We start from the raw sequence: 45,011 nt of genomic DNA on the forward strand, positions 1-45,011 counted from the left end.
AATCACGACGCAGGCGATATAGAAGACGAGGAAGACTTTCATGGCGCCAGCCGGAGAGCCGGTCAGGTCAAGCGAGATGCCGAACGCTTTCGGAATAAAGAAGCCGCCAATTGCGCCAATAGCCGAGATAAAGCCCAGGGCCGCGGCCGTATCCGTCGCCGCTTCACGCATGGCCTGCTCTTCGCTTCCGCCCTGCGCTTTCACGCGATCCATCGTCAGCTTGCGGAAGATAACGGAGATCATCTGGAAGGTAGAAGCACTCCCCAACCCGGCCGTCAGGAACAGCACCATAAACACGCCGAAGAAGGCAAAGAAGTTACCGCCCTGCCCGTCAGAAGGCAGCGTCAGGAACAGCAGCGCGCAGAAGACTGCCATCACAATAAAGTTCACCAGCGTAACGCGAGTCCCGCCCAGACGGTCGGAGATCATGCCGCCCAGCGAACGCGCCAGTGCGCCAATGAACGGACCGAAGAAGGCGAATTGCAGGATCTGCACGTCCGGGAACTGGGTTTTCGACAGCATGGCAAAGCCCGCTGAGAAGCCGATAAACGAACCGAAGGTAGCCAGATACAGCAGCGCCATCACCCAGAGGTGTCCACGCTTCAGCACCGGAAGCTGCTCGCTCAGGGATGCCTTCGACGCGCTCAGATCGTTCATAAAGAACCACGCAGCGAGGGTGAAGACCACCAGGAACGGGACCCAAATCCAGGCCGCGTTCTGCAGGTAGAGGGAAGAACCATCCGCCTGCTCAACGCCGCCGCCACCGAAGGCGGCAAAAATAGAAATAGAGATCGCCAGCGGCGCAATCAACTGCATCACGCTTACGCCCATGTTGCCCAGACCGCCGTTAATACCCAGCGCGCCGCCCTGTTTCGCTTTCGGGAAGAAGAAGCTGATGTTCGCCATGCTGGAGGCGAAGTTAGCGCCGGCGAAACCGCACAGCAGGGAGATAATCACGAACACGCTGAACGGCGTGGAGGTATCCTGCACCGCGAAGCCTAGCCACACGCAAGGGACGATCATGATGCCCGTACTGAACGCCGTCCAGCGACGGCCACCGAATACCGGGACCATAAACGCGTAAGGGACACGCAGCAGCGCGCCAGACAGCGACGGCAATGCGGTAAGCATAAACAGCTGATCGGTCGTGAACGTAAACCCTACTTTCGGCAGGTTTACCGCGACCGCGCTAAACAACATCCATACGCAAAACGCTAAAAGCAGACATGGAACGGAAATCCACAGATTCCGGCTTGCTACACGATGGCCGCGCTGTTGCCAGAACGCCGGATCCTCTGGACGCCAGTCTGTAATAACGGCACCATTTTCCCTTTCGGGAGCGGATGAGTGACTCATAGACACCTCTGATTCTCGAATGATGCTGCAAACATTAGGGTTTTAGGGCTGCGGTAAGTTGATATAAATCAAAGGAAAAGTGCGGGGATTTGCGGCGCAAAAAAAGGGGTTATCCTTAGTGAGTAGGATAATTCGGTAAAAAAGACGTGGTTTTTCACTGCACTGAAGGTTCCTTGCTACCACCGCTTCTTCACCTATACTCCGTTGGCAATTTAGGGGTAATCCTTTATTGGTATGGGTATACTCCAGGGTATGCACCAGAATAGCGCCATTCCTGCAAGCAGGCCACGTCAGGAGCCCGGCAACTCTATGTTAAAAAGATGTTTATCACCGCTGACTCTCGTCAATCAGCTAGCCCTGATTGTTTTGCTGTCTACCGCCCTTGGCGTGGCCGGCATGGCGATTTCCGGCTGGCTGGTACAAGGGGTACAGGGTAATGCACATGCCATCAACGAGGCAGGTTCTCTACGCATGCAGAGTTATCGTCTGCTGGCGTCGGTCCCCCTGACGCAGGACGATCGGCCCTTAATTGATGAAATGGAGCGCACGGCCTTCAGCCCCGAACTGGAAAACGCCGCCATCCGCGCCGGCCAGCAGTCCCAGCTTAAAGCCCTGCAGGGCTACTGGCACACCCAGCTGGAACCCGGTCTGAAACAGGCGCGCAGCACCGAAACCGTTGCGCAGGACGTAGCGGGTTTCGTCTCCCGCATTGACGCGCTGGTCTCCTCTTTCGACCAAACCACCGAATTACGCATCGACCGGGTGGTAATGGTACACCGTGCCATGGCGCTGTTTATGGGCCTGCTGCTGATCTTCACCATTATCTGGCTCCGGGCGCGGCTGCTGAATCCCTGGAAACAGCTGCTGGCGATGGCGCGCGCCGTAACGAACAGAGATTTTACCCAGCGCACGCACATCAGCGGCCGCAACGAGATGGCCATGCTCGGCCAGGCGCTGAACACCATGTCGGCGGAGCTCTCCGAAAGCTACGCGGTGCTGGAGCAGCGCGTACAGGAAAAAACCGCCGGGCTGGAGCAGAAAAATGAGATCCTCTCCTTCCTGTGGCAAGCCAACCGTCGGCTGCACATGCAAGTGCCGCTATGTGAACGCCTTTCGCCGGTGCTGAACGGCCTGCAAAATCTGACCCTGCTGCATGACCTGGAGCTGCGGGTTTACGATGTGGAAGATGAAGATAATCATCAGGAGTTTACCTGTCAGTCCGACATGTCCTGCGATGATAAAGGCTGCCACCTGTGCCCACGCGGCCTGCCGCTGCAGGCTTCTGGCGGCACTACCCTTAAGTGGCGGCTGACGGACAGCCACACCCAGTACGGTATTCTGCTGGCCACCCTGCCAGCCGGACGCCATCTGAGCCACGACCAGCAGCAGCTGGTGGACACCCTGGTTGAACAGCTAACGGCCACGCTGGCGCTCGACAGGCACCAGGAAAAACAGCAGCAGCTGATCGTCATGGAAGAGCGCGCGACCATCGCGCGCGAGCTCCACGACTCTATCGCCCAGTCGCTCTCCTGTATGAAAATGCAGGTGAGCTGCCTGCAGATGCAGGACGCGGAAATGCCGGAAAGCAACAAACAGCTGCTGAGCCAGATCCGCAACGAGCTGAACACCTCCTGGGTACAGCTGCGCGAGCTGCTGACCACCTTCCGCCTGCAGCTGACCGAGCCGGGGCTGCGCCCGGCGCTGGAATCCAGCTGCCAGGAATTTAGCGCCCGGCTTGGCTTCCCGGTGAAGCTGGATTACCAGCTGCCGCCGCGGTTTGTCCCTTCCCATCAGGCGATTCATCTGCTGCAGATCGCCCGCGAAGCGCTGAGCAACGTGCTCAAACACGCTGAAGCGACAGCGGTTACGGTTACCGTCAGCCAGCACGCTAATCAGGTCAGGCTGACGGTTCATGACAACGGTCGCGGCGTGCCGGAAAATGCCGAACGCACTAACCACTATGGTTTAATTATTATGCGAGACCGCGCCCAAAGCCTGCGCGGTGATTGCCAGGTTCGACGGAGAGAGACGGGTGGCACGGAAGTTGTGGTCACCTTTATTCCCGAAAAACCGCTTACAACTGCTCAAGGAGAAACCCATGACTAATCAGGAACCGGCATCCATCCTGTTGATCGACGACCATCCGATGCTGCGTACTGGCGTAAAACAGCTGGTCAGCATGGCACCCGACATTACCGTGGTGGGCGAAGCCAGCAACGGTGAACAGGGGATTGAGCTGGCCGAATCCCTCGATCCGGATCTGATCCTGCTCGATCTCAACATGCCCGGCATGAACGGTCTGGAAACCCTCGACAAGTTGCGCGAGAAATCCCTTTCCGGTCGCGTGGTGGTCTTTAGCGTCTCCAACCACGAAGAGGATGTGGTCACGGCGCTGAAGCGCGGCGCGGATGGCTATCTGCTGAAGGATATGGAGCCGGAAGACCTGCTCAAGGCGCTGCAGCAGGCCGCCGCAGGCGAGATGGTGCTGAGCGAGGCCCTGACGCCGGTGCTGGCCGCCAGCCTGCGGGCGAACCGCGCCACCTCTGACCGCGACGTCAGCCAGTTAACGCCGCGCGAACGCGATATTCTGAAGCTGATTGCCCAGGGCCTGCCGAACAAAATGATTGCCCGCCGCCTGGATATCACCGAAAGCACGGTTAAAGTGCACGTGAAGCATATGCTCAAGAAAATGAAGCTAAAATCCCGCGTTGAAGCCGCGGTGTGGGTCCATCAGGAACGTATTTTTTAAGCATTACTCATCCGGCAGCAGCTTCCAGCGCGGGTCGTCGTCAGGTAATGCGACCAGCGGCTGCACCACAGCGAGCGTGATCTCATTGGATGAGACGCGCTGGCCCTTCGCATCTTCCACCACCGCCGAGAGATGCCAGCGGTTTGTCGCCCCTTCAGCGTCATTCCAGGCAGGCATGATCACGCTCCAGCCGTCGGTGCTGTCACTTTTCCCCGGGGACGTCAGGCTCAATGCCTGGGTATCACCCTGCCAGTGGATCTGACGAATTCCGTGAGTGCTGCGAACCTGCAGCTTCAGCATGACGGTTTCGCCCCCTTTGAGATCCCACGGCGGGGTTGCCAGCCAGACGGAGAGCGTTTTACGCTGGCGGAACTCCATCACCGGCAGGCTGTTACGCTCCGGCGAGTCATACCGGCTTCCGCGCAGGGATCGCGTGGCCGCGACCTCTCCGGCGGAGAGCTGCTTAACCAGCGGCACGCCGAAGCGATAGTTGAGCTTCAGCCCGAGGTTATTCTGGCTCTCTCCGCTTTCGCCCTGCTTATGCCCGGCGGTCAGCGTCACCAGCGGCACGGGGGTATAGTTAAGCCCGAGATTGACCGCCACCGGGTTGTGATACCCGGTTCCGCTGTTGAAGAGGTCAACGTTGTCGCCAAAATATTGCTCAAAGCTGACGCTGGTGTTCAGGTGATGAAACCACGGCAGCCAGGCTTTGGCGGTCACGTCATATCCCCGCGCCATGCGCTGCTCCTGGACGTCAGAGCTGTCGCGCCAGCCGGCAAAAGGCTGATAATAGTTAGCCGACAGGCGCAGATTTTCTCCCCATACCTCCGCGCCGAGCCCGGCACGCTGCAGGTTCTCATCCAGCAGGTTATCGTAAAAGGTGTTGTAGCCCAGCAGCCATTTTCCGGCCACCCAGCGCTGGCCGATTCCGGCGTTACTGACCAGGCCATCCGTCTGCTGCGTCAGGCCGAGCTGGCTCCAGCTCAGGTAACGGTTGTTATCGTTCCAGGGGATAAACCAGCTCCCGCTGCTGCCGTTGAATTTCCCGTCGTTATCCACCAGCAAATTGACGCTGGCATTCCCCCAGGGCGACAGCAAGGATTCAATCTGCTGGTTCACCTCGCCGCTCACCGCGTCGCGCACCTGACCAAAGGCAAACTGCCGCGCCTGCTGGCCCGTAGTCAGGCCGTTGTCGGTCATACTGGCTTCACCAAAGGCTTTCGCCATTTCGGCGAGATGCTTTTCCCCCTCCCCGGTGGGGGCTGCCATACCGAGATCGGGGAGATTATCCCCGTTATTATCAAAGGGATTTTGTGCCTGCTGGATAAAGGAATTCGGCGCACCGTGAACGGCTCCGGCTGTAACGAGGGAGAGTAAAACCAGCGTTCGGAAAGGGGGAGAAACAGTCATCAATGTCGTAAGAATTACCCGGTGCTTACGTAAGAACACCAGATACCTTAACGTGATTTCTCCCTCTTTGCAGCTTTACGGGGAATTTTCCGGAATTTCCTGAAACATTGTTTTGAGCTCAGGCACGCACGAACCGCAGTTCGTGCCGCACCGTAGCATCGCCCCCAGCGCGGTAACGGAACCGCAGCCTCCGGCAATCGCCTCCCGTATCGCGTTTTCTCCAACGCTGAAACAGCTGCAGATGATGCGCCCCGGATCTGTAACCTTCCCCACGCCCTGCCCGTTCAGCAGCGCATGGCGCTCAGCGGGCGTCGAGGGTGGTGACTGAAAAGCGGCTTCTATCACCGGGTGCGCCAGATCGGGCAAGGCGGTGCCTTCCCAAAAACCCAGCATCAGATGGCCGTTATGCCAGGCCAGTACGCTGCTGCGTTCCCCGGTTTGCGCAACCTGCAGCTGCCAGCCCCGGCCGCTGGCATAGTCCATGACCCACGACAGCAGCGGCTTATCACCCGCTATCGTCATTCGCGAGGCTTTACGCCACCAGTGAACCGAAGAGGGGATTTCCGGCCATTCCCGGGCATAGAGCTCCCCCTGCCAGGCGGGCTGCCAGGGCATGATTCTGACGGCGGTTTGCTTACTCTCCGGCTGCCCGGAAGCCGGATCGACGCGCACTTCCACCAGCGCGTTAACCTTTCCCTGGCGGGCAAACTCAGCGTTCCAGTGCATAGGAGCAAACGCTTCGCCTTCCCGTATTCCGTCGCTGATTCGTACTCTGGCCACCATCACGCCGCGCGGCGAGCCGATCCGCGCCAGCTGGCCGTCGCACAGTGAAAACCGAATGGCGTCTGCGGCGCAGACCTCAACAAACGGCTCCGCGATATGCTGCATCAGCCGGGGCACGTATCCCGTACGGGTCATGGTGTGCCACTGGTCGCGGATACGGCCAGTGTTGAGGATCACCGGGTATAGCGCGGTAGCCGTCGCGCCGTGCGGCAGCGGATCGACAGGCACTACGTTTCGGCGCGGTAAATTCCCCGTCGGCCACTGGTACGGCTCAAGCGTCTCCCACGCTTCACGGGTTAACCCCGCCAGTTCCTGAAGGTTCAACGCCCGCGCGCCGTCATTTTCAAACGCCGTCAGCGCCGCATGTTCGCAAAAAATCTCCTGCGAATGTTGCCAGGCAAAGGCCTCGCCGTAGCCCAGCCGTTTTGCAATCTGAGCCACGATCCACCAGTCCGGCTTCGCCTCACCCGGCGCGGGCAGAAACGCGCGCTGGCGCGAAATGCGCCGCTCGGAATTGGTCACCGTGCCGTCCTTCTCCCCCCAGCCCAGCGCCGGAAAACGGATATGGGCGAACCGGCTGGTGTCGGTATCTTTCATCACCTCAGAGACAATCACCAGCGGACAGGCCGCCAGCGCCTGACACACCGCGTGGCTGTCCGGCAGCGACACGGCAGGATTGGTGCCCATGATCCACACCGCCTTCACCTCGCCGCGGGCGATGGCGTCAAACAGCTCCACCGCCATCAGCCCCGGCGTCTGCGCCAGCCGTTCCGTTCCCCAGAAACGCGCCACCCGCGAAAGATCGTCCGGCTCGAAGCTCATATGCGCCGCCAGCTGGTTCGCCAGCCCGCCCACTTCCCGTCCGCCCATGGCGTTTGGCTGTCCGGTCAGCGAAAACGGGCCGCAGCCCGGACGGTTGAACTTCCCGCTGGCAAGATGCACGTTAATGATGGCGCTGCACTTGTCGCTGCCGCTGGAGGACTGGTTGATCCCCATGGTGTAGAGCGTAATGGCGCGAGGCACGGTAACAAACCAGTCGTAAAAGGTACCAATATCCTCTGCCGGAAGGTCGCAAAACGCCGCCACGCGGTCAATCGGCCACTCATCGGTGCCCTGGATCAGATTGAGCAACCCCACAAACAGCCCGGCATCGCTGCCGGGTTTAAGCGCCAGATGCAGGTCGGCAATATCGCAGGTAGCGGTTTTACGCGGGTCAATCACCACCACCTTCATCTGCGGGTTGTTGTGCTTTGCCTGCACCAGACGCTGATAGAGCACCGGATGCGTCCAGGCCGCGTTTGAGCCCACCAGCACCACCAGATCGCTGTTTTCCACATCCTCGTAGCTGCACGGCACCACGTCTTCGCCAAAGGCGCGCCTGTAGCCCACCACCGCCGAGGACATGCAGAGCCGGGAGTTGGTATCGATGTTCGCCGCGCCGATAAACCCTTTCATCAGCTTGTTGGCGGCATAGTAGTCCTCGGTTAATAGCTGGCCGGAGGCGTAAAACGCCACCGCCCGTGGCCCCCATGTGTCGATGATCTCCCGCAGTCGCTCGCCCGCCGCGTTCAGCGCCTGGGACCAGTCCACCTCAAGTCCATCGACAACGGGGTACAGCAATCGCCCCTGCAAACCCGTCGTCTCCCCCAGGGCCGATCCTTTCACGCACAGGCGGCCAAAGTTTGCAGGGTGGGTGTCGTCCCCCCGAACGCTGACCGCTCCATCCTCCACACTGGCGATCACGCCGCAGCCGACCCCGCAGTAGGGGCACGTTGTCCTGGTTTCCGTCATGAGGCCTCCGCGCGCATCACCAGCTCTTCGTTGCCGACCCACACCTTGCCATTTTCAATTTTGACCGGCCAGGCGCGCACCGCGGGTTCGCCACTCTCCACCTGACAGCCGTCGCGCAGGCGAATGCGCTGCTTGTAGAGCGGAGAAATAACGACCGGTTCGCCCGCCGCATCGCCGAGGATGCCGCGTGACAGCACATTCGCACTGCTGCCCGGCTCCAGGTCGTCCAGGGCATAAACAGTTTGACCAAAGCGGAACAGCGCGATCGGTTTACGGCCAAGACGCGCGCCAATGCCCGCCTGCTCCGGGATATCGTCAATGCCGCAGATTTCCTGCCAGCGCTTGCTTTCGTCCGACGGCGCGACGTTCACCGCGGTGCGGAACAGCGCCAGTCGGTCAGGATCGTTGAGCGTGGTTTGCCATTCGCAATGGTACGTCTCGACTACCCGGGCCATCTCCTGCTCCAGCTCGTGGGCGATGCCCAGGCTGTCGTTGAGGATCACCTCACGCAGATAGTCGAGGCCGCCCTCCAGGTTGTCCATCCAGGTGCTGGTGCGCTGCAGGCGATCCGCCGTGCGGATGTAGAACATCAGGAAACGGTCGACGGTGCGGATCAGCGTTTCGTCATCCAGATCGCTGGCGAAGAGATCCGCATGGCGAGGCTTCATCCCGCCGTTGCCGCACAGATAGAGGTTCCAGCCTTTGTCCGTGGCAATCACCCCCACGTCCTTGCTCTGCGCCTCCGCGCACTCGCGGGTGCAGCCGGAAACGGCCATTTTGATTTTGTGCGGGGCACGCAGGCCCTTGTAGCGGTGCTCCAGCCTGACCGCGAGACCAGTGGAATCCTGCACGCCGTAGCGGCACCAGGTCGACCCGACGCAGGATTTCACCGTGCGCAGGGATTTCCCGTAAGCGTGCCCGGTTTCAAACCCGGCCTCCACCAGCGCCTGCCAGATCTCAGGCAGCTGTTCCAGGGTGGCGCCAAACAGGTCGATACGCTGCCCGCCGGTGATTTTGCTGTACAGACCGTAGCGTTTCGCAATCTGGCCGATGGCGATCAGCCCGTCGGCGGTCACTTCTCCTGCGGGCATGCGCGGCACGATGGAATACGTCCCGTCCTTCTGAATATTGGCGAAGTAGCGGTCGTTGGTGTCCTGCAATGGCAGATGCGCCGGCTTCAGCAGGTATTCGTTCCAGCAGGAGGCCAGCACTGACCCCACCAGCGGCTTACATATTTCGCACCCGTGCCCCTGACCGTAGCGGCTGATGAGCTGGTCAAAGGTGCGGATATGGTTGACGCGCACCAGATGGTAAATCTCCTGGCGCGAGTACGGGAAGTGTTCGCAGATGTCCTTTTTCACCTCCACGCCCTGCTCGGCAAGCTGGAACTCCATCACCTGCTTCACCAGCGCGCTGCAGCCCCCGCAGCCGGTCGCCGCTTTGGTGCACTGCTTAACGGCGCCGATATCCGCTGCGCCCGCGCTCACCGCCCGGCAGATATCGCCTTTGCTGACGTTATGACACGAACAGATCTGCGCGCTTTCCGGCAGCGCCGCCACGCCCAGCGCTTTTGGCGCGCTGCCTGACAATGCGGGTAGTATCAGCGTTTCCGGCTCTTTCGGCAGGCTTATGCCGTTAAGCATCATCTGCACCAGCGTGGCGTATTCGCTGGCATCGCCCACCAGCACGCCGCCGAGCAGCGTTTTTCCGTCGTGGCTGACCACGATTTTCTTGTAGATTTGCTGCGGGCCGTGCGTCCACTGGTAGCTTAGCGCCCCCGGCGTGCGCCCGTGAGCATCGCCAAACGACGCCACGTCCACGCCGAGCAGCTTGAGCTTAGTGCTCATATCTGCCCCGGTGAAGGTTTTATCTTCGCCCGCGAGCGCGGCGGCGGCCACGCGCGCCATCTGGTAGCCCGGCGCCACCAGGCCAAAGATTTTCCCCTCCCACAGGGCGCATTCACCGATGGCAAACACGTTCGAATCGGAGGTCCGGCAGGCGTCATCAATGCAGATCCCGCCGCGCTCGCCGACAGCCAGCCCGCTGCTGCGCGCCAGCGCGTCCTGAGGACGAATACCGGCAGAGAAGACTACCATGTCCGTTTCCAGCTGTTCACCGTCGGCGAAGCGCAGCACCAGCCCGTCGTCCGTCGCAGCAATTTCCGTGGTGGCTTTACTGGTGTGAACGCCAACGCCCAGCGCCTCGATTTTCCTGCGCAGCATCGCCGCACCGTCATTATCAAGCTGCACCGCCATCAGATTGGGCGCAAACTCCACCACGTGCGTTTCCAGCCCGAGTTGCTTGAGGGCATTCGCCGCCTCCAGCCCGAGCAGGCCGCCGCCAATCACCACGCCACGACGCGAGCCCGCCGCGCGGGCCGCTATGTTGTCCAGGTCGTCAAGGGTGCGGTAGACAAAGCAGCCCGGCAGATCGTTGCCCGGTACCGGCGGTACGAACGGGTATGAGCCGGTCGCCAGCACCAGCTTGTCCCAGTGGGTCTCATGCCCGCTGGCGGTACGCACCACGCGCGCGTCGCGATCGATAGCGACGATCTGCTGCGAGAGGCGCAGCTCAATGCCGTTATCGGCAAAGAACTCCCCCTCCACCAGCGAGAGCGACGCCGCGCTTCGGCCGCCAAAGTATTCCGACAGATGCACGCGGTCATAGGCGGCATAGCGCTCCTCACCAAAGACAACGATCTGATACTGCTGATGCAGATTGCGGTTAACGCAGTCTTCGAGAAAATGATGGCCGACCATACCGTGCCCAACCACCACCAGAGTAGGTTTTGTCATAGCGTTCTGTCCTGCAACCTGCGGTTGCGTAGTGAAACGATCGAACAGCCAGTCCGCGCGTGCGGGCGCAGCCGTTGCCAGTAAATCGGTAAATGTTGCCGCGCTGCGGCAGTCGCCCATCAGCAGCACGCCAGCCAGCGCACCCTGATGGATCAGTAACCGACGATAGTGACGGGTTAGCGGATCCCAGGAACTCCAGACCACATCATCCTCTTGCACCGCCGTGCGCCCGAGACTGAACAGCTCCACGCCGGTCACCTTGAGGCGCACGCCGTTGTCGGTGAGGGCAAACGGCGCGGCTGTGTCACCCGCCAGCCGCGCGGCGAGAATATCCGCCTGCGTCATACAGGGGGCGACCAGGCCAAAGGTCTGGCCGTCAATTTCGCAGCACTCGCCAATGGCGTAGATACTTGGTACGGAGGTCCGCATCTGGCTATCCACCACGATGCCGCGCGCGCAGCGAACACCGCTGGCCTGCGCCAGTGCGACGTTGGGCTGCACGCCTGTCGCCAGCACCACGCGCGCGGCGGCGACGCGGCGTCCGTTGAGCAGCGTCACGCTATTCCCTTTAATCCCCGCGATGCCGGAGGCGAGTTCAGAGCGCACGCCCCGCGCCGCCAGCGCCTCTTCAAGCAGTACGCCCGCCTGCTGGTCCAGCTGCTGCTCCATCAGCCACGGGCCGCGATGAACGAGCGTGACGTTGTCACCTGAACGAGCCAGCGCTGCCGCCGTCTCTACGCCGAGCACGCCGCCCCCCAGCACCACCGCCGGACCGGCGATCGCCTGAATGGCGCGGGTATTCTCCAGGGTACGGAACGTGAAAACGTGCGGCGCATCGCCCCCAGGAATCGGCGGCACAAACGGCGTTGACCCGGTGGCAAATACCAGCGCATCCCAGCCCAGCGTGCGGGCGGTGGTTTGCACTTCCCGCGCGTCCACGTTCACGGCGAGTGCCTTTTCGCCCCGCAGCACCGTCACGCCGCGCTCCTGGTACCAGTGGTCATCCTGAAGGCAGATGCCCGCAGCCGTTTTTTCACCCCCCAGCACCGGCGAAAGCTGGATGCGGTTATAGGCATGCTCCGGCTCGTCACCGATGACGGTGATAGCGAACCGACCGGAAGCTCGCCCGGTGAGCGAAGCAATCAGCCGGGTTGCCGCCATGCCATTCCCGATAATGACCAGTCGCATCAACGCCCCCTCGTTACGCCGCTTTCGGCTGTTTTTCGTAGAGGAAATGGAGGATCTGCTGGCGCATGTGGTGATAGCGGCGGTCGTCCGCCAGCTGCACCCGGTTGCGCGGGCGCGGCAGGTCAACGCGCAGGATCTCCCCGACGGTGGCCGCCGGGCCGTTGGTCATCATCAGCACGCGATCGGAGAGAAGCACCGCCTCGTCCACGTCGTGGGTAATGAGCACGATGGTGGTGTTCAGCGCCTGCTGGATCTGCATCACCGAGTCCTGCAGATGGGCGCGCGTCAGCGCATCCAGCGCGCCGAACGGCTCATCCATCAGCAATACTTTCGGCTTCATCGCCAGCGCGCGGGCAATCCCGACGCGCTGCTTCATGCCGCCGGAGATCTCCCCCGGACGCTTGTGCAGCGCGTGTCCCATCTGCACGCGGTCGAGGTTGTGCTCGATCCACTCTTTGCGCTCGGCCTTGCTCATGGTGTGACGGAACACCTGATCCACCGCCAGCGCCACGTTGTCGAAGCAGGTCAGCCACGGCAGCAGCGAATGGTTCTGGAACACCACCGCGCGCTCGGGCCCCGGCCCGGCGATTTCGCGGTTGTCGCAAATCAGCCCGCCTTCCGTCGGCAGCGCGATCCCGGCGATAAGGTTAAGCAGCGTCGACTTGCCGCAGCCGGAGTGGCCGATAAGGCTCACGGTTTCGCCCTCGTGGATATCAAAAGAGACGTTCTGCAGCGCCAGAAACTCGCCGCTGGCGGTGGAAAAACGCTGGCTCACGGCCTGGACCTGAATTAATGGTTTCATGTTCGCTCCTTATTTTTCCTGCCAGCTAAAGCGACGGGCGATCAGCATCAGCCCCTGCTCCAGCAGCAACCCGACCACGCCGATGATGACGATGGCGATCAGAATGTTTTCGACGTTGAGGTTGTTCCACTCGTTCCAGATCCAGAAGCCGATACCCAGCCCCCCGGTGAGCATCTCGGCGGCGACAATCACCAGCCAGGCGATGCCGATGGAGAGGCGCACCCCGGTCAGCACAGCGGGTAGCACAGCCGGGAAGAGTATGCGGCGCATGATCGTCCACTCGGAAAGCTGCAATACGCGGGCGACGTTGAGGTAGTCCTGCGGAATGCGGCGCACGCCTTCGGCGGTGTTGATCACCATCGGCCAGATAGAGCAGATGAAAATGGTCCAGCTCGACGCGGGCTCCGCTTTCTGGAACAGCAGCAGGCCGATGGGCAGCCAGGCCAGCGGGCTGACCGGGCGCAGAAGCGCAATCAGCGGATTGAACATGCGCGAGAAAAAGGTGAAGCGGCCAATCAAAAAGCCCAGCGGAATACCCGCCAGCGCTGCCAGGCCAAAGCCGATGGCGACGCGCTGCAGTGAAGCAAGCACGTTCCAGCCAATGCCCATATCGTTAGGCCCGTCGCGATAAAACGGGTCGGCAAACAGGGTAATGGCGGAATCAAGCGTGCTGAGCGGCGTCGGGAAGCCTTTGCTGTTTATCGCCGCAAGTTGCCAGAGCACCACCAGCAGCCCGAGGCCGAGCAGCGCCGGGATAACGCGCTGGAAAAAGTCGTTCATCCGGCGCGCTAACGCGGGTGTGCGGCGGCGAACCTGTACCGGAGGCAGGACAATCACTTCCCCGCTCTCTGGCGTTTCTTGTGGTTTCGTGTTTTGCAGATGCGGCATAATCAGGCCCCTTTACGGTGAATAGCGAAATGGCTGGCGTACCCTTCCGGATCGGTGCCGTTCCAGACGGTGCCGTCCATCAGCGTGCTGCTGCGGTACGGTGATGACGGCGTGGACATACCGCCGACGGCGGTGGCGGCATCCTGCCAGACCGCGGTCTGGTTGATGCGCTGCGCGATGCCCGCGTAGTCCGGCGCGGCTTTGAGCAAGCCCCAGCGGCGGAACTGGGTTAAGAACCACATGCCGTCGGAGAGATACGGGTAGCTCACAGCCCCCTCGTTGAAGAAGCGGATCGGGTGCGCGTCCTGCCAGCGCTGGCCCAGGCCGTTGTCGTACTCGCCGAGCATGCGCCCGGTGAGATACTGTTCTTTGCAGTTGAGCCACGCCCGGCGGGAGAGGATCTGCGCGGTTTCGCGTTTGTTTTCCGGGGACGCCTCGATCCAGCGCGCGGCCTCCAGCACCGCGCTCACCAGCGCCCGGGCGGTGTGCGGGTTTTTCTCCACCCAGTCGCGGCGCGTGCCGAGGATCTTTTCCGGATGATCGGCCCAGATGGACTGCGACGTGGCGGCTGTAAAGCCGATCCGGTCGTTAATCGCCCGCGCGTTCCACGGCTCGCCGACGCAGAAGCCCACCATGTTGCCGATGCGCATGTTCATCACCATCTGCGGGGGCGGCACCACCACCGTGCGCACGTCGTCAAAGGGGTTAATGCCCGCGCTGGCCAGCCAGTAGTAAAGCCACATGGCATGCGTCCCGGTCGGGAAGGTGTGCGCGAAGGTGTAGGTTCCCGGCACCAGCTGCCCGATCAGCGTTTTCAGCCCGTCGAGATCGCGAACGCCCTTCTCCGCCAGATCGCTTGAAAGCGTGATGGCCTGGCCGTTCTGATTGAGCGTCATCAGGTTCGCCATCTGCTGCGGCTTGCCGGCGATGCCCAGCTCCAGCCCGTACAGCAGACCGTAAAGAATGTGTGCGGCGTCCAGTTCTCCCGCCACCAGCTTGTCGCGCACCGCCGCCCAGCTCGCCTCTTTGGTGGGAACGATGGTGATACCGTATTTTTTATCAAAGCCTTTTAACGCTGCGATAACCACCGGCGCGCAGTCGGTCAACGGGATAAACCCGACGCGCACCGTCTCCTGTTCCGGTTTATCTGAGCCAGCCGCCCAGGCAGCCTGCATAACACCCGGTAACAGCGCTGCGCCACTCGCCAGCATGCTGGCCTGCAAAAATCGCCGTCTCGACAAATCCGCCATAACCGCTCCCGAAAAAAAGCCAAAAAAAAGCGCCCGCCGTGCCGAAGCACCGCTGGACGCCTTTATCCCGAAGACAAATGCACCGCCGTTGGCGCACCGTCAAAAATGGTTAATTAAATAATGCAAAGCCAGTGCCAGGTTTAAAGACCCTCTTTCAGGGCCGAAAACCGGGTTTTGCCCGCGTTCGCGCACCTCAATCAGGCATAAAATGCCCGCTGATTGTGCAGCTACTCCTTTGGTGTTACCTGCCAGACGCTCTTCACCGTAAGCAGCGCGCGGGCGATATCGACCATGCGCTGGTTCTTGTCCATCGCCATTTTGCGCAGCGTTGTCCAGGCCTGTTCTTCACTCATGTTCTGGTGGGTCATCAGCACGCTTTTGGCTTTATCAATGGTTTTGCGCTCCTCAAGCGTATCGCGCAGCGACGCGAGCTGTCGAGAAAGCTGCTCTATCTCTCGTGCTTGCTGGCGAACCAGGGTCAGCAGCGGTTTATCCGGGTAGTGCGCCAGCGGATCGTCCTGTTCATCCCCGGGAAGCGGGTACGCCTCGTCGCGCTGAATACGCTCATCCACCGCGACCATCAGATCGGCGATGATCGTCTCCTCCAGCGCGCGCAGATGCTCCAGCCGCGCCGTTTGCAGCGCAAACCAGGCGAGTGCGGTATGGCCATTGTCTGCAGCAGGCTGGCGGGTACAGGCCACCCGCCGGAGCTGCTCCGTCTCACGATCGGGCTGACAATTAAGGGAGAACGAAGTCTGCACGTCGGCCTGGCTGTGGGAGAGAAAGATCTCAAAGCAGGCCTGCTGCCCGTCAATGCGGTCAACCAGCCGCTGGCGGGTCACATCATCGAAAAAGCCCTGCGTGAAGCCAATTGCCCCCAGGGCCCGCTCTTGTCCCGCCAGCTCTTTCCCCTGCATCAGGCTATATAGCGCGACGAAACGGCCCGCGATTTGCGGGTCGTCAATGCTGTCATTAAGCTGCGGTACGATACTAAGCAGGTGGCGCAGCATGCGGGAGTAGTGCTCCATTGCCTGCGGAGCCGTCAGCGTTTGTCGATTTACACCGTCGCGCAGCGCGGGAAGCGTCTCCAGCGTGAGCAGCGCATTGCCGATACGTTCGCAAACGGCGCTTCCCGGAAAGGCGGACTGTTTTCCAAGAATGTCGTTCAGTGCAGCAAGGTTTTCGTCCACCAGCGCCCGGCTGGCTTTGCATTCAGGCGCATAGAGCTTACCCTGTGAGCAGAGCCAGACGTTAGATGCGCCGCGCTCGCACTGGAGCATATGCACCAGCTGGCTAATACCGCGCACCAGCACGTTCAGCTGCGCCAGCCTGCTGAGCTGCTCCCGGCGCATCCGCCTTGCGCGCTGGAGCCATTCGGTTGCACCTGGCGAAATGCCGGCCATTAATGTCATGCTTACTCTCCCGGACAGCGAAACTCCGGGAAATTAAGCAATATTCGTGCCTTTATAAGAACAGGAGTCAACATGCAGAAGATTGTGATCGTCGCCAACGGGGCGGCCTACGGCAGCGAATCCCTTTTCAACAGCCTGCGCCTGGCGATCGCGCTACGCGAAAAAGAGAGCGATCTGGTATTGCGGATATTTTTAATGTCCGATGCCGTGACCGCCGGGCTGAAGGGTCAAAAACCGGCGGAAGGCTACAACATTCAGCAGATGCTGGAGATCCTGACCGCGCAGGACGTGCCGGTAAAACTCTGTAAGACCTGCACCGACGGGCGCGGCGTTACCGGGCTGCCGCTGATCGAGGGCGTAGAAATCGGTACGCTGGTTGAACTGGCCGAATGGACCCTGACCGCGGATAAAGTATTAACTTTTTAATAATAAACCCGTAAAAATATTATTTTCTTATGGACGCGGTTTCAGCATCAAGTTTACCTGCGGGGTTGCCGATAGGCATGGAAACAACACAGCAGGTATTTCACTTATGTTCAGATCCATTCGCGCACGCATTATCGCCGCGACGACAGGCTGCCTCGTCGTCGCCCTTCTTCTCAATACCGTAATTAACTTCCAGGTCACGCGCCAGGATAACCAGCAGTCTCAACGCGATATTCTGACCAGCACCAGCGCCAGCCACAACATGGCGATTGCCGACTGGGTCAAAAGCAAAATGACGGTGATTACCTCCGCGCAGAGCATCGCGCTGGCTGACGATCCGGTTCCGGCGTTTAAGCAGCTTGCCCAGGGGGGCGGTTTCACCAACGTTTACGTGGGCTACGCCAGCAAGACGGCGAAATTCTCCGACCCGACAGGCGTCCCGGCGGATTATGACCCCACCGTTCGTCCCTGGTATCAACAGGTGGTGAGCACGGACGGCCCGGTGGTAACGGCACCCTACGTTGATGCCGGGACCGGGAAGCTGGTGGTCACGTTTGCCGTGCCGGTGAAGGAGAATGGCGCTCTGAAAGCGGTGGTGGCGGGCGATGTCGCCATGGATAGCGTGGTGGCGAACGTGCGCGGGATCCACCCCACGCCGGCCAGCAGCGGGTTGCTTCTGAACAGCGACGGCACGGTGATTGCCGCCAACGAGCCGGCCCTGACGCTGAAGCCGTTTGCCGAGACGATCAAAGGCATCGACCTTGCGGCGCTGAAGAGCGGTAACCCGGTCGACGGAACGCTGAATGACGAGGAAAAAACCTTTATCGCCTCAGCCGTGCCGGGCACGAACTGGCTCCTGGTCGTCGCCCTCGACAGCAGCGATGCCACCTCCGGCATGCGTTCCCTGCTGAAAGCGTCGGCGATTTCGCTGGTGATCCTCGCACTCCTGAGCGGCGCCCTTGTTCACGTCCTGATTGCCCGCCTGCTGAAGCGCCTGTCCGACATTCGCGACGCGATGCACAACATTGCCAACGGCACTAACGATCTGTCCCAGCGCCTGCCGGACAGCGGCGATGACGAAGTGGCGCAAATTGCGCAGGCGTTTAATGCTTTCAGCGATAAGCTCTCGGTGGTGATGGTACAGCTCCGCGACGCCAGCGCCTCGGTGAAAAACGCCGCGCAGGAGATTGCGGCAGGTAACCAGGATCTCTCCGGACGTACCGAGCAGGCCGCATCCAGCCTTCGCGAAACCGCCAGCGCCGTGGAAGAGATCACCGCCTCCGTCACCCAGTCGAATGAATCGGCAGCAGAAGCCAACGACCAGGCCAGCAAGGCCTCTGCGGCCGCAGCGCGCGGCGGTGAAGTGGTTTCGCAAGCCATCAGCACCATGCAGTCCATCGAAGTGGCGTCCGCTAAGATTGGCGATATCACCAGCGTGATCGACGGCATCGCCTTCCAGACCAACATTCTGGCGCTGAACGCCTCCGTCGAGGCGGCGCGTGCCGGTGAGCAGGGCCGCGGGTTCGCCGTGGTCGCCGGTGAAGTGCGGAACCTCGCCAGCCGCAGCGCCCAGGCGGCGAAAGAGATCAAATCGCTTATCGACTCCACCACCGACAGCGTGGCCACCGGCTCGCGCTACGTGCATCTGGCCGGGGAAAGCATGGATGAGATCCGCTCCAGCATCGGCAGCGTCTCCGGCATCATGCGCGAGATCTCGATTGCCACCAGCGAGCAGATGAAAGGCATTCACGAGATCAACCACGCGGTGACCCATCTCGACAGAATGGTGCAGCAGAATGCCGAGCTGGTGGTGCAGTCCGCCGCGGCCGCCAGCGCATTGCAAAGCCAGGCGGGCGACCTTGCTGAAACCGCCGGCCATTTCCGCATTTAATTTTCTTCAGGCGCGCGTTAAACAGGGTAAACGCGCGTCAGCTGAAAGGTTTCAGGAATTTTGTCATTTTTGTTTAATCGTTATGCCATTTTTTGATCAAAATCAGCATCCCTTGCTCCCCGCTTTGGTGTTATGCAATGAGTATTTTGTGAACAACATCACGCTCGGGATGGGCAAAATCGACGGGGTAGAAAATGGCACTGGTGAAAACAAGTTTGAAACTGTTTGGCGGGGATACGGTGGTGGTGCGTTGCTCAGAGCGCTGTCGTATTCATCTGATGAGTGCGAAAGCACAGAAACAATCCCAGGCGGATATTCTGACCGTGCAGGATGACAAGGCGTGGCTTACCGTGCCGTATACCGGCACGTGGGATGTGCTGATCGACAGCCACAGCCAGTCGCTGGAGCATTCGGTCAGCTACGTGGCAGCGTAATTTAAACGCCCGGCTCGCCGGGCGTATTCTCAGGCAAAACCCGGTCGCAGCGTGCTGTTGAGCGGGTTCCCTTCCAGCAGCGCCTTCACTTTCACCACCAGCTCATTCAGACAATCGTCCTGCATGCCGAGGCGGGTCAGCTCCTGATCGAGGGAGAAGAGATATTGCGCGTTGGTGCCAAGCGGCCCGCTGGCGGCGGCGATTAACGGGGCAATTACCTGCGTGCGGGTGTCCGCTTCATACAGCGGGTGGCGCGGATCCATAATAAACACCAGCGCGTTAACGGTGCGCCCGTCGTCGAGCTCCAGCTTGCACCAGCTCGGCATATAGCAGCCGGTGATCATCTCGCGCTTCCAGAGCAGCGTCAGCTCCTCTTCGAGCGTGGCATCCGGAAGGCGATACGCGACGCCCGTGGTGCGTCCGCCCTCTTTTAGTGCAAGCATGCGCCCTGGCTGACAGGCGCTGCCGCGTCCGGCCGTCAGGCGCAGGCAAAATGCGCGATGCCAGCCGGGCAGCGTGCCGGTTGCCGATTCAACAAATTCGAGAGCCGGGTTCCACATCAGTGAACCGTAGCCAAAAATCCATACCGGGCCATCATCCGGGCGGCAGGCAAGCGTAGCAGCGAGCGATGCCGCACGTTGTTCAGCTGACCAGAGAAGCGATTCCTCAATAGCACCAAATGCCGTCTTACAATCTGCCTTCATTAAGAAATCACGCGTTAACACTTTACACCTCCGCCACTGCATGCTTCCTTGCGACATCTGTAATTCGCCTTCCCGGCATTCTGTGCTGGTCATTTTGCCAGCAGTCAAATTACGATAAGCAATTAGCGGACCAGTTGCAATACAACGGAAGTTCAACCGCCTGAAAAGTCAAAATGAAGGCAGCGAATAATTTCACGGCTATTTCTTTTTATGCCATTTATCATCGTCTCCTTTCTCATAGTCATGTTTTACTGCGGCCCAGGCGACCTTGTGTGCCGTCTCTTCCCGGCTGGCATCATCCCGCCGATCGTCTTTATCTTTGTACTGATCCCAGGCGCTGTTAAACGCTTCTTTGTAGATATCCTGCGCGTGTTCGGGCAGGACGTTTTTCACGTTATCGGGTAATTCGCGTTTCGTTTTATATGGCATCACTAACCTCTCTTTTGCCTAAAGAGTTAAGTGTGGACGACGATACGCCGGTGTGCCAGCCGGTCATAAACAATGAACGGATGAACTTCATAATTCATTGTTATTCAACATATATTTAAAAGAAGTATCTTATTATAGGCATTAAACAAGAAAACCATAACAAAGGGTAAAATTAAGTAAATAATAAAGGTTATTTAACACATTTCTGTTAATTTATTGCCCTTAAAATCTATCTATAATTACAAGCACCTGCATTGATGGAGAAGCACATGACAGCAACACACGAGGCGGTAAAGACCCGCCACAAGGAGACGTCTCTCATTTTCCCGGTTCTGGCACTGGCTGTGCTGCTCTTCTGGGGAAGCAGTCAGTCACTGCCAGTGGTGGTTGGTATCAATATTCTTGCTCTGGTGGGCATTTTAACCAGCGCGTTTAGCGTCGTTCGTCATGCGGACGTATTAGCCCACCGCCTGGGCGAGCCTTATGGCTCTTTAATTCTCAGCCTTTCCGTCGTTATTCTCGAAGTCAGCCTGATTTCCGCGTTGATGGCAACCGGCGATGCCGCCCCGACCCTGATGCGCGATACGCTTTACTCCATCATTATGATTGTGACGGGCGGCCTGGTAGGCTTCTCTCTGTTACTGGGCGGACGCAAATTTGCGACCCAGTACATGAATCTTTTCGGCATTAAACAGTATCTGATCGCCCTCTTCCCGCTGGCCATCATCGTACTGGTCTTCCCGATGGCGCTGCCGGGTGCAAATTTCTCCACCGGCCAGTCGCTGCTGGTCGCGCTGATTTCCGCCGCCATGTACGGCGTATTCCTGCTCATTCAGACCAAAACGCACCAGAGCCTGTTTGTGTATGAGCATGAAGACGACAGCGACGACGATGACCCGCACCACGGTAAACCGTCGGCCCACAGCAGCGCGTGGCACACGGTTTGGCTGATCGTGCATCTGATTGCGGTGATTGCCGTCACCAAGATGAACGCCAACCCGCTGGAGACGCTGTTAACCGAGCTGAACGCGCCGGTGGCCTTTACCGGTTTCCTGGTGGCGCTGCTGATCCTGTCCCCTGAGGGTTTAGGTGCGCTGAAGGCGGTGCTGAACAATCAGGTGCAGCGTGCGATGAATCTGTTCTTCGGCTCCGTGCTGGCGACCATTTCACTCACCGTGCCGGTGGTGACGCTGATTGCCTTTATGACCGGTAACGAGCTGCAGTTTGCGCTGGGCGCGCCGGAGATGATTGTGATGGTGGCCTCGCTGCTGCTGTGCCAGATTTCATTCTCCACTGGCCGCACCAATGTCCTGAACGGCGCGGCGCATATGGCGCTGTTTGTAGCGTATTTGATGACGATCTTTGCGTAGTCTTTTTGCCCAGCGGCGCTGCGCTTACCCGGCAATATGTCCCATAAAAAAACCCGCCGAAGCGGGTTTTTTTATTAGTTGCTGGTATCCAGCTCGTCGAAGCTTTTCACCAGATCGTCAATCGCTTTGATCTGCTTCAGGAACGGCTCCAGCTTATCCAGAGGCAGCGCGGATGGGCCATCGCATTTCGCGTTAGCCGGATCCGGGTGCGCTTCAATGAACAGACCTGCCAGGCCGGTCGCCATACCGGCGCGCGCCAGCTCGGTCACTTGAGCACGACGGCCGCCAGAGGCTGCACCAAACGGGTCGCGGCACTGCAGCGCATGGGTAACGTCGAAGATCACCGGCGACTGGTTAGAAACGTTCTTCATCACGCTGAAGCCCAGCATGTCCACAACCAGGTTGTCGTAACCGAAGTTAGCGCCACGGTCGCACAGAATAATCTTGTCGTTACCGCCTTCGATAAACTTATCAACGATGTTACCCATCTGGCCAGGGCTCACGAACTGCGGTTTTTTCACGTTGATCACGGCACCGGTTTTCGCCATCGCGGCAACCAGGTCGGTCTGACGCGCCAGGAACGCCGGAAGCTGGATTACGTCTACCACGTCTGCCACAGGCTGCGCCTGCCAGGACTCATGCACGTCGGTGATCACTTTCACGCCAAACGTCTGCTTCAGCTCCTGGAAAATTTTCATCCCCTCTTCCAGGCCCGGGCCACGGTAAGAGTTGATGGAGGAGCGGTTGGCTTTGTCAAAAGAGGCTTTAAACACGTACGGAATGCCCAGCTTCTGGGTCACGGTCACGTAGTGCTCGCAGATACGCATGGCGAGATCGCGGGATTCCAGCACGTTCATACCGCCAAACAGCACGAACGGCAGGTCGTTTGCTACCTTGATATCACCAATGCTAACCACTTTTTGTTTCATAGGATCGCCTTATTCAGGTGTGAATCGGAATTAAGATTAATGCAGTGTAATTTGTTTGTGCGAGATCGCGTTGATCTGCGCGCGAATCATTTCGCTAATCGGATCTTCCGGACACTGCTCGACGAAATAGCTCAGATCGTTCAGCGCCACGTGCTCGCAGTCGAGCTGGGCATAGATAAGCCCGCGGTCGCGAATTTCGTAAGGATCTTCCGGATTAAACTGCAACAGCACTTCACTGGCACGCAAGGCCAGCTCCATCTGACGCTCTTCCATCAGCGCTGACTTCAGCGTATCCAGCAGCTTGCGAATGACTTCGGCGTTGTCGGCTTCGTCGAGATCTTCGTTAAAGAGCTCGGCCACCGGGCTGATGTTGCCTTTCAGCCAGACGTCCAGCGTATGCTCGTCCAGCGTGTCGCCGTTAAACGGATTAATGAGCCACATCTCACCGTCCAGCCACTCCGCACGCAGGATCATCTGCGTCGGGAAAATAACCGGCACCAGCGGAATATCCAGGCGGTGCGCAACCCACAGCAAAATAGAGCCCAGCGCAACGGCGCTGCCCTGACGATTTTTTAAGACCTGGTCCAGCCATAATGCGTCAGACAGGCGATACACGCCACGCGTGTCGCAGAAACCCCATTCGCCGTAGAAAAGCTCCAGAAGCTTCTCTAATTGCCAGTCCTGCGGGCGCGCCTGATTGATCTCTTCACGCGCCAGGCTGACCAGATTCTCCAGCTCATCGTAAACGTACTGCGACGTAAAATCGTCGCGTATCATCTCCGAAATCAGGATCATGCCATCGCAAAGCGGCACTTTATTAAATTCGAAATCGGCTAAGGACCTCATGACTTACCCCAGTAACGACTGAGCGAACAATGACGCTCAGGCGCGATAAAACTCAAAACGATGTAGATGATAACGCCAAACTGCCTTTCAGTCAGCCTTACGCCTTTATCAGTAAATGGCAGATACCCGGATCTCAAGACCACTGCCCCAGCGTCAGGCGTTCGTTGCCGCCGTAGTCGCGGCAGGTTTCGACAGCGGCGTAGCCTGCCTGGGTAAACAGTGCCCGCACGGATTCTCCCTGCGTCCAGCCATGCTCCACGAGCAGCCAGCCGCCGGGGAGCAAATGCTCTCGTGACGTTGTCACAATGTGATCAAGATCGGCTAATCCCGCGTTGGCGGCCACAAGCGCCGTCAGCGGTTCGAAGCGAACATCTCCCTGCGCAAGGTGCGGATCATGTTCGTCAATGTAAGGAGGATTGCTGACAATCATCGCAAATGAGCGGTTCTCCAGCGCGGCAAACCAGCTGCTTTGCAGCACCGTTACGTTGCTGAGCCCGAGACGTTCCACGTTACGCAGCGCCAGCGCCACCGCGTCGGGCATCACATCCACTGCCGTCACATCGCAGTCAGGCCGCTCGCTGGCCAGCGCCAGCGCGATAGCACCGGTGCCAGTACCGAGATCGAGAATGCGGCAGGCCGCTGCGGGTAAACGTGCCAGCGCCTGCTCAACCAGACACTCGGTATCCGGACGCGGGATCAGCGTTGCCGCCGAGACGTAAAGCGGTAGCGACCAGAACTCGCGCTCACCGACAAGGTGCGCCACCGGCTCGCCGTTTTTACGGCGGGCAAGCAGCGCGGCGAGCCGTGCTTCCTGCTCTGCAGTCAGCTCAGTTTCGCCGAATGCCAGCAGGTACGTGCGGGCTTTACCCGTCACATGCTCAAGCAAAATTTCGGTATCGCGCTTCGGGCTTTCGCTTTTGGAAAGCTCAGCGGCCGCCTCGCGTAACCAGCGCTGAAAATCCATTATTCCTGCTCGGACAGCGCCGCCAGCTGGTCGGCCTGGTATTCCTGCACGATAGGCTCAATCAGCATATCCAGCTTCCCTTCCATCACCTCATCCAGACGGTACAGGGTCAGGTTGATGCGGTGGTCGGTCACGCGCCCCTGAGGGAAGTTGTAGGTGCGGTTACGGTCGCTGCGATCGCCGCTGCCCAGCAGGTTACGACGCGTAGAGGCTTCCGCCTGCTGACGCTTCGCCATTTCCGCCGCGTGGATGCGCGCGCCCAGCACGGACAACGCTTTGGCTTTGTTTTTGTGCTGCGAACGTTCGTCCTGACACTCCACCACGATGCCGGTCGGCAGGTGGGTAATACGGATGGCGGAGTCGGTGGTGTTAACGTGCTGACCGCCCGCCCCGGAGGAGCGGAAGGTGTCGATGCGCAGGTCCGCCGGGTTGATGTCCGGCAGTTCCGCTTCCGGCAGCTCCGGCATCACCGCCACCGTACAGGCGGAGGTATGAATACGGCCCTGAGATTCGGTGGCCGGAACGCGCTGCACGCGGTGACCGCCGGATTCAAACTTCAGACGTCCGTACACGCCGTCGCCGCTGATCTTGGCGATAACCTCTTTGTAGCCGCCATGTTCGCCTTCGTTGGCGCTCATGATCTCCACGCGCCAGCGGCGCGATTCGGCGTAGCGGCTGTACATGCGGAACAGATCCCCGGCAAAGAGCGCCGCTTCGTCACCGCCGGTACCGGCGCGCACTTCGACAAACGCGTTACGTTCATCGTCCGGATCTTTCGGCAGGAGCAGCACCTGAAGCTGCTGCTCCATCTCTTCGGAACGCGCTTTTGCATCCTGCAGCTCTTCCTGCGCCATCTCGCGCATCTCAGGATCGTCGAGCATCATCTGCGCGGTTTCAATATCTTCCTGAACCTGTCGCCAGTCGGTAAAGCATTTTGATACATCACTCAACTGCGCATATTCACGCGAAAGCGCGCGAAAACGTTCCTGGTCTGCGATAGTCCCGGCATCGCCGAGCAGCGCCTGTACTTCTTCATGGCGCTCGTGCAGAGCTTCCAGTTTAGCGACGATAGAAGGCTTCATAGGCGTAAGTGCACCTTGTCTTAGAAAATGGGTATAGGGCGCTATTCCAGCCCGAGGCTGTTGCGCAGAATAGTCAGGCGTTCATCATCCCCGTCACGGGCAGCCTGTTGAAGAGATTTGGTTGGCGCATGGATCAGGCGGTTGGTCAGCTTCCACGCCAGATCCTGCATAATCGCCTGCGCGTCGCCGCCCTGTTCCAGGGCCGCTAACGCTTTGGCAGTCAGGTCATCACGCACCTGCTCCGCCTGTCCGCGATACTCGCGGATGGTCTCGCTGACGCTTTGCGCGCGCAGCCAGGCCATAAATTCGCTGGTTTCTTGCTCAACAATGGTTTCCGCCTGCACCGCCGCCGCTTTACGCTGGGCGAGGTTGTGCGAAATAATGCTTTGCAGGTCATCCACGCTGTAAAGATAGGCGTTAGCCAGCTTGCCAACCTCTGGCTCAACATCGCGCGGAACGGCGATATCCACCAGCAGCATTGGCTGATTACGGCGGGATTTCAGCGCACGCTCCACCATCCCTTTACCGATGATCGGCAGCGGGCTGGCGGTAGAGCTGATAATAATGTCCGCCTCTTTCAGACGTTCATCAATATCGCTCAGCGCAACCACCTCGGCACCCACTTCGTCCGCCAGCACCTGCGCGCGTTCGCGGGTGCGGTTCGCGATAATCATCTTTTTCACTTTATGCTCGCGCAGATGGCGCGCCACAAGCTCGATGGTTTCGCCCGCGCCTACCAGCATCACGGTGACGGTCGACAGGGATTCAAAGATTTGCCGTGCAAGGGTACAGGCCGCGAAAGCAACAGAAACCGCACTGGCACCAATGTCGGTTTCGGTTCGCACACGCTTCGCCACGGAGAAGGACTTCTGGAACATGCGCTCCAGCTCGCTGGCCTTGAGATGCCCTTTCTGGGAATCTGCGAAGGCTTTTTTTACCTGGCCGAGGATCTGCGGCTCGCCAAGCACCAGCGAATCCAGACCGCTGGCGACGCGCATCAGATGGCTGACCGCATCGTTATCCTGATGCCAGTACAGGCTGTTGCGCAGCTCGTCTTCGTTGAGATTGTGGTAGTCACATAGCCAGCGGATCAGCGCGTCGTGCAGGTTATCCTGCTCTTCCACGCTCAAATACAGCTCGGTACGGTTGCACGTCGAAAGCACCACGCCACCCTGCACCATCGGCTGTGCAAGCAGGCTGTCCAGCGCCAGGTCAAGCGTATCCGGCGAAAACGTAACGCGTTCTCGCAGCGAAACCGGGGCCGTTTTGTGGTTGATGCCGAGTGCTAATAGGGTCATGTTGAGCGGGAGTAGTACCAGCGTTAATAAGGTTAGCAGGACGCATCATACAGGATGCGCGAGATCAATAAAAGAGACCGCCTCCTTTCGGAGTAATAGGTTACTCAACGCTTTGAGATAATTTGAACGTAGACGGTAGCACTGCGGGGCGCTAGCATTAACAGTTATAACTGCAACGTATCTCAAGGATTTGTCCTCATTATGACCCGACTGATTCGCCTGCTGCCGCTGGCAGCACTGGTTCTGACCGCCTGTACTGTCACCCAACCAAAAGGCCCGGGCAAAAGCCCTGATTCACCGCAGTGGCGTCAGCACCAGCAGGACGTCCTTAATTTGAAGCAGTACCAGACGCGCGGCGCCTTCGCGTATCTCTCTGACGAACAAAAGGTTTATGCCCGCTTCTTCTGGCAGCAAACGGGGCAGGACAACTATCGCCTGCTGCTGCTGAACCCGCTTGGCAGCACCGAGCTGGAGCTTATCGCCAAACCGGGCGAAGCGCAGATCACCGATAACAAAGGCCAGCACTATACGGCGACTGATGCTGAAGAGATGATTGGCAAGCTGACCGGGATGCCAATTCCACTGAACAGCCTGCGCCAGTGGATCCTCGGCCTGCCGGGCGAAGCGACCGACTATACGCTTGACGATCAATACCGTCTGAGCCAGGTCAACTACACCCAGAACGGCAAAACCTGGAAAGTGGTGTACAGCGCCTATGACAGCAAGAGTAAACCTTCGCTGCCATCAAACATGGAGCTGACCCAGGGCAGCCAGCGCATCAAGCTGAAAATGGACAACTGGATCGTTAAATGATGACCCACTGGCCTTCTCCGGCAAAACTGAACCTGTTTTTATACATCACCGGCCAGCGTGCTGACGGCTATCACACTCTGCAGACGCTGTTTCAGTTTATTGACTATGGCGACACGATTGCCATCGAGCCGCGTCAGGATGGACAGATTTGCCTGCTGACGCCGGTCGACGGCGTGGCACATGAGGACAACCTGATCGTCCGCGCCGCGCGCCTGCTGATGAAAGCCGCCGCGGAATCGGGCCGTCTGCCGGCGGGAAGCGGTGCGGATATCCGCATTGAGAAGCGTCTGCCGATGGGTGGCGGTCTCGGCGGGGGCTCATCAAACGCCGCCACCGTGCTGGTTGCGCTGAACCACCTCTGGGGCTGCGGGCTATCGACGGATGAACTGGCTGGTTTGGGCTTAACGCTGGGCGCAGATGTCCCTGTGTTTGTTCGCGGCCACGCGGCCTTTGCCGAGGGCGTGGGTGAGATCCTCTCCCCGGTCAACCCGCCGGAGAAATGGTATCTGGTTGCCCACCCCGGCGTGAGCATTCCGACCCCGGTCATCTTTAAAGATCCTGACCTGAAAAGAAATACCCCGGTACGGTCAATAGAAACGTTATTAAATTGTGAATTCAGCAACGATTGCGAGGATATCGCAAGAAAACGTTTTCGCGAGGTTGATGCGGTGCTTTCCTGGCTGTTAGAATACGCGCCGTCGCGCCTGACCGGTACAGGGGCCTGTGTCTTTGCTGAATTTGACACCGAATCCGCCGCCCGTCAGGTGCTTGAGCAAGCGCCGGATTGGCTGCATGGTTTTGTAGCGCGCGGGATGAACACCTCCCCCCTACAGCAGGCCATTCTGGCGCAGACTGAGTTTCGGTGACAACGTCACCCTGTTCCAGACGTTGCATCGCGCTCTTTAATACACCGCCTGGATAGCCTTCGCTTAGGCCCCGCAGTTTGCGGCGAACGTTATCCACCACTGGACGCATGCCTGAGGTTCTTCTCGTGCCTGATATGAAGCTTTTTGCTGGTAACGCCACCCCGGAACTAGCACAACGTATTGCCAACCGCCTGTACACTTCCCTCGGCGACGCCGCCGTAGGTCGCTTTAGCGACGGCGAAGTCAGCGTACAAATCAACGAAAATGTACGCGGTGGTGATATTTTCATCATCCAGTCCACCTGTGCTCCAACAAACGACAACCTGATGGAACTGGTTGTTATGGTCGACGCCCTGCGTCGCGCTTCCGCAGGCCGTATCACTGCTGTTATCCCTTACTTTGGTTATGCCCGCCAGGACCGTCGCGTCCGTTCCGCGCGTGTGCCCATCACCGCAAAAGTTGTCGCTGACTTCCTGTCCAGCGTCGGCGTTGACCGCGTACTGACCGTTGACCTGCACGCAGAGCAGATCCAGGGCTTCTTCGACGTCCCGGTTGATAACGTATTCGGCAGCCCAATCCTGCTGGAAGACATGCTGCAGCTGAACCTGGACAACCCAATCGTGGTATCTCCGGATATCGGCGGCGTGGTCCGTGCCCGTGCTATTGCCAAGCTGCTGAACGATACCGACATGGCGATCATCGACAAGCGTCGTCCGCGCGCTAACGTTTCTCAGGTGATGCACATCATCGGTGACGTGGCTGGCCGCGACTGCGTGCTGGTTGACGACATGATCGATACCGGCGGTACGCTGTGTAAAGCCGCTGAAGCGCTGAAAGAGCGCGGTGCCAAGCGCGTGTTCGCTTACGCGACCCACCCGATCTTCTCCGGTAATGCCGTGAACAACCTGCGCAACTCCGTCATTGACGAAGTTGTGGTATGCGATACCATCCCACTGAGCGACGAGATCAAGGCACTGCCAAACGTGCGTACCCTGACCCTGTCCGGGATGCTGGCCGAAGCGATTCGTCGTATCAGCAACGAAGAATCCATCTCTGCAATGTTCGAACACTAATCGAACACGGCCAAAAAACCCGCTGCGGCGGGTTTTTTTGTCTCTGGGTTTTATTTGTATGATTAATGCCTCCTTCACCTGCCATTCATATGACAGATGATGCGCACACGGATGATAGATAATTGTGAAAAACGTAGCCTCCTCACATGTTCTGCCCTTTCGCGCCCTCATCGACGCCTGCTGGAAAGAGAAGTACACCTCGTCACGCTTTATCCGTGACCTGATTGCCGGGATCACCGTCGGAATTATTGCCATCCCGCTGGCGATGGCGCTGGCGATTGGCAGCGGCGTTGCGCCACAGTACGGTCTGTATACCTCGGCCGTTGCCGGGATTGTTATTGCCCTGACGGGCGGCTCGCGCTTCAGCGTCTCCGGCCCGACCGCCGCCTTTGTGGTGATCCTCTACCCGGTTTCACAACAGTTTGGTCTGGCAGGCCTGCTGGTTGCCACCCTGATGTCCGGCGTCTTTTTGATTCTGTTCGGTCTGGCCCGTTTTGGTCGCCTGATTGAATATATTCCCCTTTCCGTGACGCTGGGGTTCACCTCGGGGATTGGGATCACCATCGGAACCATGCAGATCAAAGATTTTCTCGGTCTGCAGATGCCCCACGTCCCGGAGCACTATTTACAAAAAGTGGGGGCGCTGTTTATGGCGCTGCCAACGGCCAACCTGGGCGACGCCGCCATCGGAATAGTCACCCTGGGGACGCTGATCGTCTGGCCTCGTCTCGGTATTCGCCTGCCGGGCCATCTGCCCGCCCTGCTGCTGGGCTGCGCGGTGATGGCTATCGTCAATATGTTCGGCGGTCATGTCGCGACTATCGGCTCGCAGTTCCACTATGTTCTGGCGGACGGTTCGCAGGGTAACGGCATTCCACAGCTGCTGCCGCAGCTGGTGCTGCCGTGGGACATGCCTGGTTCGAGCTTCACCCTGAGCTGGGATTCCCTTCGCGCCCTGCTGCCCGCCGCGTTCTCTATGGCGATGCTGGGAGCGATTGAATCCCTGCTGTGCGCTGTGGTGCTCGACGGCATGACCGGCACCAAGCACAAAGCCAACAGCGAACTGGTCGGTCAGGGCTTAGGCAACCTCATCGCACCGTTCTTTGGCGGGATTACCGCTACGGCAGCCATCGCCCGTTCTGCGGCAAACGTGCGCGCAGGTGCGACCTCCCCCGTTTCAGCGGTTATCCACTCCGTGCTGGTGATTCTGGCGCTGCTGATCCTTGCCCCGCTGCTCTCCTGGCTGCCGCTTTCCGCCATGGCCGCCCTGCTGCTGATGGTGGCCTGGAACATGAGCGAGGCGCATAAGGTGGTGAACCTGCTGCGTCGCGCGCCGAAAGACGACATCATCGTGATGCTAATCTGCATGTCGCTGACCGTGCTGTTCGATATGGTTATCGCCATCAGCGTCGGGATCGTGCTTGCGTCCCTGCTATTTATGCGCCGCATCGCGCAGATGACGCGCCTCACGCCGGTTAACGTGGAGGTGCCTGAGGATGTGCTGGTGCTGCGCGTGATTGGCCCGCTATTCTTTGCCGCGGCGGAAGGATTGTTCAGCGATCTGGAGTCCCGCATCGCGGGGAAACGGGTTGTGGTGCTGAAGTGGGATGCCGTCCCGGTTCTGGATGCCGGTGGTCTGGATGCCTTCCAGCGCTTTGTTGCACGTCTGCCGGAAGGCTGCGAGCTGCGGGTCAGCAACCTGGAATTCCAGCCCCTGCGCACCATGGCGCGTGCGGGCGTGCAGCCGATCCCTGGCCGCCTTGCCTTTTATCCTAACCGTGAAGCCGCGTTAGCGGATCTATGAGTTACCTGATGCAGAGAAACGTCTCTGCATCATCACCCCGATCGCCTGCTGGAGCCATGCAAGCACGGCAGGCGTCATCCAGGTTCCTTTCATCAGATGCGGCTCCTGCTGCATAGCCGTACGAAACTTTTGCTGGGTCTCGGGGTTGGTGCCTGCGTAGGACTGGAACAATGCCAGCCAGTTTTCAGCCAGCTTTTGCGCCTCCTTCGAGTCAGGAGCGATATTGTCCCGCTGCGCCTGATGCAGTTTCGCCACCAGCGGCGGCCACTCCATCATGCGGTCAAAATAATGTGCCCGGGTAAAGGCCATCTCTTCGGCAGTGAGATACTTCTCCCATATCCTGAGCTTAGATTCCGCAAACGCCCGCGTGATGTAATCTGTCATCTCCGGGGTGATGCCGGTCTGCGCCTGCATCTGTGGCTCTACGCTGTGCATCTCGTTCAGCCGGGTGAGAAACTCCGGCTTGCCCGCCGTGTCCTGTTCAAGACGTTCCATCCAGCGGGTCGCCAGATCCATCGCCCGCGTGTCAGTAACGGGTATATCCTGTTCCAGCAGCGCGTTAGCCTCTGCCACCAGCCCTGACCAGATAGCCGCCAGCGCATCCTTCTGTACCGCAAACGGCAACTGCTGTAACTCTTCTTTGCTAAACCAGCGATCGTACATATTCATTAACTCCAGAGTCTGTAGCCAGGACTCCAGATCCGGCGTCGCATCGTCGGTAAGCCCGGTACGCAGCTCCACCAGCCGGTCGCGCAGCGTGTGTATGCTGCGCAGCTGTTTATCCAGCAGCGTGATTTGCGCATCGAGTAGCTCGGTCAACGACAGCGACTCCTTTTCCAGAAAATCCCTGATTTCAGCAAGTTCCAGCCCCGCTTTTGCCAGCGCCTGGATCATGTGCAGACGCTGGACATCCGCCAGGTTGTAAAGCCGGTAACCTGCCGCGCTTCTGGCAGAAGGCAGCAACAGCCCTGTTTGCTCGTAGTGATGCAATGTCCGCACGGTGATACCGGCTCGTTTCGCCAGCTCACCCACCTGAATCAACATAACTGCTCCTTTTTACTTTGCCAGTGCCACCACTCTGGAGCCTTACGTTACGTGAGGGTCAATATGCTATGCAAAAAAAACGACTCCGGATGGAGTCGTTTCGATGTTCTTAATCAGGCTCTAGCTGTGCTTATGCTGGTCACGACGACAGCGTTTGTCGTAGTGGCGCACCCACCAGTATTTATCGCAGACTTCCTCATGTCCGCTTACGCGCGCCCCGGCGAGCCACAATACTGCACCGAGGAAGATGCTCAATACCGCGCCATGCGCGAAGTATTGTGGGAGATCAAGCTGCGGCAGTTGGTTTAAAATGGAATAACCTACGCCGACTACCATCACGAACAGTCCCAACCCCATTAGCACGTTACCGAGCATCGAAGCGTTTTTGCGTTTCACATGTCACCTCCGGAACTTTGGGTTGTCAGGGGAAAAGCCCCTATTCCTTGTGTGTAAAGTATAGACAACGCCCTTTTTATGAGTTGCGTGAATGATCACAATTACGGATAACGCACAAACAAAAGTTTACAAATAAGGCGTTGAACAGCTTGAAATTCTAATTGTTCAGATGAGTAATTATTCGAATTTCGCCGGGATAACCGCAGAATTTTGTCAAGCGGCGCGCCAGACAGTAAACTACGCGCCAGATCTGGAACCCATTAGGAATTGAATCGTGACGATTAAACTGATTGTCGGCCTCGCCAACCCGGGCGCGGAGTATGCGGCCACCCGCCACAACGCCGGAGCCTGGTACGTCGATCTGCTGGCCGAACGGTTACGTGCTCCCCTGCGTGAAGAACCTAAATTCTTCGGCTACACCTCACGCATCAACCTTGCAGGAGCGGATGTTCGCCTGCTGGTGCCCACCACCTTTATGAACCTGAGTGGTAAAGCGGTGGCGGCAATGGCAACGTTTTATCGCATCAACCCGGATGAAATTCTGGTGGCTCACGATGAGCTGGATCTCCCGCCTGGCGTAGCAAAATTCAAGCTGGGCGGCGGACACGGCGGTCACAACGGTCTTAAAGACATCATCAGCAAGTTGGGCAATAACCCGAATTTCCACCGTTTGCGCGTGGGAATCGGCCATCCGGGCGATAAAAACAAAGTTGTCGGTTTCGTGCTCGGTAAACCCCCGGTTTCCGAACAAAAACTGATTGACGAGGCGGTAGACGAAGCGGCACGCTGCACTGAAATCTGGCTGCAAGACGGCTTAACCAAAGCGACAAATCGCTTACACGCTTTCAAAGCGCAATAATCCGCCAGATACGGCTTTTTTACCGCGCGTCATGCGGGTTACGTGTATAATAGGCGTAGTTATTTACTTTTCATCAATCGGTTATCGTTAACGGATTGATTATCAAGATATTAAGGTGATTTAGAAATGGGATTCAAATGCGGTATCGTCGGTCTGCCAAACGTGGGCAAATCCACCCTGTTTAACGCGCTTACCAAAGCGGGTATCGAAGCGGCGAACTTCCCGTTCTGTACCATCGAACCGAACACCGGCGTGGTGCCAATGCCGGACCCGCGTCTGGACCAGCTCGCGGAAATCGTGAAGCCGCAGCGCATTCTGCCCACCACCATGGAGTTCGTGGACATCGCGGGCCTGGTGAAGGGTGCCTCCAAAGGCGAAGGTTTGGGTAACCAGTTCCTGACCAACATCCGTGAAACTGAAGCGATCGGCCACGTTGTGCGCTGCTTCGAGAACGACAACATCATCCACGTTAATAACAAAGTGGATCCGGCTGACGATATCGACGTCATCAACACCGAGCTGGCGCTCTCTGACCTCGACACCTGCGAACGCGCCATTCACCGCGTGCAGAAGAAAGCGAAAGGCGGCGATAAGGATGCGAAAGCGGAACTGGCTGCGCTGGAAAAATGCCTGCCACAGCTGGAAAATGCCGGCATGCTGCGCGCGCTGAAAAACCTGACTGACGAAGACAAAGCGGCGATCAAATACCTGAGCTTCCTGACCCTGAAGCCAACCATGTACATCGCCAACGTTAACGAAGACGGTTTCGAGAACAACCCGTACCTGGACAAAGTCCGTGAAATCGCCGCGGCGGAAGGTTCTGTGGTTGTGGCGGTTTGCGCAGCCGTTGAGTCCGATATCGCCGAGCTGGACGACGCCGACCGTGAAGAGTTCATGGCCGAACTGGGTCTGGAAGAGCCGGGCCTGAACCGCGTGATCCGCGCGGGCTATGAGCTGCTGAACCTGCAGACCTACTTCACCGCTGGCGTTAAAGAAGTGCGTGCGTGGACGATTCCTGTGGGTGCGACTGCGCCTCAGGCAGCCGGTAAGATCCACACCGACTTCGAGAAAGGCTTCATTCGTGCGCAGACTATCGCGTTTGAAGACTTCATTACCTACAAGGGTGAGCAAGGCGCGAAAGAAGCAGGCAAGATGCGTGCGGAAGGAAAAGATTATATCGTTAAAGATGGCGACGTGATGAACTTCCTGTTTAACGTTTGATTTGTTTTGAATGAAAAAAATCCACGCTATGGCGTGGATTTTTTTCGAGATAAATTTCCCTGATAGTATTAATTTAAAAAATACCTTCTTTGAGAGGATGATCTTTTATTCCTCCCCAAGGGTCATCTAGCAAAAACTTAGCAGCAATAGCTTCTTTTGCCGGTACAAGAGTGAAATTATAGTAAATTTCATCTCCTTCACAAATCTCATAAAAGAGTGAATAAACTTTTTCATTCACATCTATATTTAAATCGAATTTCTCAGTTGCAGAAGCGATTTGCAGCTTATCTTTATCCGTAATGAAAAATGGCACAACAATACAGCGCTGAGCATTTTCATCCATTTTGAAAGCATTATCTTTCTTGATATTGACGTTTGCTCCAAACGCGTCCTCTGGTAATGGATCGAATATAACATAATCCTTGTGGAGAACAGCACCTTGAGAAACATTGCCTTTTCCCCACTGACTCAGTTTTTCGTCATAATCTCGGGATCGTAACACTATTTGACTATGCGAAATCAGCAGATCAACTATTTGTAGTTTTTTATCATTCATTACACTACCTCGACTTTTATTATCTTTCTAACTGGAAGTTCTGATAAAAGTTTACCAATACTTGAACCTGTACTACAGTTACTGCCCTTCGCTATCCGTCATTCGCTCCGACGTGCCGTTGGGCAAACAGTGGAATCAGAAGATCTCCGTCGCTTCAAGGCTGACAATACGGGGCAGCAAACTTTATTATTTGGATAGCTATGGCTAAGAATATGATGAGCCTCATATTTAGTGTTATGATTGTATTAAGCCACAAAAACCTTACTTTAAAATGGCTTTATCAGATTCTAATAAGATGGCGCCATTCTTGTTATCACTTTTTTATCCAAGTCTAAAGAATAATGCCAATCATACCAACCATTTATTTTTTCCGAAAAGGAGCAGACAATCAAAACCTCTTTTTTATCGTTTAATGTCAAATAAGAAAAAGACGCACCTTCTGGAGGCGTAAATGTTGAAAGCAAAGTCCCATCAATATTTAAAACAGTTAATAACATCGGTAAGGGTAATGGTTTACTCAATACAAAAATTATTTTTCTCTTTTCATCTATCATTGCCAGATCTAAATCATCTATACCGATAGTGACTTTGTGTGTATTATATATCCAATGCAATTCATTTTTTTCTTTATTACAGATAAAATTATTAATCATGTTAATCTCATTTCATAAATTAGGGCTTGAGCAACGACTCGTCAATAACTTCCAAATAATTCATGCGTTCTGCAGGTGGCACAGCCATTTCGACTTGTGAACCGCCACCAGGCAGATATACATTCGCACCTTTATCAACTTGAGGTCCAACCGCACCAATTTTAACTGGTAATGGTTTCTTAACTTCATAAGTTATTACTCTATCAATATCCGGTTTCCATTCCATCTTCACAGCGAGCTCATTTCTAACATATGAAGCATTAGGAATATCGTCAAATGTAGCAAACCCTCCAGGTCTCGTCGCTGGCTGGCCTGGAGATACGGCCATTTTTACTCGAGTCCCTGGGACTAATGTTGCATCTAAAGGAGGCTCATTTAATGGCCAAGGCGATTGTTCATTAACTAATTTTTTATAAGCAGAAGCCGCTTCAGTTGATGATTTGAAACGACCTTTATGCTGCCGCTGAAAATCATTCCAAGTATTAGTTCGCCCACATCGTAAGCCTAATGGATCTGCCCACCCCAACGCATTCGGCGCATACTGGTAAAGGTTTATCCCCCCCGCCAGCCCTATCGGGTCCTGCTGCGTAAACCTTCCGCAATCCGGGTCATAATACCGGAACAGATTGTAGTGCAGCCCTGTCTCACGGTCCAGGTATTGCCCCTGCATACGCAGGTTCTGAGAATATCCTGATACCTGCGTCTCGCTTTCCCGCAGCAGCTTGCCCCAGGCGCTGTTCACGCCTTCCCAGCGCACCTGCCCTTCGATATCCGTCATCCGCTCCGGCGTGCCGTTGGGCTGGCAGTGGAACCAGAAGATCTCCGGGTCATCAGCGCCGTCAATACGCGCCAGCGGATCGTAGCTGTCCTGATCGCTGTAGACGTAGGTCAGCGGCACATCCCCGTGAACTTCCTGCAGCAGGCGGAACCCTTCCCAGACAAACCGCGTGGTGACAGGCTTACCGGTTGGCTGGCCGCCCAGCATCTGGCGGCGCGTTTTGCTGATGCGTCGCCCGAGCGGATCGTAGCGGAAGCTGACCTGCGTCTGCGGCCTGTTGCGGTCCCGCGGCTGGCTGATGACTTCCGTCAGGCGGTGTTCGCCATCGTAACGGTAGTACCAGCGGGTCTGGCCGTTATCCTTCTCCACGGTGCGGCCGTGGATGTCATAGCGCCAGCGAATGCCGTTCAGCTGCGTCAGACGGTTGTACGTGACCTTCTCAGCAGAGCCTTCGAGCGGGTTACCGGCAGCATCCCAGCGCCACTGCTCCTGGCCGGGCAGCGTGCCGTCCTGAACCAGCAGACGTCCGGCGCTGTCATACTGCCAGCGGTACCAGCTGAACGGGTTATCGTCCCGCTCTTCCCTCACCAGGTTATTGCGATAATCGTAATCCCAGCGGCGGGACCAGCGGCGCGGCGACGGGCGCTGGGCGTTGCCGGTAAAGACGTCCCGCCGATGCAGTCGGCCCAGGCGGTCGTATTCGCTGCGGGTGGTCAACAGCCCCTGGGTGCGGCTGGTCTCACGGTGGAGTTCGTCGCGTGTAAAGTCGGAGACCGACAGCTTATCGAGGGCAATGCTGAGCAGATGCCCGCTGCCGTAGTAGAACTGTTTCAGCTCGCGGCCATCGGGCAGCGTGACGGAAGTGCGGTTGCCCAGCGCATCATATCCCCACGCCAGCTCACCATGCTCGCTCGCTTCGCGCGTAACGCGACCAAGCGCGTCATACTCAAAGGCAAGCTCCTGCTCCGCCTCGGTGGTCCATGCGTCGGCTGAAAGCGCCGGATGCAGCCCAATCCGGCTCAACAGCCCGGACGGCGTGTAGTGGTAGCGGGTCTGCCCTTCTGGCGTGGTGCGGGCGACCAGCTGGCCGCTCGCGCTCCAGGCGAAGGCGTGGGTGATGGCCTCCGGATGGCCGGCGGCATACGTGCGCGCTATCGTGCGTCCGCAGGCGTCATAGCGATACTGCGAGGCCACGCCATCAAGCCCTACCTCTTCCAGCAGCAGCGAGTCAGCGCCCCAGCGGAACTGGTACGCTTCGCCGTTTTCGTTTTCCAGGGCAATCAGACGCCCGCGGCTGTCCCAGCGGCGACGGACCTCTTCACCCTGCGTATTACGGGTGGCGGTTAAGCGCCCCGCCTCATCGTATCTGAACTCGCTCTCTTTCCCGTCGGCGCCCGCGTGCCTCACCGGCAGGCCACGTTCGTTCCATTTAAGCGACTCCGTCCAGCCTTCCGGACGGTCGAGCTGCACCGGGCGCCCTGCGGCGTCGTAGCGGTAGCGCGTCTCTTCACCGTCGGCGCCAGTCTCAGTCACCAGCCAGCCCAGCGGGTGATAGCGATAGCGGGTAATACGCCCGGAACAGTCCGTCGAACGCACGACCTGCCCGGCCTCGTTGTACTCCTGGTAGCGGCTGTTTCCGGCGGCATCGACCTCTTCAACGACCTGGCCGAACTCGTCCCGGCGCAGCTGCGTCGTCTGCCCCAGCGGATCCAGCACGCGCTTCAGCCCGTGGTGTTCGTCGTACCAGAAGCGGGTGGCGCTGCCGTCGGCTTCGATAATGGCCGAGGGAAGCGCGCGGTGCTCCAGCCAGGTGGTGGTGCGGGTATTGCCGTCGGCGTCGGTCTCCTGAACCCGGTTGCCCATTTCGTCGTAGACGAAGGTGACGGCATTGCCGAGCGGATCGATACGGCGCGTCAGAAGCTCGTTATCGTCCCACTCGTAGCGCCAGTTTTCACCGCGCTCGTCGACGTAGCGCACAATCAGATTCTGTGCGTTCCAGTAGTGGCGTCGCGTCTGGCCGTCGTAGTGCTCGACGGTCGTCAGCCCCGCGTCTAAATCGTAGCTAAAGCGGCAGCCATCGCCAGTGCTGGTGCGGTTTTCCACCACGCGCCAGTGGTCGAATTTTTGCCAGCGGTATTCGCTCTCCAGCCCCCCCGGCAAGCGGTGCCAGACCATCAGGCCGTGGTCGTTGTAACGGTATTCACGCGTCACCACGCCGGAGGCATCCGTCGCGCTCGCCAGCTGGCCGCGCGCATCGTAGCCCCACTGCATCAGCGGCCAGGTTTGGTTGCCGTCGAAATGGCTGACTGCGGTAACCCGCTGCGGGAAACGTTCATCCTCATAGCGCAGGGTGACGTCGATAGCCCGCGGCTCGTCGTGAAGACCAACCAGCCTGCCGTGCTCGTCCCACGCCGTCAGCAGCGCGTTGCCGTATTCGTCGCTGAGGGAGGCCAGACGCAGGATAGAAGGATTCGCGCGGGTCGGTTTGTACAGACGCCACACCGCGCCGTCATCGTCAGCAATCGCCACGTCGCCGCTCTCATTGCGGCGGATAATGATGCCTTCGCTGATGCTGTAAAACGCCCGGTCGACCGGCGGCAGCTCGAAGCTCAGCTCGCGCCCGGTTTCATCGAACCAGGTCGCATTGTTATCTTCCAGCGTCAGATAGCTGTCAAAAGTTGTAGCCCAGCCCAGACCGAACAGCCCTTCGCGGGTGGTCAGGCTGTTATAGCTGCGCTGCCAGCGCAGCGGAAAGCGCCCCGGCAGCGAGAAATCGAGCTCGTCGTCGTCATTCAGCACCTTCACGCCGGTGGCGGCGTGAACCGGGTGCGAGGAGCCAAACACGGCATTCACCGCCATATCCGCCAGCATCCCGCCGCCTGCCGCCGCCAGCGCACAGGGCATGTTTTTCAGGATCTTGCCCGGACGCCCGCGCAGCAGGGAGAGCGCAATCATCCCCAGCGCCAGACCCGGCGTTTTACCGCTTTTGATATCGCGGACCGTGAGCGTGTCCCCGCCGATGATCACATTCGGGGAGACGTCGTCCGAGACGGTGCCTTCGCAGGTGGTGCGATCTTTCGCGCGCACCGCGGGCTGGCCGTTAATGAAGACGCTTTTGGAGCCTTCCGCCAGATACTGCGGCCCGGAGTGTTTTTCACACGCCACCTTGTCTTCTTCCAGCGGCGAAGTTCCCGCAGCGGCAGAGGCCACGCTCGGCTGCCACATTTCGCTGCCAAACTGTCCGGCGGCGGAAAGCAGCATGCCCGCGTAATCGGCAAAGCTGCCCGGCGACTGTGGCTCAGGGGGCGGGGTATCGGCGGGCGTGAGCGTGCCTGCCGCGCGCGCGGCAGGGATTGCGTTGGTCAGAACGTTATTCGAACCGGTGGTGATTTTGCCCGCAGGCGACGGCGGGAAAAGCGCATTGCCTAGCCCCTCAGCGGCGTTGCTAATATCGTCGGTGATCCCCGCCACGTTCGCCAGCACACCACCGATAATTCCGCTTAACAGACAGCTGGATCCAATCGCCGCCACGCCCGCGGCGGCGGCTCCGGCACCGAGGAGTGGCGCGGCCGCCGTAGCCGCCAGCCCTACCGCCGCGCCAATCACCGCATAGGCGGCACCTTCCGCCACAATGCTGGTGATGTCAGCAAAAATGCTGGAGTGAATAATCTCGTCGCCCTTACGGGCCGCGTTGTTATCGCTCATGCCTTACACATTCCGGTTGTCGTTTAGCGTCAGACTCTGCTTAAGCGCGCTCCAGCGCACCTCGTCCTCTTCGGTAAAGGCTCTGAGTGCCGAGAGGGTAAAAATCATCAATACCGGTTTGCCCGGCGTCTGCACAGCCAGCTGTTTTTGCCACAGACGCTGCCCGTTGCGGTCAAAAGTGGTCTCGACTTCCAGTCCGCTAATTTTTCCATCTGGCCCTGCTTTCACCTGCTGGAACTCACTCTGGGCAATCTCACCCATCTGAGGACGCAGCACATCCCACTGGCGGTGAAACTCTTGTTCGTAGTCGCTGCCATCGGGAATCACGCCGCGGCTGACCACCACGGACAGCCCGCTTTCGTCATCGCGAATGATGTTCATGCTGTTATCCTGCCAGGCAGCAGGAAAAAGGGAAAATGAACCTTCCTGGAGGGTGTATTTCATAAGTGAACTCGGGATGATTAATATTGAGAGAAACAAAAGAGGCCAATCCATGCTGGCCTTTTGGCTGGCTGTTTTATTTAAGCCACTGACCTGACTGTTCGACTAAAACATGACTGCCTTTGCTGACAACCAATTTCACAGGTGCATACGTCACGGTATAAGCGATCTCGCCATTCTTGTACGTTGAGCCGATTATTTTACCTGCGGAGTCGTGTAACGTTTTACCCCTTAAGGAGATCGTACTGTTATCGCTTTTGCGCACGCCGAGATAAACCATCTCGTCACATTTGCTCTCAAAATGGCCGCATTTGTTTATCAGCGAAATAGCGAATTTATCGGTGTCCAGTTTTCTGGTTTCCGCGTTTTGAACCGAAGCGGCTTTACGTAATGTATACCGCAGCGGAGCATAGTAATTTCCTTTTTGAGGAGGAGTAACTAAACGCCATTCCATTTCACGCCCCTTTATTTCCAGAACAGCCCGTCCACCTACACCGCCAAACGATGAGTTGAACTCAACGCTGGCACGATTGCCAGCGATCGTACCGCTAAGATTTTGCTCATCATCTTCCGGGCAATCTATGCGGTTTCCTCTCTGGGAAATATAGCAATAAGAGCCGGTGATCCGGTTGTCTGATTCAGCTAATCGCAGGGTTAACGTCGAGTCGTTCTTGAATTCGCCAGCCCACTCCCCTTCAAATACGAGTTTTGATTGGCCGAACGTTGCAAAATGCATCGCATTAAATCTGGCGGCCCACTGCTGAATATCGGCATGAATAACCGGGCTATTGTCAGATGACTGGTAATGAATAACGTCCGACGTCGGAACCACCCAAGCTGCAAAGATTTTGCCGTCAGGATTGATGACCAGCGCGGATGCATTCTCCTGATAGAGATCTTTTAACCAGCCTTCAACAAACAATCCACCACCTGTGGTGGTATGCGGTTCACCGAAGACATCAAAGTTATCAATAAAGGTCTGGTAATGATTTCCCAGCGTTTTCCTGAGATTGTCCGTCACTTCGCTGTCGTTAACGATGTGACTGACCGTAACGAGCTTGTTGTATTGGGATAATTCAAGCGCCGTTGTGGTTTCAACGGGGCCTGTCAATAACGCCGTGAACAAAACGACTGCCAGATATTTTTTGGCCATAATTCACTCTGAAGTACCATTTTCGTAATTCATTGTTATTTTTACAACCTTACTGTCTTTAAGCTCAAAAGAGAGCAATTTCTTTCCCAATTCATAGGAAACCCACTGCTCCCCGGAATCATTTTCGACCTGACCACTGCCGTAAGCTTTAATAAGTTCATTTATTGTTGAACCAATATGGATCCCGCGAACTGTTTTGCCATCCGGAGCAGTTAACGTAATCTGCGCCACAATATAATCGTCAACACTTCGCTCGGTTTTATCCCACCAGAGATTGGAACTGAATATTCTTAACCCAGTCTTCTGATGCTGGTAGAATTTATAGTTCGTTCCGTCAAAAGGAACTTCACCGACAAAACTACCTTCCACAGAAACTGCAATTTTACGCGCAACCTCAGGAGTCCATCTCTCACCCAGTGCCACAATCTGGTCGTTTAACTGCAGAGAAAAATCATCTTTAGCCACAATGCGCGGCATAGTCTGAGCCACTACTTCATAACTGCTCAGAAAGGTAGACATGAGTGTAAAAAAAAGAGAGACAGAAAGGCGTTTTTTCACGTTAATCGTCATTTGCTGGATAAGTATTGTGCTACTCACTACTTTAAAAAGCAGTGAGTAATGAAATAAACATTTTTAGTCAGCGCTAATAGCGACCCCACCCAAGCAGTCAGGTTTTTTTACCGTGAAACTGAAGCTTATTTTTTGTCCATTCATATCCTTTGGCGCTGTATAACTGGTCACTTCGTTCTCCGAACGGCCTCGTGGATAATCAGTTAACGTCAGTTGCGGATAATGTTTTTTAACAGTGTCGAGAGTGATGCACTGGCCGGACGGTGAAAAATTCAGTAACGGTGCCATCCCGTCACTTTCTTTACTTAAACGTAAATCAATTGCAGTAATGTTCGTTCCATCCGCCAGTTTGATATCGTCGGCATTGTAGAAAATGATATATTCATTTTGTTTCGTTAGCTTGAATGACAACGAAGCGTTATCCAGACTGTTAACGGACAATGTTTTGAGTGATGCGCTCATTTCTGCAATGAACTGCCAAAGATCCTGTTTCTGCATGTTACCTCCTGCCATTCCCGTCGTTAATAAAGCCGCAAGCACCGCACCCGTTTTTAGACTATGGATAATTTTTATCATACCAACCGCCATAATAATCTTCGTAATATTGCCCTGTGGTAGACGTTTGTTCGCCTTTGCCAAAGATACGGCCTATCTGCGTACGCGCTTCACTTTCCTTTATAGCCCCACGTTCGAGAGAATCATAGATACGATTATATTGTGTCTGATTTGCCGGATTGCCTGCAATACCTATATCCCCACCCTTGTTGGCTATGATTTCGCGTTGGACCCGGATATTGTTCAACGTTGCAGCGCCTTCATCACTGAGTGTGCTGTTGAGATAGGCGTCGCGCGAAGAAAAATCAATGTTGGGTTCATATAAAGCGTGACCACTTTCATGTGACAGAGACTGAACGACTGCATTCGGGTTACCGAGCTCATTTTTATCAACGGTAATAACGCGCTTTTGACGATTGGCAAACGTCCCCTTGCCTGCTTCACCTTCTTCAAATGTCCAGCCTCGTTTCTTTAACGTCGCTATGTCATTTTTCATCGTCGGTGATTTATCGACAAGACTATCTACATCCTTTCCATATCCGCTTGAAGGAACATTGGATGCTGGAGGCGTAGCGTTTTTAGAGGTTTCGGCAGGTGCGCTGGCAGCCACACCAGCCTTACTCTCCTTTCCCGGCGTAAATTTCGCCTGCACCGCCGCATCAATATCCCCTTTATGCCCTGATCCCGGCGCCGTTGTGCCCGGCTTGGTGCCAGAGGTATTCAGATGCAGCTTACCGCCCGTGGTGATATAACCATCCCCTTCCACGAAGAAGTTAAACTCTTTGCCGATCAGGTTAATCTTGCCGTTAGCGTTCAGCTCAATAGCGCTCTCACCTGAGACCAGCCGCAGCTTCGTCCCGGATGCAATAACATACTGCTCGACCGCCGCATCCAGCTTGCCTTTCCCCGTCAGGATCTCGGTTCCACCTTTCACCGCTTGAGTCTGGTTTGCTTCCACACGATGCAGCTCATTTTTCTTCACGTAATGGCTGCGCGCCCCGCCGACGCTGTGCGTTTCATCATTTTTAACGCTGGTATCCATGTTGCGCTCGGCCTGGATCCATACCTGTTCTGCGCCCGCTTTATCCTCAAAGCGCAGGGCGTTGGCGTTGTCCACGGAGCCCCCCTTAGAGCGGCTCATAAAGCCCATCTGCGTCGCCGCAGCCGGCAGCGCCCACGGCGGCATGCTCGCGTCGTTATACACGCGGCCGGTAATAATCGGACGGTCCGGGTCGCCGTTGATAAAGTCCACCACCACCTCGTCGCCGACGCGCGGGATCTGCACCCCGCCGTAGCCCTGGCCCGCCCACGCGCTCGACACGCGAACCCAGCAGGAGCTGGTGTCATCGCCCTTCGCCAGCCGGTCCCAGTGGAACTTCACCTTCACCCGGCCATATTTATCCGTCCAGATACTCTCCCCCTTCGGCCCCACCACCTTCGCGGTCTGCGGGCCGTAGGTGCGCGGCCAAGCCGTGCTCTGCGCCGGACGGTAAACCACCGCCGACGGAATGACCGTGAAATCGGTACGGTGTATGGTCTCCCCCTCGCCGCTGGCGTAGCGGTTCTCCTCGAAGTGGTAGCCCGCCGCCGTCACCAGATACTCCCCGTTGTCGCTGAAGAACGGCGCGTTGGTTAACGTGAAGGTGTGCCCTGGCGCTATCCCCGCCGCCGTGGCGGTGGCCTGAATCTGCTGGTGCTCAACCTGCCAGCGCTCCTGACGGATACGG

37 protein-coding genes and 1 pseudogene (1 of these 38 cut by a window edge) are annotated in these 45,011 nt (G+C 57.6%); 12 read left to right on the forward strand and 26 right to left on the reverse strand.

The genetic code is table 11. From position 1 onward, the window contains the following. On the reverse strand, positions 1-1,356 hold the 5' portion of the coding sequence (locus IM314_RS03200) for a NarK family nitrate/nitrite MFS transporter (RefSeq protein WP_193358146.1). Its footprint begins 42 nt before the window's first position; the window shows 1,356 of its 1,398 coding nt (coding positions 1-1,356); its start codon is at positions 1,354-1,356; its stop codon lies off the left edge, out of view. A gap of 309 nt (positions 1,357-1,665) precedes the next feature. Here IM314_RS03200 and narX point away from each other — a divergent pair, with 309 nt between their 5' ends. Together narX and narL are read left to right on the forward strand one after the other, a co-directional pair. Beyond that, the gene (gene narX / locus IM314_RS03205) at positions 1,666-3,462 is read left to right on the forward strand and encodes a nitrate/nitrite two-component system sensor histidine kinase NarX (RefSeq protein WP_032644884.1); all 1,797 of its coding nucleotides are present in this window, start codon (positions 1,666-1,668) and stop codon (positions 3,460-3,462) included. Continuing rightward, complete coding sequence (narL, locus tag IM314_RS03210) at positions 3,455-4,105, forward strand: two-component system response regulator NarL (RefSeq protein WP_003856701.1); 651 nt, start codon at positions 3,455-3,457, stop codon at positions 4,103-4,105. Before narX ends, narL begins: the two co-directional genes overlap by 8 nt. Positions 4,106-4,108: 3 nt before the next feature. Here the strand turns inward: narL and IM314_RS03215 are convergent, their stop codons facing one another. The 7 genes from IM314_RS03215 to nasR all read right to left on the reverse strand — a co-directional run bounded on the left by IM314_RS03215 (position 4,109) and on the right by nasR (position 16,424). Continuing rightward, positions 4,109-5,515, reverse strand: a complete 1,407-nt coding sequence (locus tag IM314_RS03215) for a YchO/YchP family invasin (protein ID WP_193358145.1) — start codon at positions 5,513-5,515, stop codon at positions 4,109-4,111. A gap of 75 nt (positions 5,516-5,590) precedes the next feature. Continuing rightward, positions 5,591-8,089 (reverse strand): nitrate reductase, encoded by a 2,499-nt coding sequence (locus tag IM314_RS03220; RefSeq protein WP_193358144.1) that lies wholly within the window; start codon positions 8,087-8,089, stop codon positions 5,591-5,593. Continuing rightward, entirely contained in the window at positions 8,086-12,072 is a 3,987-nt protein-coding gene (gene nirB, locus IM314_RS03225; protein WP_193358143.1) for a nitrite reductase large subunit NirB, read from the reverse strand. The genes IM314_RS03220 and nirB overlap by 4 nt, the downstream gene beginning before the upstream one ends. A 13-nt stretch (positions 12,073-12,085) precedes the next feature. Further along, entirely contained in the window at positions 12,086-12,874 is a 789-nt protein-coding gene (locus IM314_RS03230; RefSeq protein WP_193358142.1) for an ABC transporter ATP-binding protein, read from the reverse strand. A 9-nt stretch (positions 12,875-12,883) separates the two neighbouring features. Continuing rightward, the gene (ntrB, locus tag IM314_RS03235) at positions 12,884-13,762 is read right to left on the reverse strand and encodes a nitrate ABC transporter permease (protein WP_047364934.1); all 879 of its coding nucleotides are present in this window, start codon (positions 13,760-13,762) and stop codon (positions 12,884-12,886) included. A gap of 2 nt (positions 13,763-13,764) precedes the next feature. Continuing rightward, complete coding sequence (locus IM314_RS03240; RefSeq protein WP_193358141.1) at positions 13,765-15,012, reverse strand: CmpA/NrtA family ABC transporter substrate-binding protein; 1,248 nt, start codon at positions 15,010-15,012, stop codon at positions 13,765-13,767. A 227-nt stretch (positions 15,013-15,239) separates the two neighbouring features. Next, a complete protein-coding gene (gene nasR, locus IM314_RS03245) occupies positions 15,240-16,424 on the reverse strand; it encodes a nitrate regulatory protein NasR (protein WP_045261104.1) in 1,185 nt (394 codons plus the stop codon). 72 nt (positions 16,425-16,496) lie between these two features. On the opposite strand from nasR, the gene IM314_RS03250 reads away from it, so the two are divergent. The 3 genes from IM314_RS03250 to IM314_RS03260 all read left to right on the forward strand — a co-directional run bounded on the left by IM314_RS03250 (position 16,497) and on the right by IM314_RS03260 (position 19,175). After that, positions 16,497-16,850 carry a DsrE/DsrF/TusD sulfur relay family protein gene (locus tag IM314_RS03250; protein WP_048998380.1) on the forward strand — a complete coding sequence of 118 codons (354 nt, stop codon included), beginning with the start codon at positions 16,497-16,499 and terminating at the stop codon, positions 16,848-16,850. A 106-nt stretch (positions 16,851-16,956) separates the two neighbouring features. Further along, the gene (locus IM314_RS03255; protein ID WP_163333878.1) at positions 16,957-18,741 is read left to right on the forward strand and encodes a methyl-accepting chemotaxis protein; all 1,785 of its coding nucleotides are present in this window, start codon (positions 16,957-16,959) and stop codon (positions 18,739-18,741) included. Positions 18,742-18,935: 194 nt separating this feature from the next. Then, positions 18,936-19,175: a DUF1883 domain-containing protein gene (locus tag IM314_RS03260; RefSeq protein ID WP_013096243.1), complete on the forward strand. Its 240-nt coding sequence runs from the start codon at positions 18,936-18,938 to the stop codon at positions 19,173-19,175. A 29-nt stretch (positions 19,176-19,204) separates the two neighbouring features. Here the strand turns inward: IM314_RS03260 and IM314_RS03265 are convergent, their stop codons facing one another. Continuing rightward, positions 19,205-19,900 (reverse strand): gamma-glutamylcyclotransferase, encoded by a 696-nt coding sequence (locus IM314_RS03265; RefSeq protein ID WP_028013457.1) that lies wholly within the window; start codon positions 19,898-19,900, stop codon positions 19,205-19,207. 177 nt (positions 19,901-20,077) lie between these two features. After that, positions 20,078-20,308, reverse strand: a complete 231-nt coding sequence (gene chaB, locus IM314_RS03270; RefSeq protein WP_014884191.1) for a putative cation transport regulator ChaB — start codon at positions 20,306-20,308, stop codon at positions 20,078-20,080. A gap of 269 nt (positions 20,309-20,577) precedes the next feature. Here chaB and chaA point away from each other — a divergent pair, with 269 nt between their 5' ends. After that, entirely contained in the window at positions 20,578-21,678 is a 1,101-nt protein-coding gene (chaA, locus tag IM314_RS03275) for a sodium-potassium/proton antiporter ChaA (protein ID WP_041909576.1), read from the forward strand. Positions 21,679-21,752: 74 nt separating this feature from the next. On the opposite strand, the gene kdsA is transcribed toward chaA, so the two are convergent. The 6 genes and pseudogenes from kdsA to hemA form a co-directional block, all read right to left on the reverse strand. Further along, entirely contained in the window at positions 21,753-22,607 is an 855-nt protein-coding gene (gene kdsA / locus IM314_RS03280; protein WP_028013459.1) for a 3-deoxy-8-phosphooctulonate synthase, read from the reverse strand. A gap of 36 nt (positions 22,608-22,643) precedes the next feature. Further along, positions 22,644-23,453, reverse strand: coding sequence for an invasion regulator SirB1 (sirB1, locus tag IM314_RS03285; RefSeq protein ID WP_028013460.1), 810 nt, complete (start codon positions 23,451-23,453; stop codon positions 22,644-22,646). A gap of 41 nt (positions 23,454-23,494) precedes the next feature. Next, positions 23,495-23,578, reverse strand: a pseudogene (locus IM314_RS21935) (siroheme synthase); the annotation flags it as partial. Between the two features lie 8 nt (positions 23,579-23,586). Next, on the reverse strand, positions 23,587-24,417 hold the full coding sequence (gene prmC, locus IM314_RS03290; protein WP_193358140.1) for a peptide chain release factor N(5)-glutamine methyltransferase: 831 nt from the start codon (positions 24,415-24,417) through the stop codon (positions 23,587-23,589). Continuing rightward, complete coding sequence (gene prfA, locus IM314_RS03295) at positions 24,417-25,499, reverse strand: peptide chain release factor 1 (RefSeq protein ID WP_021240360.1); 1,083 nt, start codon at positions 25,497-25,499, stop codon at positions 24,417-24,419. The genes prmC and prfA overlap by 1 nt, the downstream gene beginning before the upstream one ends. A 41-nt stretch (positions 25,500-25,540) precedes the next feature. Further along, positions 25,541-26,797 (reverse strand): glutamyl-tRNA reductase, encoded by a 1,257-nt coding sequence (gene hemA, locus IM314_RS03300; RefSeq protein ID WP_021240361.1) that lies wholly within the window; start codon positions 26,795-26,797, stop codon positions 25,541-25,543. A 201-nt stretch (positions 26,798-26,998) separates the two neighbouring features. On the opposite strand from hemA, the gene lolB reads away from it, so the two are divergent. The 4 genes from lolB to dauA all read left to right on the forward strand — a co-directional run bounded on the left by lolB (position 26,999) and on the right by dauA (position 31,353). Then, a complete protein-coding gene (gene lolB / locus IM314_RS03305; protein ID WP_028013462.1) occupies positions 26,999-27,610 on the forward strand; it encodes a lipoprotein insertase outer membrane protein LolB in 612 nt (203 codons plus the stop codon). Next, positions 27,607-28,476, forward strand: a complete 870-nt coding sequence (gene ispE, locus IM314_RS03310) for a 4-(cytidine 5'-diphospho)-2-C-methyl-D-erythritol kinase (RefSeq protein WP_028013463.1) — start codon at positions 27,607-27,609, stop codon at positions 28,474-28,476. Before lolB ends, ispE begins: the two co-directional genes overlap by 4 nt. 125 nt (positions 28,477-28,601) lie before the next feature. Further along, complete coding sequence (gene prs / locus IM314_RS03315; protein ID WP_003856663.1) at positions 28,602-29,549, forward strand: ribose-phosphate diphosphokinase; 948 nt, start codon at positions 28,602-28,604, stop codon at positions 29,547-29,549. Positions 29,550-29,673: 124 nt separating this feature from the next. Further along, positions 29,674-31,353 (forward strand): C4-dicarboxylic acid transporter DauA, encoded by a 1,680-nt coding sequence (gene dauA, locus IM314_RS03320; RefSeq protein WP_193358139.1) that lies wholly within the window; start codon positions 29,674-29,676, stop codon positions 31,351-31,353. Here dauA and IM314_RS03325 read toward each other — a convergent pair. Together IM314_RS03325 and ychH are read right to left on the reverse strand one after the other, a co-directional pair. Next, entirely contained in the window at positions 31,348-32,397 is a 1,050-nt protein-coding gene (locus tag IM314_RS03325) for a MerR family transcriptional regulator (RefSeq protein ID WP_041909567.1), read from the reverse strand. The genes dauA and IM314_RS03325 overlap by 6 nt on opposite strands. Positions 32,398-32,517: 120 nt before the next feature. Then, on the reverse strand, positions 32,518-32,793 hold the full coding sequence (ychH, locus tag IM314_RS03330) for a stress-induced protein YchH (protein ID WP_028013466.1): 276 nt from the start codon (positions 32,791-32,793) through the stop codon (positions 32,518-32,520). Positions 32,794-33,067: 274 nt separating this feature from the next. On the opposite strand from ychH, the gene pth reads away from it, so the two are divergent. Continuing rightward, positions 33,068-33,652, forward strand: coding sequence for an aminoacyl-tRNA hydrolase (pth, locus tag IM314_RS03335; protein WP_008499504.1), 585 nt, complete (start codon positions 33,068-33,070; stop codon positions 33,650-33,652). Between the two features lie 126 nt (positions 33,653-33,778). After that, positions 33,779-34,873: a redox-regulated ATPase YchF gene (gene ychF, locus IM314_RS03340; RefSeq protein WP_003856650.1), complete on the forward strand. Its 1,095-nt coding sequence runs from the start codon at positions 33,779-33,781 to the stop codon at positions 34,871-34,873. Positions 34,874-34,946: 73 nt separating this feature from the next. Here the strand turns inward: ychF and comJ are convergent, their stop codons facing one another. From comJ to IM314_RS03380, 8 genes are all read right to left on the reverse strand, one after another. Next, positions 34,947-35,429, reverse strand: a complete 483-nt coding sequence (comJ, locus tag IM314_RS03345; protein WP_193358138.1) for a competence protein ComJ — start codon at positions 35,427-35,429, stop codon at positions 34,947-34,949. A 287-nt stretch (positions 35,430-35,716) separates the two neighbouring features. Further along, positions 35,717-36,082, reverse strand: coding sequence for a hypothetical protein (locus IM314_RS03350; protein ID WP_071993716.1), 366 nt, complete (start codon positions 36,080-36,082; stop codon positions 35,717-35,719). 19 nt (positions 36,083-36,101) lie between these two features. After that, positions 36,102-40,565 carry an RHS repeat-associated core domain-containing protein gene (locus tag IM314_RS03355; protein WP_227008528.1) on the reverse strand — a complete coding sequence of 1,488 codons (4,464 nt, stop codon included), beginning with the start codon at positions 40,563-40,565 and terminating at the stop codon, positions 36,102-36,104. A 3-nt stretch (positions 40,566-40,568) separates the two neighbouring features. Further along, positions 40,569-41,009 carry a DcrB-related protein gene (locus IM314_RS03360; RefSeq protein WP_047364912.1) on the reverse strand — a complete coding sequence of 147 codons (441 nt, stop codon included), beginning with the start codon at positions 41,007-41,009 and terminating at the stop codon, positions 40,569-40,571. 73 nt (positions 41,010-41,082) lie between these two features. Next, positions 41,083-42,159: a hypothetical protein gene (locus IM314_RS03365; protein WP_045630828.1), complete on the reverse strand. Its 1,077-nt coding sequence runs from the start codon at positions 42,157-42,159 to the stop codon at positions 41,083-41,085. A gap of 3 nt (positions 42,160-42,162) precedes the next feature. Then, positions 42,163-42,717 (reverse strand): hypothetical protein, encoded by a 555-nt coding sequence (locus tag IM314_RS03370; RefSeq protein WP_232926874.1) that lies wholly within the window; start codon positions 42,715-42,717, stop codon positions 42,163-42,165. Between the two features lie 75 nt (positions 42,718-42,792). After that, entirely contained in the window at positions 42,793-43,305 is a 513-nt protein-coding gene (locus tag IM314_RS03375; protein WP_227008527.1) for a hypothetical protein, read from the reverse strand. Further along, positions 43,286-45,011, reverse strand: a 1,726-nt coding sequence (locus IM314_RS03380; protein WP_193358137.1) for a type VI secretion system Vgr family protein, incomplete at its 5' end; no start/stop codon positions are given. The genes IM314_RS03380 and IM314_RS03375, both read right to left, overlap by 20 nt.

Origin of the sequence: Enterobacter cloacae complex sp. P42RS, assembly GCF_014930595.1 — a bacterium.
In the GTDB taxonomy this organism is placed as follows: domain Bacteria; phylum Pseudomonadota; class Gammaproteobacteria; order Enterobacterales; family Enterobacteriaceae; genus Enterobacter; species Enterobacter bugandensis.

Excerpts from the sequence above, each read along its gene's own strand:
- narX (WP_032644884.1), top strand. The coding sequence starts at position 1,666 with ATGTTAAAAAGATGTTTATCACCGCTGACTCTCGTCAATCAGCTAGCC.
- narL (WP_003856701.1), top strand. The coding sequence starts at position 3,455 with ATGACTAATCAGGAACCGGCATCCATCCTGTTGATCGACGACCATCCG.
- IM314_RS03215 (WP_193358145.1), bottom strand. The coding sequence starts at position 5,515 with ATGACTGTTTCTCCCCCTTTCCGAACGCTGGTTTTACTCTCCCTCGTT.
- IM314_RS03220 (WP_193358144.1), bottom strand. The coding sequence starts at position 8,089 with ATGACGGAAACCAGGACAACGTGCCCCTACTGCGGGGTCGGCTGCGGC.
- nirB (WP_193358143.1), bottom strand. The coding sequence starts at position 12,072 with ATGCGACTGGTCATTATCGGGAATGGCATGGCGGCAACCCGGCTGATT.
- IM314_RS03230 (WP_193358142.1), bottom strand. The coding sequence starts at position 12,874 with ATGAAACCATTAATTCAGGTCCAGGCCGTGAGCCAGCGTTTTTCCACC.
- ntrB (WP_047364934.1), bottom strand. The coding sequence starts at position 13,762 with ATGCCGCATCTGCAAAACACGAAACCACAAGAAACGCCAGAGAGCGGG.
- IM314_RS03240 (WP_193358141.1), bottom strand. The coding sequence starts at position 15,012 with ATGGCGGATTTGTCGAGACGGCGATTTTTGCAGGCCAGCATGCTGGCG.
- nasR (WP_045261104.1), bottom strand. The coding sequence starts at position 16,424 with ATGACATTAATGGCCGGCATTTCGCCAGGTGCAACCGAATGGCTCCAG.
- IM314_RS03250 (WP_048998380.1), top strand. The coding sequence starts at position 16,497 with ATGCAGAAGATTGTGATCGTCGCCAACGGGGCGGCCTACGGCAGCGAA.
- IM314_RS03255 (WP_163333878.1), top strand. The coding sequence starts at position 16,957 with ATGTTCAGATCCATTCGCGCACGCATTATCGCCGCGACGACAGGCTGC.
- IM314_RS03260 (WP_013096243.1), top strand. The coding sequence starts at position 18,936 with ATGGCACTGGTGAAAACAAGTTTGAAACTGTTTGGCGGGGATACGGTG.
- chaB (WP_014884191.1), bottom strand. The coding sequence starts at position 20,308 with ATGCCATATAAAACGAAACGCGAATTACCCGATAACGTGAAAAACGTC.
- chaA (WP_041909576.1), top strand. The coding sequence starts at position 20,578 with ATGACAGCAACACACGAGGCGGTAAAGACCCGCCACAAGGAGACGTCT.
- kdsA (WP_028013459.1), bottom strand. The coding sequence starts at position 22,607 with ATGAAACAAAAAGTGGTTAGCATTGGTGATATCAAGGTAGCAAACGAC.
- sirB1 (WP_028013460.1), bottom strand. The coding sequence starts at position 23,453 with ATGAGGTCCTTAGCCGATTTCGAATTTAATAAAGTGCCGCTTTGCGAT.
- prmC (WP_193358140.1), bottom strand. The coding sequence starts at position 24,417 with ATGGATTTTCAGCGCTGGTTACGCGAGGCGGCCGCTGAGCTTTCCAAA.
- prfA (WP_021240360.1), bottom strand. The coding sequence starts at position 25,499 with ATGAAGCCTTCTATCGTCGCTAAACTGGAAGCTCTGCACGAGCGCCAT.
- hemA (WP_021240361.1), bottom strand. The coding sequence starts at position 26,797 with ATGACCCTATTAGCACTCGGCATCAACCACAAAACGGCCCCGGTTTCG.
- lolB (WP_028013462.1), top strand. The coding sequence starts at position 26,999 with ATGACCCGACTGATTCGCCTGCTGCCGCTGGCAGCACTGGTTCTGACC.
- ispE (WP_028013463.1), top strand. The coding sequence starts at position 27,607 with ATGATGACCCACTGGCCTTCTCCGGCAAAACTGAACCTGTTTTTATAC.
- IM314_RS03325 (WP_041909567.1), bottom strand. The coding sequence starts at position 32,397 with ATGTTGATTCAGGTGGGTGAGCTGGCGAAACGAGCCGGTATCACCGTG.
- ychF (WP_003856650.1), top strand. The coding sequence starts at position 33,779 with ATGGGATTCAAATGCGGTATCGTCGGTCTGCCAAACGTGGGCAAATCC.
- comJ (WP_193358138.1), bottom strand. The coding sequence starts at position 35,429 with ATGAATGATAAAAAACTACAAATAGTTGATCTGCTGATTTCGCATAGT.
- IM314_RS03350 (WP_071993716.1), bottom strand. The coding sequence starts at position 36,082 with ATGATTAATAATTTTATCTGTAATAAAGAAAAAAATGAATTGCATTGG.
- IM314_RS03355 (WP_227008528.1), bottom strand. The coding sequence starts at position 40,565 with ATGAGCGATAACAACGCGGCCCGTAAGGGCGACGAGATTATTCACTCC.
- IM314_RS03360 (WP_047364912.1), bottom strand. The coding sequence starts at position 41,009 with ATGAAATACACCCTCCAGGAAGGTTCATTTTCCCTTTTTCCTGCTGCC.
- IM314_RS03365 (WP_045630828.1), bottom strand. The coding sequence starts at position 42,159 with ATGGCCAAAAAATATCTGGCAGTCGTTTTGTTCACGGCGTTATTGACA.
- IM314_RS03375 (WP_227008527.1), bottom strand. The coding sequence starts at position 43,305 with ATGATAAAAATTATCCATAGTCTAAAAACGGGTGCGGTGCTTGCGGCT.